48 protein-coding genes and 2 pseudogenes (2 of these 50 running past the window's edge) are annotated in these 57,074 nt (G+C 72.6%); 29 read left to right on the forward strand and 21 right to left on the reverse strand.

What is annotated here, in order from left to right:
• The 3 genes from ACZ4VF_RS03560 to ACZ4VF_RS03570 all read left to right on the forward strand — a co-directional run.
• Positions 1–780 carry the 3' portion of a glycoside hydrolase family 16 protein gene (locus ACZ4VF_RS03560; RefSeq protein ID WP_467922898.1) on the forward strand. 627 nt of this gene lie to the left of the window's left edge, so the window shows 780 of its 1,407 coding nt (coding positions 628–1,407); its start codon lies off the left edge, out of view; it ends in the stop codon at positions 778–780.
• A gap of 71 nt (positions 781–851) precedes the next feature.
• A complete protein-coding gene (locus ACZ4VF_RS03565) occupies positions 852–1,898 on the forward strand; it encodes an NADP-dependent oxidoreductase (protein ID WP_467922899.1) in 1,047 nt (348 codons plus the stop codon).
• Positions 1,885–2,259 (forward strand): MerR family transcriptional regulator, encoded by a 375-nt coding sequence (locus tag ACZ4VF_RS03570; RefSeq protein ID WP_467922900.1) that lies wholly within the window; start codon positions 1,885–1,887, stop codon positions 2,257–2,259. The genes ACZ4VF_RS03565 and ACZ4VF_RS03570 overlap by 14 nt, the downstream gene beginning before the upstream one ends.
• Positions 2,260–2,434: 175 nt before the next feature.
• Here ACZ4VF_RS03570 and ACZ4VF_RS03575 read toward each other — a convergent pair whose 3' ends face one another.
• On the reverse strand, positions 2,435–3,388 hold the full coding sequence (locus ACZ4VF_RS03575; protein ID WP_467922902.1) for a helix-turn-helix domain-containing protein: 954 nt from the start codon (positions 3,386–3,388) through the stop codon (positions 2,435–2,437).
• Between the two features lie 146 nt (positions 3,389–3,534).
• On the opposite strand from ACZ4VF_RS03575, the gene tkt reads away from it, so the two are divergent.
• The 9 genes from tkt (at position 3,535) to ACZ4VF_RS03620 (ending at position 14,832) form a co-directional block, all read left to right on the forward strand.
• Positions 3,535–5,610, forward strand: a complete 2,076-nt coding sequence (tkt, locus tag ACZ4VF_RS03580) for a transketolase (RefSeq protein WP_467922903.1) — start codon at positions 3,535–3,537, stop codon at positions 5,608–5,610.
• 17 nt (positions 5,611–5,627) lie between these two features.
• The gene (tal, locus tag ACZ4VF_RS03585; RefSeq protein ID WP_467922904.1) at positions 5,628–6,773 is read left to right on the forward strand and encodes a transaldolase; all 1,146 of its coding nucleotides are present in this window, start codon (positions 5,628–5,630) and stop codon (positions 6,771–6,773) included.
• A complete protein-coding gene (gene zwf, locus ACZ4VF_RS03590; RefSeq protein WP_467922905.1) occupies positions 6,770–8,392 on the forward strand; it encodes a glucose-6-phosphate dehydrogenase in 1,623 nt (540 codons plus the stop codon). The genes tal and zwf overlap by 4 nt, the downstream gene beginning before the upstream one ends.
• Positions 8,389–9,315 (forward strand): glucose-6-phosphate dehydrogenase assembly protein OpcA, encoded by a 927-nt coding sequence (opcA, locus tag ACZ4VF_RS03595; RefSeq protein ID WP_467922906.1) that lies wholly within the window; start codon positions 8,389–8,391, stop codon positions 9,313–9,315. The genes zwf and opcA overlap by 4 nt, the downstream gene beginning before the upstream one ends.
• A 1-nt stretch (position 9,316) precedes the next feature.
• Positions 9,317–10,969 (forward strand): glucose-6-phosphate isomerase, encoded by a 1,653-nt coding sequence (pgi, locus tag ACZ4VF_RS03600; protein ID WP_467922908.1) that lies wholly within the window; start codon positions 9,317–9,319, stop codon positions 10,967–10,969.
• A 2-nt stretch (positions 10,970–10,971) separates the two neighbouring features.
• Complete coding sequence (gene gnd / locus ACZ4VF_RS03605) at positions 10,972–11,850, forward strand: phosphogluconate dehydrogenase (NAD(+)-dependent, decarboxylating) (RefSeq protein ID WP_467922909.1); 879 nt, start codon at positions 10,972–10,974, stop codon at positions 11,848–11,850.
• A 6-nt stretch (positions 11,851–11,856) separates the two neighbouring features.
• The gene (locus ACZ4VF_RS03610) at positions 11,857–12,450 is read left to right on the forward strand and encodes a histidine phosphatase family protein (protein ID WP_467922911.1); all 594 of its coding nucleotides are present in this window, start codon (positions 11,857–11,859) and stop codon (positions 12,448–12,450) included.
• A 161-nt stretch (positions 12,451–12,611) separates the two neighbouring features.
• Positions 12,612–14,075, forward strand: coding sequence for a membrane-associated oxidoreductase (locus ACZ4VF_RS03615; protein ID WP_467922912.1), 1,464 nt, complete (start codon positions 12,612–12,614; stop codon positions 14,073–14,075).
• A gap of 91 nt (positions 14,076–14,166) precedes the next feature.
• Positions 14,167–14,832 carry a TetR/AcrR family transcriptional regulator gene (locus tag ACZ4VF_RS03620; protein WP_467922913.1) on the forward strand — a complete coding sequence of 222 codons (666 nt, stop codon included), beginning with the start codon at positions 14,167–14,169 and terminating at the stop codon, positions 14,830–14,832.
• Between the two features lie 29 nt (positions 14,833–14,861).
• Here ACZ4VF_RS03620 and ACZ4VF_RS03625 read toward each other — a convergent pair whose 3' ends face one another.
• Positions 14,862–15,449, reverse strand: a complete 588-nt coding sequence (locus tag ACZ4VF_RS03625) for an LmrA/YxaF family transcription factor (protein ID WP_467922914.1) — start codon at positions 15,447–15,449, stop codon at positions 14,862–14,864.
• Between the two features lie 102 nt (positions 15,450–15,551).
• Between ACZ4VF_RS03625 and ACZ4VF_RS03630 the strand changes: the two genes are divergently transcribed.
• Complete coding sequence (locus ACZ4VF_RS03630; protein ID WP_467922916.1) at positions 15,552–16,430, forward strand: NAD(P)-dependent oxidoreductase; 879 nt, start codon at positions 15,552–15,554, stop codon at positions 16,428–16,430.
• A gap of 61 nt (positions 16,431–16,491) precedes the next feature.
• Here ACZ4VF_RS03630 and ACZ4VF_RS03635 read toward each other — a convergent pair whose 3' ends face one another.
• Entirely contained in the window at positions 16,492–16,932 is a 441-nt protein-coding gene (locus ACZ4VF_RS03635; protein WP_467922917.1) for a PPOX class F420-dependent oxidoreductase, read from the reverse strand.
• A gap of 88 nt (positions 16,933–17,020) precedes the next feature.
• Here ACZ4VF_RS03635 and ACZ4VF_RS03640 point away from each other — a divergent pair, with 88 nt between their 5' ends.
• The 3 genes from ACZ4VF_RS03640 (at position 17,021) to ACZ4VF_RS03650 (ending at position 20,416) form a co-directional block, all read left to right on the forward strand.
• Positions 17,021–17,605: a TetR/AcrR family transcriptional regulator gene (locus ACZ4VF_RS03640; RefSeq protein ID WP_467922918.1), complete on the forward strand. Its 585-nt coding sequence runs from the start codon at positions 17,021–17,023 to the stop codon at positions 17,603–17,605.
• The gene (locus ACZ4VF_RS03645) at positions 17,602–18,954 is read left to right on the forward strand and encodes an MFS transporter (RefSeq protein ID WP_467922919.1); all 1,353 of its coding nucleotides are present in this window, start codon (positions 17,602–17,604) and stop codon (positions 18,952–18,954) included. Before ACZ4VF_RS03640 ends, ACZ4VF_RS03645 begins: the two co-directional genes overlap by 4 nt.
• A gap of 202 nt (positions 18,955–19,156) precedes the next feature.
• Positions 19,157–20,416 carry a serine hydrolase domain-containing protein gene (locus tag ACZ4VF_RS03650; RefSeq protein WP_467922921.1) on the forward strand — a complete coding sequence of 420 codons (1,260 nt, stop codon included), beginning with the start codon at positions 19,157–19,159 and terminating at the stop codon, positions 20,414–20,416.
• On the opposite strand, the gene ACZ4VF_RS03655 is transcribed toward ACZ4VF_RS03650, so the two are convergent.
• The 4 genes from ACZ4VF_RS03655 to ribA all read right to left on the reverse strand — a co-directional run bounded on the left by ACZ4VF_RS03655 (position 20,394) and on the right by ribA (position 24,496).
• Positions 20,394–21,548: a saccharopine dehydrogenase family protein gene (locus ACZ4VF_RS03655; RefSeq protein WP_467922922.1), complete on the reverse strand. Its 1,155-nt coding sequence runs from the start codon at positions 21,546–21,548 to the stop codon at positions 20,394–20,396. The two genes, ACZ4VF_RS03650 and ACZ4VF_RS03655, sit on opposite strands and share 23 nt — an antisense overlap.
• On the reverse strand, positions 21,545–22,603 hold the full coding sequence (locus tag ACZ4VF_RS03660) for a saccharopine dehydrogenase (RefSeq protein WP_467922924.1): 1,059 nt from the start codon (positions 22,601–22,603) through the stop codon (positions 21,545–21,547). The genes ACZ4VF_RS03655 and ACZ4VF_RS03660 overlap by 4 nt, the downstream gene beginning before the upstream one ends.
• Complete coding sequence (locus tag ACZ4VF_RS03665) at positions 22,600–23,745, reverse strand: NAD(P)/FAD-dependent oxidoreductase (RefSeq protein ID WP_467922925.1); 1,146 nt, start codon at positions 23,743–23,745, stop codon at positions 22,600–22,602. The genes ACZ4VF_RS03660 and ACZ4VF_RS03665 overlap by 4 nt, the downstream gene beginning before the upstream one ends.
• A gap of 79 nt (positions 23,746–23,824) precedes the next feature.
• Positions 23,825–24,496, reverse strand: a complete 672-nt coding sequence (ribA, locus tag ACZ4VF_RS03670) for a GTP cyclohydrolase II (RefSeq protein WP_467922926.1) — start codon at positions 24,494–24,496, stop codon at positions 23,825–23,827.
• A 38-nt stretch (positions 24,497–24,534) separates the two neighbouring features.
• Between ribA and ACZ4VF_RS03675 the strand changes: the two genes are divergently transcribed.
• A complete protein-coding gene (locus tag ACZ4VF_RS03675) occupies positions 24,535–25,308 on the forward strand; it encodes a creatininase family protein (protein WP_467922927.1) in 774 nt (257 codons plus the stop codon).
• Between the two features lie 218 nt (positions 25,309–25,526).
• Here the strand turns inward: ACZ4VF_RS03675 and ACZ4VF_RS03680 are convergent.
• The 5 genes and pseudogenes from ACZ4VF_RS03680 to ACZ4VF_RS03700 form a co-directional block, all read right to left on the reverse strand.
• Positions 25,527–26,462, reverse strand: a pseudogene (locus ACZ4VF_RS03680) (lysylphosphatidylglycerol synthase transmembrane domain-containing protein); the annotation flags it as partial.
• Complete coding sequence (locus tag ACZ4VF_RS03685; protein ID WP_467922929.1) at positions 26,459–27,538, reverse strand: class I SAM-dependent methyltransferase; 1,080 nt, start codon at positions 27,536–27,538, stop codon at positions 26,459–26,461. The gene ACZ4VF_RS03685 and the pseudogene ACZ4VF_RS03680, both read right to left, overlap by 4 nt.
• On the reverse strand, positions 27,535–28,716 hold the full coding sequence (locus tag ACZ4VF_RS03690; RefSeq protein WP_467922930.1) for a glycosyltransferase family 4 protein: 1,182 nt from the start codon (positions 28,714–28,716) through the stop codon (positions 27,535–27,537). Before ACZ4VF_RS03690 ends, ACZ4VF_RS03685 begins: the two co-directional genes overlap by 4 nt.
• Positions 28,713–29,111: a 6-pyruvoyl trahydropterin synthase family protein gene (locus tag ACZ4VF_RS03695; RefSeq protein WP_467922931.1), complete on the reverse strand. Its 399-nt coding sequence runs from the start codon at positions 29,109–29,111 to the stop codon at positions 28,713–28,715. The genes ACZ4VF_RS03690 and ACZ4VF_RS03695 overlap by 4 nt, the downstream gene beginning before the upstream one ends.
• A gap of 116 nt (positions 29,112–29,227) precedes the next feature.
• Entirely contained in the window at positions 29,228–30,211 is a 984-nt protein-coding gene (locus tag ACZ4VF_RS03700) for a zinc-dependent alcohol dehydrogenase (RefSeq protein WP_467922933.1), read from the reverse strand.
• 107 nt (positions 30,212–30,318) lie between these two features.
• On the opposite strand from ACZ4VF_RS03700, the gene ACZ4VF_RS03705 reads away from it, so the two are divergent.
• A complete protein-coding gene (locus ACZ4VF_RS03705) occupies positions 30,319–31,083 on the forward strand; it encodes a CDP-alcohol phosphatidyltransferase family protein (protein WP_467922935.1) in 765 nt (254 codons plus the stop codon).
• Between the two features lie 129 nt (positions 31,084–31,212).
• Here the strand turns inward: ACZ4VF_RS03705 and ACZ4VF_RS03710 are convergent.
• Positions 31,213–32,049, reverse strand: a pseudogene (locus ACZ4VF_RS03710) (ABC transporter permease subunit); the annotation flags it as partial.
• A gap of 147 nt (positions 32,050–32,196) precedes the next feature.
• On the opposite strand from ACZ4VF_RS03710, the gene ACZ4VF_RS03715 reads away from it, so the two are divergent.
• Positions 32,197–36,306 (forward strand): Eco57I restriction-modification methylase domain-containing protein, encoded by a 4,110-nt coding sequence (locus ACZ4VF_RS03715; RefSeq protein WP_467922937.1) that lies wholly within the window; start codon positions 32,197–32,199, stop codon positions 36,304–36,306.
• A gap of 11 nt (positions 36,307–36,317) precedes the next feature.
• Positions 36,318–37,748: a hypothetical protein gene (locus tag ACZ4VF_RS03720; RefSeq protein ID WP_467922939.1), complete on the forward strand. Its 1,431-nt coding sequence runs from the start codon at positions 36,318–36,320 to the stop codon at positions 37,746–37,748.
• Between the two features lie 267 nt (positions 37,749–38,015).
• Here the strand turns inward: ACZ4VF_RS03720 and ACZ4VF_RS03725 are convergent, their stop codons facing one another.
• From ACZ4VF_RS03725 to fusA, 7 genes are all read right to left on the reverse strand, one after another.
• Positions 38,016–39,671, reverse strand: a complete 1,656-nt coding sequence (locus ACZ4VF_RS03725; RefSeq protein WP_467922940.1) for an HsdM family class I SAM-dependent methyltransferase — start codon at positions 39,669–39,671, stop codon at positions 38,016–38,018.
• A gap of 86 nt (positions 39,672–39,757) precedes the next feature.
• Positions 39,758–41,122, reverse strand: coding sequence for a GH1 family beta-glucosidase (locus ACZ4VF_RS03730; protein ID WP_467922942.1), 1,365 nt, complete (start codon positions 41,120–41,122; stop codon positions 39,758–39,760).
• Positions 41,123–41,151: 29 nt separating this feature from the next.
• A complete protein-coding gene (locus ACZ4VF_RS03735; RefSeq protein ID WP_467923763.1) occupies positions 41,152–41,991 on the reverse strand; it encodes a carbohydrate ABC transporter permease in 840 nt (279 codons plus the stop codon).
• Positions 41,992–42,022: 31 nt separating this feature from the next.
• Positions 42,023–43,009 (reverse strand): carbohydrate ABC transporter permease, encoded by a 987-nt coding sequence (locus ACZ4VF_RS03740; RefSeq protein ID WP_467923764.1) that lies wholly within the window; start codon positions 43,007–43,009, stop codon positions 42,023–42,025.
• A gap of 5 nt (positions 43,010–43,014) precedes the next feature.
• A complete protein-coding gene (locus ACZ4VF_RS03745; protein ID WP_467922944.1) occupies positions 43,015–44,331 on the reverse strand; it encodes an ABC transporter substrate-binding protein in 1,317 nt (438 codons plus the stop codon).
• Between the two features lie 362 nt (positions 44,332–44,693).
• The gene (locus ACZ4VF_RS03750) at positions 44,694–45,059 is read right to left on the reverse strand and encodes a hypothetical protein (protein WP_467922946.1); all 366 of its coding nucleotides are present in this window, start codon (positions 45,057–45,059) and stop codon (positions 44,694–44,696) included.
• A 180-nt stretch (positions 45,060–45,239) separates the two neighbouring features.
• The gene (fusA, locus tag ACZ4VF_RS03755) at positions 45,240–47,285 is read right to left on the reverse strand and encodes an elongation factor G (RefSeq protein ID WP_467922948.1); all 2,046 of its coding nucleotides are present in this window, start codon (positions 47,283–47,285) and stop codon (positions 45,240–45,242) included.
• A gap of 494 nt (positions 47,286–47,779) precedes the next feature.
• Here fusA and ACZ4VF_RS03760 point away from each other — a divergent pair, with 494 nt between their 5' ends.
• Entirely contained in the window at positions 47,780–48,322 is a 543-nt protein-coding gene (locus ACZ4VF_RS03760) for a GNAT family N-acetyltransferase (protein WP_467922950.1), read from the forward strand.
• 273 nt (positions 48,323–48,595) lie between these two features.
• On the opposite strand, the gene ACZ4VF_RS03765 is transcribed toward ACZ4VF_RS03760, so the two are convergent.
• Positions 48,596–49,852 (reverse strand): erythromycin esterase family protein, encoded by a 1,257-nt coding sequence (locus tag ACZ4VF_RS03765; RefSeq protein ID WP_467922951.1) that lies wholly within the window; start codon positions 49,850–49,852, stop codon positions 48,596–48,598.
• 1,712 nt (positions 49,853–51,564) lie between these two features.
• On the opposite strand from ACZ4VF_RS03765, the gene ACZ4VF_RS03770 reads away from it, so the two are divergent.
• The 8 genes from ACZ4VF_RS03770 to ACZ4VF_RS03805 all read left to right on the forward strand — a co-directional run.
• Positions 51,565–51,777, forward strand: a complete 213-nt coding sequence (locus ACZ4VF_RS03770) for a hypothetical protein (protein ID WP_173264862.1) — start codon at positions 51,565–51,567, stop codon at positions 51,775–51,777.
• Positions 51,761–52,273 carry a DUF6879 family protein gene (locus ACZ4VF_RS03775; RefSeq protein ID WP_467922952.1) on the forward strand — a complete coding sequence of 171 codons (513 nt, stop codon included), beginning with the start codon at positions 51,761–51,763 and terminating at the stop codon, positions 52,271–52,273. Before ACZ4VF_RS03770 ends, ACZ4VF_RS03775 begins: the two co-directional genes overlap by 17 nt.
• Positions 52,270–53,103, forward strand: coding sequence for a helix-turn-helix domain-containing protein (locus ACZ4VF_RS03780; RefSeq protein WP_467922954.1), 834 nt, complete (start codon positions 52,270–52,272; stop codon positions 53,101–53,103). Before ACZ4VF_RS03775 ends, ACZ4VF_RS03780 begins: the two co-directional genes overlap by 4 nt.
• Positions 53,104–53,655: 552 nt before the next feature.
• Positions 53,656–53,793: a hypothetical protein gene (locus tag ACZ4VF_RS03785; RefSeq protein WP_467922956.1), complete on the forward strand. Its 138-nt coding sequence runs from the start codon at positions 53,656–53,658 to the stop codon at positions 53,791–53,793.
• Between the two features lie 14 nt (positions 53,794–53,807).
• Positions 53,808–54,995: a cupin domain-containing protein gene (locus ACZ4VF_RS03790; protein WP_467922957.1), complete on the forward strand. Its 1,188-nt coding sequence runs from the start codon at positions 53,808–53,810 to the stop codon at positions 54,993–54,995.
• A 29-nt stretch (positions 54,996–55,024) separates the two neighbouring features.
• On the forward strand, positions 55,025–55,897 hold the full coding sequence (locus ACZ4VF_RS03795) for an aldo/keto reductase (RefSeq protein ID WP_467922959.1): 873 nt from the start codon (positions 55,025–55,027) through the stop codon (positions 55,895–55,897).
• Positions 55,878–56,732, forward strand: a complete 855-nt coding sequence (locus ACZ4VF_RS03800; protein ID WP_467922960.1) for a hypothetical protein — start codon at positions 55,878–55,880, stop codon at positions 56,730–56,732. Before ACZ4VF_RS03795 ends, ACZ4VF_RS03800 begins: the two co-directional genes overlap by 20 nt.
• Before the next feature lie 51 nt (positions 56,733–56,783).
• Positions 56,784–57,074, forward strand: the 5' portion of a protein-coding gene (locus tag ACZ4VF_RS03805; protein WP_467922961.1) for a hypothetical protein. 39 nt of this gene lie beyond the right edge of the window; the window shows 291 of its 330 coding nt (coding positions 1–291); it begins with the start codon at positions 56,784–56,786; the stop codon falls past the right edge of the window.

Genomic DNA, 57,074 nt, shown 5'->3' on the forward strand with positions numbered 1-57,074 from the left:
GGCGGCCCCTGCAACGAGACCTCCGGCATCGGCAACTCCACCTCCTGCACCGGCACCACCTGCCAGGCCGGCTTCCACACCTACGCGATGGAGTGGGACCGCTCGACCAGCCCCGAGGAGATCCGCTTCTCCCTCGACGGTGTCAACTTCCACACCGTGCGGGCGAACCAGGTCGACGCGACCACCTGGGCCAACGCCACGAACCACGGCTACTTCCTGATCCTGAACGTCGCGATGGGCGGCGGCTTCCCCGACGCGTTCGGCGGCGGCCCGGACGCCGGCACCGAGCCCGGCCACCCGATGACCGTCGACTACGTACAGGTCCTGCAGTCCTCCGGCGGCACCACCACTCCCCCGCCGTCCGGCAACCGGGACGCCTACAGCGCCATCCAGGCCGAGTCCTACGACGGCCAGTCCGGCGTCGTGGCGGAGACAACCACGGACACCGGCGGCGGGCAGGACATCGGCTCCCTCGCGAACGGCGACTGGGCCCTGTACAAGGGCGTCGCCTTCGGTTCCACGGCGGCCAGGCAGTTCTACGCCCGGGTCGCGAGCGGCGCGGCGAACGGGGTCAGCGGCCTGGTCGAGGTGCGCCTCGACAGCCGTACCAACGCGCCCGTCGGCAGCTTCGCCGTGGGCAACACCGGCGGCTGGCAGTCCTGGCGGACGATCCCGGCCAACATCGGCGCCGTGACCGGCACGCACGACGTCTACCTCACCTTCACCAGCGGCCAGCCGGCCGACTTCGTGAACGTGAACTGGTTCGACTTTGGTCACTGAGCGGCAACGGCAACGGCGGCGGCGCCGGGGAGTTGACCTTCACGCATACGTCAACCCCTAGCGTCGCCGCCATGACGACCACACCGACCCCTTCCCGTACGGGCCTCCAGGCCCGCCTCGCCGCCCGCCCGCGGGGCCTGCCCGCGCCCGGCGACATCGAGCTGACCGACGTGCCCGTACCGGACCCGGCACCGGGCCAGGCCCTCGTCCGCAACCTGTTCCTCTCCCTGGACCCCGGCATGCTGCTGCTGATGGCGGAGGGCGCCCGGCTGCCGCTCCCCCGCTACGAGATCGGTGCGCCGATGCACGGGGACGCGGTGGGCGAGGTCCTCGTCTCCGCCCACCCCTCCCTCTCCCCGGGCGACCTGGTGGTGCACCGGCTGGGCTGGCGGGAGTACGCGGTGGCCGACGCCGGGGCGTTCCGGCGGGTCGAGCGGGACGCCTATCCGGTCCCGTCCCTGCACCTCGGTTTCGGGCTCGTCGCGTATGCGGGTCTCGTGGAGGTGGCCCGGCTCCGGCCGGGCGACACGGTGTTCGTGTCGAGCGCGGCCGGCGCGGTCGGCGGCCTGGCCGGGCAGATCGCCCGGCTGATGGGGGCACGGCGGGTGATCGGCAGCGCCGGATCGGCGGCGAAGGTCGCGCACCTGACCGAGCGGCTCGGTTTCGACGCGGCCTTCGACCACCACGACGGCCCCGTCCTGGACCGGCTCCGCGAGGCCGCGCCCGACGGTATCGACGTCTACTTCGACAACGTCGGCGGCGAGCAGCTGCGGGCCGCGATCGAGGTGATGAACGAGCACGGCCGGATCGCCCTGTGCGGGGCCCTGCACCGGCAGTCCACGGGGCTGCCCGATCCCGGTCCCGGCGATCCGATGACCGTCATCGCCAAACGGCTGACCCTGCGCGGCTTCACGGTCCGCGAGCACCTGGACGTCGCGGCGGAGTTCGGGGAGCGGTTCCGGGGCTGGCTGCGGGACGGTTCGATCGTGTACGACGAGACGGTGATCGACGGTCTGGCCGAGGCCCCGGCCGCGCTGGCCGACCTGGTGCGCGGCCGGTACACCGGGAAGACCGTCGTGCGGCTGGGCGTGGGGAGCGGTTGTGATGCTGATCGGTGAGCTCGCCTCGGTGACGGGTACGACGACCCGGACCCTGCGGTACTACGAGGAACAGGGCCTGCTGGATCCGGGGCGGTCCGCGGCCGGGTACCGGGTGTACGGGCCGGAGGCGGTCACCCGGGTCCGCAACGTGCGGGACCTGCTCGCGTCCGGGTTCACGGTGGAGAACGTGAAGTCCTTCGTCCGCTACCTCGACAGCGACCTGCCGGAGGTGTTCGCGTACTCGGATTCCTGCGCGGCCAACTACGAGGTGGGCGCGCGCCGGGTGGCCGAACTCCAGGAGCGCATCGAGTCCCTGACCCGGATGCGCGACACCCTCGTCCGCCGGATGCCCTGGCTGACCGGCGAGCCGGTGCGGTAGACCGGTTCCCTCCCGCTCCCGCCGACGGGCGGTGCGCAGGGCCGTCCGGGACCTCGTTCCGCCGTCCACGGTGCCGCGTCTCCCGGAGCCGCCCTCTTGGCCGCGGGCCGGGACGCCGCCGGAAGCGCAGGCGGGAGACGCCGGCGGCGGGGTCCGTCACCGCGGAGGGCGCGGCCTACCGCAGCTCCGCCCGGAACCCCACCGGGGTCTGCCCGGTGTGCAGGTGGAAGAACTTGGAGAAGTTCGCCGCGTCGGGGAAGCCCACGGCCACCCCGACGCGGCCGATGGGCAGGTCGGTGTGGGCCAGGAGGCGCTTGGCCTCCAGGACGACCCGTTTGTCGATGAAGCCCTTCGGTGTCTCGCCGGTGGCCGCGCGGACGGCGCGGACCAGGGTGCGACGGGAGTAACCGAGGGCGTCGGCGTAGGCGCTGACGCTGTGGTTGGTGGCGAAACCCTGCTCGACGGCGTCCCGGAAGCGGGTGAAGGTGCTGTCGGTGTGCCCGCGTGAGGTCTCCGCGGAACTGGCCGCGAGGTGGGCGAGGCGCAGCAGGGCCGCGGTCAGGGTGTGCCTCAGGACGGCCGTGTGCAGGCTGGTCGGGAGCGTGGCGGTGTCCTCGTACTCGCGCCGCAGTTGACCGAGGGCCGCCCGGAGCGCGGCGAGCTGCGCCGGGTCGGGGTGCAGCAGCGGCGGGAGGTCGTAGCGGTACAGGCCGGTGGCCTCGACGGTGGCTCGGGGCAGGAAGCCGGGCTGCATGGTCAGGACGGTTCCGCGGTACACGGACTCACGGGAGAACCGGTGGACCTGTCCGGGGCGGATCCACAGCAGGTCACCGGCGTCGGCCTGGTACTCGACGAAGTCGATCATGTGCCGTACGGGGCCGTCGGTGAAGAGCATGACCACGTGGAAGTCGATGCGGTGGACGCGGTGCAGGGGGGCGTCGGCGTGCCAGGTGCGGTCGGTGCCCATGGGGCCGATCTGCATGCCGACGCCACCGACGGCCAGTTCGGCAGGGAAGGGGAAGGTTCTGATCGCGTCAGCCTCGCTGACTCCGTCAGCCTCGGCCGGGCCTCTGCCGCCACCAACGGCACGGCCGCCGTCGCCGTCACCTTGGTCTCTTACGTCCGTCATGCCCTTTTCGTGCCGTCCCTGTCGCGTGATCACTGTCCCAGATTCACCACAGGCTGACACACCCCGACCTTTCTTCGAAAAAGTCAGACTTTTAAGTTTGAACGCGTCCGGCCAGCCATCCCGTACTGAACGAGGACTTCTTGAAGATGACCACGCAGACTTCCGACGGCTTCGAGTGGACCGACCTCGACCGGCGCGCCGTGGACACCGCCCGACTCCTGGCGGCCGACGCGGTGCAGAAGGTGGGCAACGGGCACCCGGGCACCGCGATGAGTCTGGCTCCTGCCGCGTACACGATCTTTCAGAAGGTGATGCGACACGACCCGGCCGACCCCGAGTGGCCCGGTCGTGACCGCTTCGTCCTCTCCCCCGGCCACACCTCGCTGACCCTCTACACGCAGCTGTTCCTCGCCGGGTACGAGCTGGAGCTGGACGACCTGAAGGCGTTCCGCACCCACGGGTCGAAGACGCCGGGCCACCCGGAGTACGGGCACACCGCCGGCGTGGAGACCACCACCGGCCCGCTGGGCCAGGGCGCCGCGAACGCCGTCGGCATGGCGATGGCCGCCCGGTACGAGCGCGGCCTGTTCGACCCGGAGGCCCCCGAGGGCGCCTCCCCCTTCGACCACACCGTCTGGGCGATCGTCTCCGACGGCGACCTGGAGGAGGGCGTCTCCGCCGAGGCCTCGTCCCTGGCCGCCCACCAGAAGCTCGGCAACCTGGTCTTCCTCTACGACGACAACCACATCTCCATCGAGGGCGACACCGCGACCGCCTTCTCCGAGGACGTGCTGAAGCGGTACGAGGCCTATGGCTGGCACGTGCAGCGCATCGAGCCGGAGGAGAACGGCGACGTCGACGTGCACGCGCTGTACGCGGCGCTGAGGGCCGCCCAGGCGGAGACCGAGCGGCCGTCGATCATCGCGATGCGCACGATCATCGCCTGGCCCGCCCCGAACGCCCGGAACACCGAGGCCTCCCACGGCTCCGCGCTCGGCGCCGAGGAGATCGCCGCCACCAAGCGCTTCCTCGGCTTCGACCCGGAGAAGTCCTTCGAAGTGGCCGACGAGGTCCTCCGGCACACCCGGCGGGCCCTGGACCGGGGCGCCGAGGCCCACGCGGCCTGGGACAAGCGGATCGCCGAGTGGCGTGCCGCCCGGCCCGAGCGGGCCGAGCTCTTCGACCGCGTCGCCAAGGGCGAGCTGCCCGAGGGCTGGGAGGAGGCCGTCCCGGTCTTCGAGGAGGGCAAGTCGGTCGCCACCCGCGCCGCCTCCGGCAAGGTGCTGCAGGCGCTCGGCCCGGTCCTCCCGGAGCTGTGGGGCGGTTCCGCCGACCTCGCCGGCTCGAACAACACCACGATCGACAAGACCAGCTCCTTCCTGCCGAAGGGCAACCCGCTGCCCGAGGCCGACCCGTACGGCCGTACCGTGCACTTCGGCATCCGCGAGTTCTCCATGGCCGCGGCGATGAACGGCATCGCCCTGCACGGCAACACCCGGATCTACGGCGGCACCTTCCTCGTCTTCTCCGACTACATGCGCAACGCCGTCCGGATGTCGGCGCTGATGCAGCTGCCGGTGACGTACGTGTGGACGCACGACTCCGTCGGCCTCGGCGAGGACGGCCCCACCCACCAGCCGGTCGAGCACCTCGCCTCGCTGCGCGCGATCCCGGGTCTGAACGTCGTCCGCCCGGCGGACGCCAACGAGACCGCGATCGCCTGGGCCGAGATCCTGAAGAGGCACGCCACGCACCCCGCCCCGCACGGGCTCGCGCTCACCCGCCAGGGCGTGCCGGTGTACGCGCCGAACGAGGACGCGGCCAAGGGCGGCTACGTACTGCGCGAGTCCTCGACGCAGGTCCCGGAGGTGGTCATCATCGCGACGGGCTCCGAGGTGCAGCTGGCCGTGGCCGCGCGCGAGCTGCTGGAGGCCGAGGGGACCGGCACGCGGGTGGTGTCCATGCCGTCCGTGGAGTGGTTCGAGGAGCAGCCGCGCGAGTACCGCGAGCGGGTGCTGCCGCCGGCCGTGAAGGCCCGGGTCGCGGTCGAGGCCGGGATCGCCCTGACCTGGTACCGCTACGTCGGTGACGCGGGACGCGTCGTCTCGCTGGAGCACTTCGGTGCCTCCGCCGACGCAAAGACCCTGTTCGCCGAGTTCGGCTTCACCCCCGAGAACGTCGCCGCCGCGGCCCGCGAGTCGCTCGCCGCGGCGCGCGCCTGACACCGACACAGAGAAAGATGAGCACAGTGACCGAAGCAATCGCGACCCCGGGAGCCCTCAAGCGCCTCGCCGACGAGGGCGTGTCGATCTGGCTGGACGACCTGTCCCGCAAGCGGATCACCTCGGGCGGCCTCGCCGAGCTGGTGGCGAGCGGAAGCGCCGTCGGTGTCACCACCAACCCGTCCATCTTCCAGGCCGCCATCGGCTCCGGCGAGGGCTACGAGGAGCAGCTGGCCGACCTCGCCGTACGGGGTGTGACGGTCGACGAGGCCGTACGGATGATGACGACCGCGGACGTGCGCGACGCCGCCGACATCCTGCGCGAGGTGTACGACACCTCCGGCGGCCGGGACGGCCGGGTCTCCATCGAGGTCGACCCGCGCCTCGCCCACGACACCGCGGCGACCGTCGCCGAGGCCAAGCAGCTGGCCTGGCTGGTGGACCGGCCCAACGTGATGATCAAGATTCCGGCGACCCGGGCGGGCCTGCCGGCGATCACCGAGGTCGTCGGCCTCGGCATCAGCGTCAACGTGACCCTGATCTTCTCGCTGGAGCGCTACCGCGAGGTCATGGCGGCGTACCTGGCCGGCCTGGAGAAGGCCCGCGAGCGGGGCGTCGACCTCGCCACGGTCCACTCGGTGGCGTCCTTCTTCGTCTCCCGCGTCGACAGCGAGATCGACAAGCGGCTGACCGCCCTCGGCACCGACGAGGCCCTCGCCCTCAAGGGCCGGGCGGCCCTCGCCAACGCCCGCCTCGCCTACGAGGCCTACGAGGAGGTCTTCGCCTCCGACCGCTGGCTGGCGCTCGCCGGTGACGGGGCGAACAGGCAGCGCCCGCTGTGGGCGTCCACCGGGGTGAAGGACCCCGCATACAAGGACACCCTGTACGTGGACGAGCTGGTCGCGCCGGGCACCGTCAACACCATGCCGGAGGCGACGCTGATCGCGGTCGCCGACCACGGCGAGATCACCGGTGACACGGTGACCGGCGGCTACCCGCAGGCCCGCGCCGACCTGGCGGCCGTCGAACGGCTCGGCATCTCCTACGGCGAGGTCGTCCAGCAGCTGGAGGACGAGGGCGTCGCCAAGTTCGAAGCGGCCTGGCAGGACCTGCTGGACGCCGTGGCCACGTCCCTGAAGAGCAAGGGAGCTGACGCCCGATGACCGACAACGCACCCTCCGACAACGCGCCCTCCGCCGAGACGCCCGCACCGCAGGGGTCCGCACCCGAGGCGGTGCGGGTCCCGGTGGGTCCGGCCGCCGACTGGGAGAACCCGCTGCGGGACGCCCGCGACCGCCGGCTCCCCCGCATCGCCGGCCCGTCGGGCCTGGTCATCTTCGGGGTGACCGGTGACCTGTCCCGCAAGAAGCTGATGCCGGCCGTGTACGACCTGGCCAACCGCGGTCTGCTGCCGCCGGGCTTCTCCCTGGTCGGGTTCGCCCGCCGGGACTGGGAGGACCAGGACTTCGCGCAGGTCGTGCACGACGCGGTCCGCGAGCACTCCCGCACCCCGTTCCGCGAGGAGGTGTGGCAGCAGCTCGCCGAGGGCATGCGGTTCATCCCCGGCGACTTCGACGACGACACCGCGTTCAAGCAGCTCAAGGACGCCGTCGACGAGCTGGACGCCTCCCGCGGCACCGGCGGCAACTTCGCCTTCTACCTCTCGGTGCCGCCGAAGTTCTTCCCGAAGGTCGTGCAGCAGCTGAAGAAGCACGGCCTGGCCGCCCCGCCGCAGGGCTCCTGGCGCCGCGCGGTCATCGAGAAGCCGTTCGGCCACGACCTGGCCAGCGCCATCGAGCTGAACAAGATCGTGCACGAGGTGTTCGAGCCGGACCAGGTGTTCCGCATCGACCACTACCTCGGCAAGGAGACCGTCCAGAACATCCTGGCGCTGCGCTTCGCCAACCAGATGTACGAACCGATCTGGAACCGGTCGTACGTCGACCACGTGCAGATCACCATGGCCGAGGACATCGGCATCGGCGGCCGGGCCGGCTACTACGACGGCATCGGCGCCGCCCGCGACGTCATCCAGAACCACCTGCTCCAGCTGATGGCGCTCACCGCCATGGAGGAGCCCATCGCGTTCGACGCGGAGGCGCTGCTCACCGAGAAGCTGAAGGTGCTGAAGTCGGTGCGCCTGCCGGAGGACCTGGGCCGGCACACCGTGCGCGGGCAGTACGCGGCGGGCTGGCAGGGCGGCGAGAAGGTCGTCGGCTACCTCGAGGAGGACGGCATCGACCCCGAGTCGAAGACCGACACCTTCGCCGCGGTCAAGCTGGGCATCGACAACCGCCGCTGGGCGGGCGTCCCCTTCTACCTGCGCACCGGAAAGCGCCTCGGCCGACGGGTCACCGAGATCGCGGTGGTCTTCAAGCGGGCCCCGCACTCCCCCTTCGACTCCACCGCCACCGAGGAGCTGGGCCAGAACGCGATCGTCGTCCGCGTCCAGCCGGACGAGGGCATGACGGTCCGCTTCGGCTCGAAGGTGCCGGGCACGTCGATGGAGATCCGGGACGTGTCGATGGACTTCGCCTACGGCGAGTCGTTCACCGAGTCGAGCCCGGAGGCGTACGAGCGGCTCATCCTGGACGTACTGCTGGGCGACGCCAACCTGTTCCCCCGTCACCAGGAAGTGGAAGAGTCCTGGAAGATCCTCGACCCGATCGAGGAGTACTGGGCGGCGCACGGCAGGCCGGCGCAGTACGCGTCGGGCAGCTGGGGACCGAGGGAAGCCGACGAGATGCTCGCACGAGACGGACGGAGCTGGCGCAGGCCATGAAGATCGACCTGACCGACACCACGGCAAGCAAGATCAACAAGGCGTTGGTGCAGGGCCGCCGCGCCATCGGCACGCCGGCCGTGGGCATGGTCCTGACGATGGTCATCGTCACGGACGAGGAGAACGCCTACGACTCGATCAAGGCGGCCGAGGAGGCCTCGCACGAGCACCCCTCGCGCACCCTGGTCGTCATCAAGCGGCACGCCCGTACCCTGCGCGACCGCACCGCCTCCCGGCTGGACGCGGAGGTCCGGGTCGGCTCGGAGGCCGGCACCGGCGAGACGGTCGTGCTGCGCACCTACGGCGAGGTCTCCGACCACGCCGACTCGGTGGTCCTGCCGCTGCTGCTGCCGGACGCCCCGGTGGTCGTGTGGTGGCCGGTGGACGCGCCGGAGGCCCCCGCGAAGGACCCGCTCGGCGCGCTCGCCCAGCGCCGGATCACCGATCTCTACGCCGTCGACCGGCCGCTGGAGGTCCTGGAGAACCGTGTGCGCAACTACGCGCCCGGCGACACCGACCTCGCCTGGACCCGGCTGACCCTGTGGCGGTCCATGCTGGCCGCGGCCCTGGACCAGGCCCGGGTGAAGGTGACCTCGGCGGCCGTCGAGGCGGAGGCCGACAACCCCAGCGCCGAGCTGCTCGCCCGCTGGCTCCAGGCCCGCCTGGGCGTCCCGGTGGACCGGGTGCACAGCGCCGGCCCGTTCGTGACGGCCGTGCGCCTCGGCACCGCGAACGGCGACATCGTCGTCGACCGCCCCGCGGGCCCGCTGGCCACGCTGACCCTGCCGGGCCAGCCGCCGCGCACCCTCGCCCTGAAGGTCCGTGCCACCTCCGAACTGATCGCCGAGGAACTGCGCCGCCTCGACGCCGACGAGATGTACGCCATCGCCCTCCGGGGCGAGGGCACCAAGGAGAACGCCTGAGATGGCCGAGTACCCGAAGCTCACCCAGCGGCCCGAGTGGACGGCCCTCGCCGACCACCGCGCCCAGGACCAGCCGCACCTGCGCGAGCTGTTCGCGGCGGACCCCGGCCGCGCCGAGCGGTACGTCGTGCGGGTCGGCGACCTGCACATCGACTACAGCAAGCAGCTGATCACCGACGAGACCCTGGCCCTGCTCCAGGAACTCGCCGCCGCCACCGGCGTGTTCGCGCTGCGGGACGCCATGTTCCGCGGGGAGCGGATCAACGTCACCGAGAACCGGGCCGTGCTGCACACCGCGCTGCGCGCCTCCCGGGACGCGGTGGTCGAGGTCGACGGCGAGAACGTGGTGCCGAAGGTGCACGCCGTGCTCGACAAGATGAGCGACTTCGCCGAGCGCGTCCGCTCCGGCGAGTGGACCGGCCACACCGGCAGGCGGATCCGCAACGTCGTCAACATCGGCATCGGCGGCTCCGACCTCGGCCCCGCGATGGCCTACGAGGCGCTGCGCCCGTACACCGCGCGGGAGTTGACGTTCCGGTTCGTCTCGAACGTGGACGGCTCCGATCTGCACGAGGCGACCCGCGACCTGGATCCGGCCGAGACGCTGTTCATCGTGGCGTCCAAGACGTTCACCACGATCGAGACGATCACCAACGCGACCGCGGCCCGCTCGTGGCTGCTGAAGGCCTTCGACGGCGACGACAAGGCCGTGGCCAAGCACTTCGTGGCGCTGTCCACGAACGCGGAGAAGGTCACCGGGTTCGGCATCGACCCGGACAACATGTTCGAGTTCTGGGACTGGGTCGGCGGCCGGTACTCGTACGACTCCGCGATCGGCCTGTCCCTGATGATCGCCGTCGGCCCGGACCGCTTCCGCGAGATGCTCGACGGTTTCCGGATCGTCGACGACCACTTCCGCACCGCGCCCGCCGAGGCCAACGCGCCCCTGCTGCTGGGCCTGCTGGGCATCTGGTACGACAACTTCCACGACGCGCAGACCCACGCGGTGCTGCCGTACTCGCACTACCTGTCGAAGTTCACCGCCTACCTCCAGCAGCTGGACATGGAGTCCAACGGCAAGTCGGTGCAGCGGGACGGCCGGCCGGTGGAGTGGCAGACCGGCCCGGTCGTCTGGGGCACCCCGGGCACCAACGGCCAGCACGCCTACTACCAGTTGATCCACCAGGGCACCAAGCTGATCCCGGCCGACTTCATCGGCTTCGCCCGCCCGGTCGGCGAGCTGAGCGAGGAGCTCAAGGCCCAGCACGACCTGTTGATGGCCAACTTCTTCGCCCAGACCCAGGCGCTCGCCTTCGGCAAGACCGCCGAGGAGGTCCGCGCGGAGGGCGTGGCCGAGGAGCAGGTCGCGCACCGCACCTTCCGCGGCGGCCACCCCACCACCACGATCCTCGCCCGCGAACTGACCCCGTCGGTGCTCGGCCAGCTCATCGCCCTCTACGAGCACAAGGTGTTCGTCCAGGGCGCGGTGTGGAACATCGACTCCTTCGACCAATGGGGCGTGGAGCTGGGCAAGGTCCTCGCCAAGCGCGTCGAGCCCGCGCTCACCGAGGGCGCCGACGTGCCCGGTCTCGACCCGTCCACCACGGCCCTCGTCGCCGCTTACCGCACTCTCAAGAACGCATCGGAGAACTGATCATGCAGCTCGGTCTCATCGGTCTCGGCAAGATGGGCGGCAACATGCGCGAGCGCATCCGCCGCGCCGGCCACACCGTCATCGGCTACGACCGCAACCCGGAGGTCTCCGACGTCAAGAGCCTGGCCGAACTGGTCGAGAAGCTGGACGCCCCCCGCACGGTGTGGGTGATGGTCCCGGCCGGCACCGCCACCCAGGGCGTCATCGACGAGCTCAAGGACCTGCTGTCCGAGGGCGACACGGTGGTCGACGGCGGCAACTCCCGCTGGACGGACGACGAGAAGCACGCCGCGGAACTCGGCGTGAAGGGCATCGGCTTCGTGGACGCCGGTGTCTCCGGCGGCGTGTGGGGGCTGAAGAACGGCTACGCGCTCATGGTCGGCGGCGACAAGGAGCACGTGCAGCGGGTCAAGCCGATCTTCGACGCGCTCAAGCCGGAGGGCCCGTACGGCTACGTCCACGCGGGCCGGGTCGGCGCCGGGCACTTCTCCAAGATGGTCCACAACGGCATCGAGTACGCCATGATGCAGGCCTACGCCGAGGGCTGGGAGCTGCTGGAGAAGGTCAAGTCCGTGGACAACGTCCGCGAGGTCTTCCGCTCCTGGCAGGAGGGCACCGTCATCCGCTCCTGGCTGCTCGACCTCGCGGTCAACGCCCTGGACGACGACGAGCACCTGGACAAGCTGCGCGGCTACGCGGAGGACTCCGGCGAGGGCCGCTGGACCGTGGAGGCGGCCATCGACAACGCCGTCCCGCTCCCGGCGATCACCGCGTCGCTCTTCGCGCGGTTCGCCTCCCGCCAGGACGACTCCCCGCAGATGAAGATGATCGCCGCGCTGCGCAACCAGTTCGGCGGCCACGCGGTCGAGAAGAAGGACTGACCCGCCGTGGGGGACCTCCTGCTGGTCCGCCACGGTGAGACGGAGTGGAGCCGGTCGGGACAGCACACGAGCTGGACCGACCTGCCCCTCACGGGGCACGGCGAGGAACAGGCCAAGTCCCTCGCCCCGCTCCTCACCGGCCGGACCTACGCCCGCGCGCTGGCCAGCCCACTGAGCCGCGCGCTGCGCACCGCCGAACTGGCGGGCATACCCGGGGTCGTACCCGACCCCGACCTGCACGAGTGGGACTACGGCGGCTACGAGGGCGTCACCACCGCCCGGATCCACCGCACCCGGCCCGGCTGGGACCTGTGGACCGACGGGGTGCCGCCCGGCCCCGAGGGGCACCCGGGCGAGTCACCGCAGGAGGTGGGCGCCCGCGCCGACCGGGTCCTGGCCCGGGTCGACGCGGCCCTCGCCGAGGACGCCGGCGACGTGGTCCTCGTCGCCCACGCCCACTTCCTGCGCGTGCTCACCGCCCGCCGGCTGGGCCTGCCGCCCGCCGAGGGCCGGCTGTTCCGGCTGGACACCGGCACGGTCAGCCGGCTGTCGACGGAACACGACCGCCCGGTGATCGCGGAGTGGAACGTCCGGCCGTAACACCTCACCACCCGTGTGCCCCGGCCCGCCGCCCCCGGCGGACCGGGGCGCACGCGTTCGACGCCACCAGGGGGACGGGTACAACGCGGCCGGGAAGACGGCCGGTTGACGCCCCCGTCCCGGATTGACAGCCGCTTCCCCCTCGGGTGAGAGTCCCGCTGGTGGAGATCGACGAGCTGACGGCGGCCGAGGCACGGGTGTGGCGGGCGTTCGCGCGCGGGGAGACCGTGGACTTCCGGGAGTCACCCGACGAGGACCCCGCGGACGGGGGCGACTGGGGCGCCGAACGGACCCTGCGGGCCCGGGTGTTGCGCGCCCTGCTGCTCGACGGGCCCCGGGAGGAAGGGGAGGTGCCGTCGCTCAGTGTGGCGGGCGCCCGGATCACCGGCGGGCTCGACCTGCAGCACGCGACGACCGACCACGCGGTACGGCTGCGGCACTGCCACTTCGACGAGGCCCCGCGGTGCTACGCCGCCCGGCTGCGCGAACTCAACCTCAGCGAGTCCGTCCTGCCCGGGCTGGTCGCGCACGCCACGCACATCGACGGCGTCCTGCGCATGACCCGCACCCGGTTCACCGGCACCGTGCGGCTGGGCGGCGCCCGCATCGCCGGCAGTCTCTACATGGAGAGCGCCCAGGTGGCCGCCCCCGGCACCGAGGTGCCGGTGCTCCAGCTCAACCAGGCCTCCGTCGGGGCCGACCTGTCGGCGCCGGGCCTGCGCACCCAGGGGCAGATACGGCTCAACGGCGCGACCGTCGCCGGGTCGCTCAACCTCAGCGACGCACGGCTCGGCAATCCCGGGGGCGCCGCGCTCGACGCGCAGACGTTCACCGTCGGGGGCGACATGCTGCTCCGGCACGCCGAGGTGCACGGCTGGATAGGCCTGCGCGGGGCCCGGATCACCGGCCGGCTCGACCTGTCGTACGCCCTCCTGTCGCATCCCGGCGGTTCGGCGCTGCAGGCCAGCAGTACGTCCGTCGGGGAGCTGTGGCTGCGCAAGGCGCCGCCCATGGAGGGCACGCTCAACCTGCGCCGCGCCCAGCTGGACGTGCTGTTCCTGGAGCCGGACTCGCTGCCGGAGGAGGTGCTGATCGGCGACCTGACGTACACCTCGCTCGTCCCGCACGAGCCGGCCGAGCGGCGGCTGCCCATGCTGGAGCGCCAGCGCGACGGCTATGTCCCGCACTCCTACGAGCAGTTGACGGCCGCCTACCGCCGGGTCGGCGACGACCACGCGGCCCGGCTGGTGCAGCTCGCCAAGCAGCGCCGGCACCGGAACACGCTCCCGTGGTACGGCCGGCTGTGGGGGCTGGTGCAGGACGTCACGGTGGGCTACGGCTTCCGGCCGATGCGGGCCGCCGGGTGGCTGCTGTCGCTGCTGGCGATCGGGTCCGTCGCGTTCGCGCTGCACCATCCGCGGCCGCTGAAGGCGGGCGAGGCGCCGCCGTTCCACCCGGTGTTCTACACGCTCGACCTGCTCCTGCCGGTGATCTCCTTCGGGCAGGAGGACGCGTTCGCACCGAGCGGCGGCTACCAGGCCCTCGCCTACGTGCTCGTCCTCACCGGCTGGATCCTGGCCACGACGGTGATCGCGGGCGTCACCCGCACGGTCAGCCGACAGTGAGCACGGCGGGCGCGCCGGCGCCCTGCTTCTACAATCACCGGCACGCGAACGAGCGCGCCGCCCCGGCGCCTCACGGGCCCGAAGGACAGCGATGACCAGCGTCGAAGAACCGGTGCGACCCGGCGGGCGGGTGCGCGACGCCGCCCGCACCAAGGCCGAGATCCTCGACGTGGCCACCCAGGAGTTCGCCCGGGCCGGCTACGACGGCGCCCGGGTCGACGAGATCGCCGCCCGCACCCGCACCACGAAGCGGATGATCTACTACTACTTCGGCGGCAAGGAGCAGCTGTTCACGGCCGTGCTGGAGCGGGCCTACGGCGTGATCCGGGCCGCCGAGCAGGAGCTGGACGTCGACCACCTGGACCCGGTGGCCGCGATCCGGCGGCTGGCGGAGCTGACCTTCGACCACCACGAGCGGCACCCGGACTTCATCCGGCTGGTCGGCATCGAGAACATCCACGGCGCCGAGCACATCGCGGCCTCCGGGAAGCTCGGCCGGATCGGCTCCCCGGCGCTGGACGTGATCCGCCGGATCCTCGCCGCGGGGCAGGAGTCGGGGGTGTTCACGGCCGACGTGGACGCGGTCGACCTGCACGCGGTGATCAGCTCGTTCTGCTTCTTCCGGGTCGCCAACCGCCACACCTTCGGCGCCCTGTTCGGCCGGGACCTGCTCGACCCGGCCCGGCGCGAGCACTACCGGACCATGCTCGGGGACATGGTGATCGCCTGCCTGACGGCCGAGCGGACCGCCGGCTGACGGGTCCACGCGCGGGCTGTCCACGGTGTTCAGGGGCGTACGGCGGCGTCCAGCAGCGGGCCGAGTTCCCGTACCGCCGTGGTGAGCGGCCGTACGTCCCGTTCCGCGCGTGCCATCAGGATGGCGCCCTCCAGGGTGCTGATCATGAGGGTGGCCAGGGAGCCGGCGCGGTCCGCGGGGACGCCCATGCCCGTCAGCGCCTCGGCGACCGGTGCCCGCCAGGTCGTGAACGCGGCGGCCGCCGCCTCCCGGGTGGAGTCGCCGGTGGCGCAGTCGACCGTGGCGGCGGCGACCGGGCACCCGGCCGTGAAGCCGTCCGCCGCGTACTCGTCGGTCCACTGGGCGGCCATCGCCGCGAACAGGCCGCTCGGCGTGGGGCGTTCGAGGCCCGCCAGGAAGCGGGCGACACGTCTGCCGGCGTACCGGCCGGCCCACTCCACCGCCTCGTTGACCAGCTGCTCCTTGCCGCCCGGGAAGTAGTGCTGGAGGGAGCCGCGCGGTGCGTCCGCGTGCGCGGCGACCTCACGCATGCCCGTCGCGGTGACCCCGTTGCGCCGGATGAGCTGGGCCGCGCTGAACACCATCCGCTCCCGCGGTCCGCGCCGTGCCTCGGTCATCTGCCGACCTCCGTTCCTCCGCCGTCACTCTATGACCACCGTCATAGCAGCGGCTACTATGACCGGTGTCATAGTCACCCGTGGCGCGGAGGGCGGCCTGCCATGCACGTCGGATTCATCGGTCTCGGAGTGATGGGCCGGCCCATGGCCCTGCGCCTGGCGTCCGCCGGCACCCCTCTGGTGGTCTGGAACCGGACCCCGGAGCGCGCCGAGCCGCTGCGCGCGGTGGGCGCCGAGGTGGCCGCGGACCCCGGTGAGGTGTTCGCGCGGGCGGAGGTGGTGCTGCTCATGCTCGCCGACGAGGCGGCGGTGGACGCGGTGCTCGGCCGGGGCACGCCCGGACTGGCCGCGCGGGTCGCGGGCCGGACCGTGGTGCACATGGGCACGACCTCCCCGGAGTACTCCCACGCCCTGGAGGCCGACGTCCGCGCCGCCGGCGGCCGGTACGCCGAGGCGCCCGTCTCCGGGTCGCGGGTCCCGGCGGAGCAGGGGCAGCTGGTGGCCATGCTCGCCGGGGAGGAGGCGGCCGCCGCCGCCGTACGGCCGCTGCTCGCGCCGATGTGCCGTGAGGTGTTCGGGTGCGGTGCGGTGCCCGGCGCGCTGCTGATGAAGCTGGCGGTGAACATCTTCCTGATCACCCAGGTGACCGGCCTGACCGAGGCCTTCCACTTCGCCGAGCGGCAGGGCCTGGACCGCCGGCTCTTCCTGGACGTCCTGGACGCGGGCCCGATGGCCAGCGCGGTGTCCCGGATGAAGGCGCCGAAGCTGCGGGAGCGCGACTTCGCGGTGCAGGCGGCGGCGCTGGACGTGCTGAAGAACAACCGGCTGATCGCCGAGGCGGCCCGCAAGGCCCGCCTCGCCTCGCCGCTGCTCGACGTGTGCCACACCCTGTTCGAGGAGACGGTGGCGCGCGGCCACGGCGGCGAGGACATGGTGGCCGTCCTGCGGGCGATCGAGGCGCGGACCGCCGAGGCGCCGTGAGCGGGCCGCCGCCGCGGCCCGTCCCTGCACCCGCCGCCGTGCGGGTCTCCGCCCTACCGGGTCAGTCCTTCCGCGGGATGCCGTACGCCCGTTCGACGTGCAGCCGTACCACCAGGCGGCGGTCGCGGACCATCGCGGCCCGGTAGTCGTCCCAGTCCGGGTGTTCGCCCAGCACGTCCCGGTAGAGCCGGATCAGCTCCTCCACGGTGTCGTCGTGCGGGTCGGCGGCGACCGGGGTGAGCTCCGCGGTGCCCTCGGCGACGGTGTACGCCCAGCGGTCCTCGCTGGTGACGTGGTACGAGGCGCGCGGGTCCCGGAGCAGGTTGCGGGTCTTGGCGCGGTCGTCCGTCACCGAGATCCGGATGACCCGCTCCCCGGGGTGGTAGGCGTGGCTGACGTTGGACAGCTGGGGGCGGCCGTCCCGGCGGAGGGTGACGAGCACGCCGGCGTGGCCTTCGGAGAGCAGGCCGAGCAGCGCGTCCTGTGTGGAGTCCTGAGTCATATCCGGGTCAACTCACGGAGGGGTGCGCGCATTCCAGAGCCGAGGCGTTCAGTAGACACTGTCTACGCACCCCTGGTAGACAGTGTCCATGACTGATCCCGACGCGGGCCTGCGGGTCCGCCTGATCGACGTGGGCGTGGAGCTGCTGGCCACGGAAGGCGCACAGGCGCTGACCCTGCGGGAGATCGCCCGGCGCGCGGGCGTCTCGCACGGGGCGCCGCGCCGCCACTTCCCCACCCACCTCGAACTGCTCTCCGCCATCGCCCGGCGGGGCTTCGCCGAGCTGGCCGGGCGGGCGCACGCGGCGCTGGAGCGGGAGACGGGCGGTCCCCGCGCCCAGGTGGCCGCGCTGGCGCGGACGTACGTGGAGTTCGCGCTGGAGCAGCCCGGCATGTACGAGCTGATGTTCCGTCATGACCTGCTGGAGAGCGGGCGCCTGGGGCTGAGGGACACGAGCCTTCCGCTGTTCCGCCTGCTCGGCGAGCTGATCGGCGCTGCGGATCCCGGTGCCGACGCCCGGCGGGCGGCGGCCGCCCTGTGGGCGAACCTGCACGGAACGGCCCAGCTGTGGCGCCGGCGCAGCCTGCAGCTCGCCCTGGACGAGGAGGACATCGGTCCGCTGCTGGACGCCGTCCTGACCGCGCACCTGGGCGAACCGGGTGGCGGCCGGTGAACCGGCCCTGGACGCTGGCGAGCAGCGTGGCGGGCGCGGTGGCCGTCGCGCTGGACGGCACGGTCCTCACGGTCGCGCAGCCCAGCCTGCAACGGGAGGTGCACGCGTCGTTCGCCGAGGTGCAGTGGACCAGTACCGCCTATCTCGTCGCGGTGGCGAGCCTGCTGGTGTTCGCGGGGCGGCTCGGTGACCGGTACGGCCAGCGACGGGTGTTCGGGCTCGGCATGCTGGGCTTCGGCGCCGCCTCGGTCGGGATCGGCCTGGCTCCCGCGGTGGGCTGGGTGATCGGACTGCGGGCGGTGCAGGGGGTGTTCGGGGCCCTGTTGCAGCCGGCCACGCTGGGCATGCTGCGGGCCGCGTACCCGCCGGACCGGCTCGCCTCTCCCCTGGCCGTGCGGACCGCCGCGATCGGGCTGGCGGCGGCCGCGGGTCCCCTGGTGGGCGGGGCCCTGGTGACCGGGTTCGGCTGGCGGGCGGTGTTCTTCCTCAACGTGCCGCCCGCTCTCGCCTTCGGCCTGCCGGCCCTGCTGCGGCCCGGGACCCGCACGGCGCCCGCCCGGCCCGCCCCACTGGACCCGCCGGGTGCCGTCCTGCTCGCGGTGGCACTGGCCGGCCTGGTGTACGCGGTCACGGCCCGGCCCGTCTCCGCCGCGGGCCTCGCCGTGTCCGTGGTGGCGGCGGCGCTGCTCGTCCGGCACGAGCGGCGCACGGCGAGCCCGCTGCTGCCGCCCGAGGTGATCGGCTCGCGTGCGGTCGGGGCCGCGCTCGGCATCCTGGTCGCCGTCTCCGCTTCCCTGTTCGGCACGCTGTTCGTCGCCACGTACGTCCTCCAGCGCCGCCTCGGCCTCGACCCGTTCCACAGCGCCCTGCGCAGCCTGCCGCTCGCGGTGCTCATGGTGGCGTCGGCGGCGCTGTGCCCCGCACTGCTGCGCCGGTGCGGTGCGCGGGTGACGACGGCGGGGGCGACGGCGGCACTCGCGCTCGGTGTGCTCGTCCTGTCCGGGACCACCTCGGCGCCCGGCCTGGGCTGCGGGTTCGCGCTGCTGGGCGCCGGTTTCGGCACGGTGATGGTGGCGGCCACCCAGGTGATCGTACGGCGGGCGGAGGTGACGGTGGCCGGGGTCGCGGGCGGCCTGCAGCAGACCGCGCTGAACATCGGCCCGGCCGTCGGCGTGGCCGGGGCGACCGCGCTGCTGACCGCGGGCACCGGACCCGCCCTGCTCACCCTGGCGGCCGTGGCGGCCCTCGCCGTGCCCGCGAGCCGCGCGCTGCCGGGACCGGCGGACACCACGCCGTCCACCCACACCCCCGGCGAACGCGTCCGCGCGGCCGAACCCGCCGGGCTGTAGGACGCGCTGCGCGGACCGGCCGCGCACCACTCCCCCGGCACACGACGGCCGGCGGTCCCGTCTGCACCGGGCCGGCGTCGTGTCGATCACACCCACCCCGGATGAACCCGCCCGGGCAGGTGGTCCTGCGCGACGATGAGATCCGGGAGCGGACCGGCGCCGATCCGGGGCGCGCCGGGGACGACGGGACCGGAGGAGAGCGATGGCACAGTTGCGACAGGACGTGGAACCGGCGGAGGCCGGGCTGGACGCCGAGGCGCTGGACCGGCTGGACCGGCGCTTCGCCGAGCACGTCGACGCGGGCCGGCTTCCGGGCTACCTGGTGTCCGTGGCCCGCGGCGGCCGGGTCGCGCACCTGACCACGTACGGGCTGCGTGACGTGGCGGCCGGGCTGCCGGTCGAGGCGGACACGCTGTGGCGGATCTACTCGATGACCAAGCCGGTCACCGCGGTGGCGGTGCTGCTGCTGGCGGAGGAGGGCCGGCTGTCCCTGGACGACCCGCTCGACCGCCATCTGCCCGCCTTCGCCGGCCCCCGCGTGTACGACGGCGGTGAGGGCGCCGGCGTACGCACCCGCCCGGCCGCCGGCCCGATCCTGATCCGGCACCTGCTCACCCACACCGCGGGCCTGACCTTCGGCTTCTACCACTGCCACCCCGTGGACGCGCTCTACCGCGAGGCGGGCCTGGAGTACTCGGTGCCGCCGGGCAAGGACCTCGCGGAGACCGTCGACTCCTACGCGCGCCTGCCGCTGCAGTTCGACCCGGGCACCCAGTGGAACTACTCGGTCGCCTCCAACGTGCTGGGCCGGGTGATCGAGGTGGTCTCCGGGCAGCCCCTGGACGCGTTCTTCGCCGAGCGGATCCTCGGCCCGCTCGGCATGACCGACACCGGCTTCCACGTCACGCCCGGACAGGCGCCCCGGCTGGCCGAGTTGTACGGCGAGACGGAGGAGGGCGGGATCGAGCCGGTGCCGGGTCTGCCGGTGCACGGCCGGCCGCGGTTCCTCTCCGGCAGCGGCGGCCTGGTCTCCTCCGCCCACGACGTCCACCGGTTCATGGAGCTGCTGCGCCGGGGCGGCGAGCTGGACGGCGTACGCCTGCTGGCGCCGCAGACCCACGCGCTGATGACCCGGAACCAGCTGCCGGGCGGGGCCACCATCCGCTCCTTCGGCGCCCCGGCCCACCGGGAACCGGCCATGGACGGCCTCGGCTTCGGCTTCAACGTCTCCGTCGTCATCGATCCCGCGCGCACCCTGGCCCCCTCCCACCCCGGCACCTACGGCTGGACCGGGGTGGCCACCACCGCGTTCTGGGTCGACCCGGTCCACGACCTGACCGTGCAGTTCATGACCCAGGTACGCCCGAAGAACCTGAAGGTCTTCCCCGAGCTGCGGCGCCTGGTACACGCGGCGGTGCCGGACCGGCCCGCCCGGCCGGCTACTGCCGGAGGGTCAGCGTGAACTCCATTCCCTCGTCGGCGAGTTCGGCCAGCCAGCGGTCGGCGCGCTGGGCGCTCTCCGCCGCCCGGTGCAGCCCGGCCGGCAGACTGCCGTCCAGGATGTGGCGGACGCCCAGGGCGAGCGGGCGGGAGACGCAGCGGGCCATCGCGGACTCCCCGGACTCTCCGGTCAGGTCCAGCAGGTAGGCGCCGGCCCAGGGGCGGCCTTGGCCGGTGTCGACCTCCAGGGCGACGGAGAGCACCACCCGGTCGCGGTCGCCCTCCGTGGTCGGGTGGGCCGCCGCCAGTTCCCGGGCCAGCGCGGCGATCCGCTCGTCGTCGCCGGCCGTCAGCTCCTCGAAGACCGGCTGCCAGGCCTTCAGCCAGCCGTCCAGCCGCAGGGTGCCCCGTACGAAGGTGCGCGGGGTCCAGGCGTCGGGCAGTCCGTACTGGCCGATGAAGGGGATGCTGTCGCGGTTGGGGTACGCCTCGAAGGTCTCGCCGTCCAGGACCAGCGGCCGGGTCGCCTCCCAGGGCCGCCGGGCGGTGGTCTCGGTGCCGTCCTCCAGGTAGCGCGCGGGCGAGCGCAGGGCGTTCAGCACGCCGAGCGGGGCCCAGCTGAAGCGGTAGCGGAAGTCGTTCGGCTCGGCCGGGACGCCGCCGCAGTAGGAGGTGAGCCGGTAGGCGGCCGGGGTGTGCTCGCCGATGCGCGCCCGGGCCCGGCCGACGAGGCTGTGCGCGAAGAGGTGGTCGATGCCCGGGTCCAGGCCGGCCTCGGCGAGCACGACCACGCCCGCCTCGCGCGCCGCCGGCACCCACGCCTGCACCTCCGGGGACACATAGCTGGAGCAGGCGAAGTGCGCCCCGGCCCGCACGCACGCGGCGAGCAGCCCGGCGTGCTCCGGCGCCGGCAGCATCGACACGACGACGTCCCCGGGCTCCAGCGCGGCGGCGAGGGCGCCCGGCGCGAGGGCGCGGGGCTCGGCGTGCCCCGTCAGACCCAGGCCGGCCAGCGCCTCGGCCGCGCGCTCCCCGGTGCGGTGCCACAGCAGCACCCGGCCGGCCGTACGGCACAGGGCGGCGAGACCGCTGCCGGTGGACAGTCCGGCACCGACCCAGTGGACGGTTCCGCTCGCCGGGACACGATCGGTCATGACGGCAACTCCCCTAGCGTGATGCCGAGTTCACGGCAGGCCTGGTGGAACCGGTCGAGACAGCGGCCCCAGGCGCCGCCCGGGCCGAAGGCGAGCAGCTGCGGCAGCAGGGCCGCGGAGAAGTCGGTGCTGGACTCCCGGGGCAGCAGCGACGGCAGGTTGTCGATGGCGATCAGGTCCAGCGGGGGCTCCTCGCGCAGTCGGCGGACGGGCTCGGTCCAGTCCGTCGTACGGTCGTAGACCGGCAGGACGTTGAACGGGGATCCGACGTCACAGGTGACGTCGCACAGGGTGCGCAGCCGGCGGGCCGGGGAGTCGAGGTCCTCCTCGCGCAGGAACGGCGGGACCAGGCTGGTGGCGAGGACCGCGTTGACCATCACGTCGTGCCCGAGCAGGGCCTCCCGGTCCAGGTCGCGGGTCTCCGCGAGGTCCCAGCCGGTCGGCTCGGCGCCCGCGGTGCGGAACGCGGCCAAGGCGCCCCGCCCGCTGCGGCCGAGGGCGCCGACGACCAGCGCGGTGAACTCCGTGTCCCCGGACCCGGGCCGCAGTACGGCGTCCAGGTCGTCCTTCGCCGTGGGCGTGAGCGGGACCCCCAGCCGGCCCCGGTGCTGGAGCACGGCGAGGGCGGCGCCCAGATAGCCCGCCCAGAAGCCGAAGGCGGCCAGCCGGCGGCCGGCCTCGTCCACCAGGTACTCCAGGTCCAGCAGCGCCCCGCCGCCGGCCGCGAACCGGCGCAGCAGCTCGGCTGCGCCCGGCTGCCGCTTGTAGGCGTGCCCGAAGAAGATGTGCCGGTGCGGCAACTCGGACGGTTCGTCCGGGAGTTCCTTCAGGCCGAGGATCACGGCGTCCCGGGGTGCCGTCACCCAGGAGCCGGCCGGGGCACGGCGGCAGCCGGCCGCCTCGTACTCCTCCAGCGGGAAGATCCGCTGCGGGGACTCCTCGACGGTCAGTGTCACCCCGCTCTCGACCAGCCGGCGGGCGTCGGCGGGCACGACCGGCGTGCGCCGTTCGGTGGTACGGGGCTCGTGGCGCAGCCACAGGTGCAGCTCGGTCATACGAGGTTGGCCTCCGGGCGCGGGGCGTCGGCCGCGAACCGGCCGGCGCTCAGCGGGCTGATGTCCAGGAAGGGTACGCGGCCGAGGTACAGGTCGCGGATCACCTCGCCGACGGCGGGCCCCTGGAGGAAGCCGTGCCCGGAGAAGCCGGTCGCGTACAGGAAACGGGAGACGGAAGCGGCCTCGCCGATGAGCGCGTTGTGGTCGGGGGTGTTCTCGTACAGGCCGGCCCAGCCGCCGGTGCGGCGCAGCTCCAGCAGGGCCGGGGCGCGCCGCCCCATCGCCTCGGCGAGCCGCGGGATCCAGCGGTCGTGGGTGTCGGTGGCGAAGCCCGGCCGCTCGTCCGGGTCGGACATGCCGAGCAGCAGGCCGGGGCCCTCGCGGTGGAAGTAGAGGCTGGTGGTGAAGTCGATGGTCATGGGCAGCGCGGGTGGCAGGCCCGGCACCGGTGCGGTGACGGCGATCTGCCGGCGCAGCGGCCGTACCGGCAGGTCCACGCCCGCCATCGCGCCGACCGCTTGGGACCAGGCGCCGGCCGCGCAGATCACCGTGCCCGTCCCGATCCGGCCGAGGGTCGTCCTGACCGCGGTGATGGTGTCGCCGTGCCGTTCGATGCCGGTGACCTCGGTGTGGCGCAGGATGCGGACGCCGTGGGCGCGGGCGGCACGCGCGTAGCCGTGGACGACGGCCTCGGGGGTGCAGTGGCCGTCGTCCGGGGAGTACGCGGCGGCCAGCAGGCCGTCGGTGCGGATCAGCGGGGAGAGCCGGCGGGCCTCCTGAGGGGTGACGAGGCGGCTGGGCACGCCGAGGGAGTTCTGCAGCCGGACGCCCGCCTCGAAGGAGGCCACCTGCTCCGGTGTGGAAAGCAGGAACAGGTAGCCGGTCCGGTGCAGCCCGATGTCCTGCCCGACCTCCTCCTCGAACCGGGCGAACGCCTCCAGGCTGCGGGCGCCGAGCCGGATGTTCAGCTCGTCGGAGAACTGCGCCCGCACGCCGCCGGCCGCCTTGGAGGTCGAGCCGGCGGCGAGTTCGTCGCGTTCGACGAGGACGACGTCCCGCACTCCGGCGCGCGCCAGGTGCCAGGCGATGCTCGTGCCCATCACCCCGCCGCCGACGATGACCACCTCGGCCCGAAGGTTCACCCGCCGCCTCCCTCACCGCGCCGCGCGCCTGTCGCCGGATCCTTTCCGGAACCGCGCCCGTCGAACCGGCGACCGGTGTTCAGGAGCCGTGGGCGACGGCGTCCAGGTGCGGCAGGTGGTGGTCCATCCGCTCCCGCTTGGTCCGCAGGTACGTGATGTTGCTCTCGCACGGCTCGATCAGCAGCGGCACCTGCTCGGCGACCTGGACGCCGTGCCGGACCAGCGCCTCCCGCTTGCGCGGGTTGTTGGACATCAGACGCACCGAGCGCACCCCGAGGTCGCGCAGGATCTCGGCGGCCACGCCGTAGTCGCGGGCGTCGACCGGCAGGCCCAGGGCGAGGTTCGCCTCCACGGTGTCCAGGCCTTCCGCCTGCAGCGCCATCGCGCGCAGCTTGGCGAGCAGCCCGATGCCGCGGCCCTCGTGCCCTCTCAAGTAGACGACGATGCCGCTGCCTTCGGCGACCACGGCGCGCATCGCGGCCTCCAGCTGGTCACCGCACTCGCAGTGCCGGGAGCCGAACGCGTCCCCGGTCAGGCACTCCGAGTGCAGCCGGACCAACACGTTCTCGGAGCCGATCTCGCCGTACACCAGGGCCACTTGCTCGTCACCGCGGTCGTGGTCCAGGTAACCGACCGCCTGGAATTTGCCGTACACGGTGGGCAGCGGTGCATTCACTACGCGTTCCGCACCCGAACGCCGCGGGGACTTCTTGCCGAGAACGCCGAGGTTCGAGCCGGTGTTTTCTGTCATGATCTGATTCCTAAGCAGAGACGAAAGGCCGTGAAAAGATGAGTGGTTCGGACACGCGGGCGGCGTACGGGGTGGTGAGCGGCGTACTGCCGACGGACACCACCGAGGACGTACGGACCCGGGGGGCGGGCGTGTCAGCACAGGTCGCCGTCCTTCCCGTCGGGAGCTTCGAGCAGCACGGTCCGTACCTTCCGCTGGTCACCGACACACTGGTGGCCTGCGCCGTGGCGCGGGAGCTGGCCGCCGCGTACCCGGTGCACCTCCTTCCTCCGCTGACGGTCTCCTGCTCGCACGAGCACGCGGCCTGGCCGGGGACCGTCAGCATCTCCGCCGTGACCCTGCACGCGGTGGTCTCGGACATCGCGGCGTCGCTGCGCCGCTCGGGCGTGGACGCCCTGGTGGTGGTCAACGGGCACGGCGGCAACTACGTGCTGGGCAACGTCGTCCAGGAGGCCTCCGCGCGCGGTGAGCGGATGGCGCTGTTCCCGGCCGCCGAGGACTGGGAGACGGCGCGGGAACGGGCCGGGGTGGTCACCTCGCTGCTCACCGACATGCACGCGGGAGAAATCGAGACCTCGATTCTTCTGCACGCTCACCCCGAATTCGTCCGCCCTGGTCACCAGTCCGCCGATTTCACCGCCGACGACCGTCGTCATCTGCTCACGCTGGGAATGTCCGCCTATACCGAATCGGGTGTCATCGGCCGCCCTTCCCTGGGTTCGGCGGAAAAGGGAAAGGAACTGCTGGCGAGCCTGACGGAATCCTTCGCGCCGTATCTCGCCCTGCTCACCCGGGCCGCCGAGCCGGAGTAGTCCGGTACGACCGCCTGCCGGCCGGGACCCGTGGGGGCGGCCCCGGCCGACGGGCGGTCACCGGGCGTCGGGCGGTCGTCGGGGGGAAGGGCGGGGCGCCCGGTGGTGGTGCCGCCGGTGCGCGGGGCCGGGTGCCGGCGGCGGAGCAGCACGGCGGCGCCCGGCAGGCTCGCCACGAAGCTCAGGACGCCGTAGACGACGGCGACCGCGACACCACGGTCCGCGCCGAGTCCCGCCGCGCCGAACGCCCAGGCGGTGACGCCCTCGCGGGGCCCGAAGCCCCCGACGTTCAGCGGCAGGCCCATGGCCAGCAGGGCGAGCACCGCGAGCGGCAGCAGCACCTCGACCGGGGCGGCCGAGCCGGCGACCCGGGCCGCCACGACGAACGTGGCCAGGTGACCGGCCAGCACGATCGCGGAGGACAGCGCGACACCCGGCCCGCTCCCGGAGGACGCGAGACCCGCACGGGCCTCGCCGAGCGTCCGGCGCAGGGCACCGACGCGACCGCGGTCGCGCGGGCGGTTCATCCGGACGGCGAGGACGACGGCGAGCGCCCCGACGACCGCCAGGGCGACCAGCGGGGCGAAGCCGCGGACCTCGGCGCGCACCGGAGACGGCAGGGTCAGCAGCAGCAACCCGCCGGCCACGGCCAGCGCGATCTGTCCCGCGACCCGCTCCAGGACCACCGCCTTCACCCCGCGCCGCACGTCACCGGCGCTCTGCCCGTGCCGGACCGCCCGGTGCACATCGCCCAGGATCCCGCCGGGCAGGGCCGCGTTCAGGAAGAGCGCACGGTAGTAGTCGGCGACGGCGGGACCCAGTGGCAGCCTCAGCCCCAGGCCCCGCGCCACCAGCTGCCAGCGCCACGCGCTGCACACGGTGGTGACCGCGCCGATCCCCACCGCGGCCAGCACCGCGGCGGTGTCGATCCGCCGCAGCCCGTCCAGCAGCGGCCCGGTGCCGAGCCGCCACAGCAGGGCTCCGAGGATGACGACACCGACGGCGGTGCCGACGTGGGTGCGCAGGGCGCGGGAGTCCGGGCGGCGGGGCGCGGAGGGTGTGGCGCCTGGGGGCCGGGCCGCGCCGGGCCCCGGCGCGGGTGCCGGGCAGGCGGCCGTCACGGTGTCGGTGCGCGGGGCCGCCCTCGTGCTCATGCCGCTCCGTCCGTCGGCCGGGGCAGGGCCAGCAGGTCGCTGTGGTGGACGGTGACCCGCAGCGTGCCGGCCGCGCAGGCGGCGAGCCGGTCGCGCAGGTACCGCTCGGCCCGGTCCCGCAGTTCCGGGCGCTGCTCGACGGCCGCGCCCACCCAGCCGCGCAGCCACTGCTCGGTCAGTGCGGCCTCCGCCGGACCGAGCCGCCACGGACTCGGGCGCACGTGGACCGTCGCCCCCCGCTCGGCGAACGCCTCGCAGGCCACGGTGACCGCGTCCGGGCCGAGCAGCCCGGAGCGCCGCTGGTGGGCGTTGAACGCCTCGGCGATCTCGGCGTCCAGCGGGTCGCCGGGGGCGAGTTCGACGCGCCCCGCGACGGAGAGGGTGAGCAGGGCCGGGCAGCCGGCGCCCGTGCAGGCGTCCGCCAGGGCCTCGATCTCCTCCCGGGTGAGGACGTCGAGCAGCGCCGAGGCGGTCACCAGCGCGGCCCCGGACAGCGCGTCCGGGGTGAGCCGGGCGACGTCACCGCGCCGGGTCTCGACCGTGACGCGGCTGCCGTCGGCGGCGGAGCGCGGGGAGGCCACGGCGGCGAAGTGCAGCAGGTAGGGGTCGCGGTCGTGCAGCACCCAGTGCTGGGCGCCGTCCAGGCGGGGCGCCAGCCAGCGGCCCATCGAGCCGGTGCCGCAGCCCAGGTCGTGCACGGCGAGTCCGCCCGCCCGTCCCGGCAGGTTGGCCAGCCGGATCCGCAGGGGGTCGAGCAGTTCCGGCGCGCGGGCCGCCGCGTCGGCGCCTTCCCGCAGCTGGAGCCACTCGGGCGCGTACCGCGGCCCGTCCTCAGGGTCACCGTCCCGCAGCCGTACGGTGGCCCGCTCGCCGGGGCGGGCCACGGGCCCGGCGCCGGCGATGACGGAGTCGGCGGCGCCGTCGCTCGCCCCGCCGGGAGGCTCCGCACCCTCTGTGTCCACAGCCGGCTCCTCCGTTCGGCGCGACTCGCCCGCGCCGGGCCCCGGCTGAGCCGGGATCAGCCCCTGCGAGCCGGACCGTACCGGCACCGCCTCTTCTTCCCGCACGCCGCTCATGCCGCCCTCCTCGGTGGTTCCGGGAGCCGTCCGAGGACTCCCGCGAGACTGCGGGCGGTGGTCGCCCAGCCGTCGAGCGCGGCGCGCCGGCCGCGGGCCGCCGCCTTGAGGCGGCGGCGTACGTCGGGTTCGCCGAACCAGCCGCGCAGTTCGGCGGCGAGCGCGGCGGGGTCCTCCGGCGGGACGAGGATGCCGGGCACCCCGCCGTCCGGTGCGCGGCCGACCGCCTCCGGCAGACCGCCGACGTCGGTGGCGAGGACCGGGATGCCGCGGGCGAGGGCCTCGGTGACCGCCATGCCGTAGGTCTCGGCGTAGGAGGTGAGGACCATCAGGTCGGCCGCGGCGTAGGAGGCGTCGAGCGCGGCTCCGGAACGCGGGCCGGTCAGGTGCAGGCGGTCGGCGAGACCGTACCGGGCGATGAGCTCCCGCAGGTGGGCGACGTACGCGGGGTCGTGGGCGAGGCCGCCGACGCACTCGCAGGTCCACGGCAGGTCCCGGACGGTCGCGAGCGCCTCCACCAGCCGGTGCTGGCCCTTGCGCGGGGTCACGGCGGCCACGCACAGCAGCCGCGAGACGCCGTCGGTGCCGGGGGCGAGGGGCGCGATGTCGGCGCCGGGCGCGGCGACGTGCACCCGGTCGGGGGCGAGGCCGTGGTGGGATACGAGCCGGCGGACCGCCCAGTCGCTGGTGGCGACGACCGCTCCCGCCGCCCGCAGCACCGCCCGCTCGCGGCCGTCCAGGTCGGCGGCGACGGCCGGGTCCAGGCCGGTCTCGTCGCCGAGGGGGAGGTGGACGAGGACGGCGAGGCGCAGGCGCTGTGCCTCGGGGACGACGGTCTCCGGCACCCCGCAGGCGACGAGCCCGTCGAGGAGGACCACCGTGTCGTCCGGGAGGTCCCGCAGTGTGCGGGCGAGCGCCTCGCGGGCGGCGGCGTCCGGGCGCGGCCAGCTGCCGGGTACGGCGTGCCGGGTGACCTGCCAGCCGAAGCCGGGCAGGTCCAGGCAGACCCGGCGGTCGTAGGCGTTGCCGCCGCTGGGCGCGGCCGGGTCGTCCACGCCGCCCGGCATCACGAAGTGCACGGTGCGCAGGGACATGGGGATGATTCCGGCGGTGTCGGCGGCGGTGGGCTGCGCGGGCACGTAGGTGAGGCGGGCCCGCTCCACGGTCAGGTCGGTCACAGGTCACGCTCGTAACTCGCCCAGGCGATGTGCGACTCGTGGAGCGTGACGGTGATCCCGGCGAGGCCCTTGGCGCCCTCGCCCAGGCCGCCCTTGGCGATCCGCTCGGCGAGCCGGTCGGCGATGACCTTGGCCAGGAACTCGGTGGAGGTGTTGACGCCCTGGAAGTCGGGGTCGTCGTCGAGGTTGCGGTAGTTCAGCTCCGCGGTGATGGTGCGCAGTTCCTGCGTGGCCAGGCCGATGTCGACCACGATGTTGTCCTCGTCCAGCTGCTCGCGGCGGAAGGTGGCGTCCACGAGGAACGTGGCGCCGTGCAGGCGCTGCGCGGGCCCGAAGACCTCGCCGCGGAAGCTGTGGGCGATCATGATGTGATCGCGGACGGTGATGCTGAACAACGGACGACCCTCCAGGTGCGGCGCGTCTGGTCCCCCCGCCCTTGCCCGCCGGGGGATGCCGTGTAGTACGGCTCTTCGCTTCCCCGTGTTCAGCGGTTCCTCACTCTTTTCTCAGGTCAGGCGGTTCCCGTGTACCGGACCCGGTGGCACAGGGCGGGGATCTCGCCGGAGGCCAGCTTGGGCAGCACGTCGGGGAGTTCCTCGAAGGCGCTCTCCCCGGTGATGAGCGCGTCCAGCGCCGGGTCGGCGAGCAGGTCGAGGGCGAGCGCCATCCGGTCGGCGTAGGTGCGGCCGGGCCGGGCGGCCGGGGAGACGGTGCCAACCTGGCTGCTGCGCACGGTGAGCCGGCGGGAGTGGAAGGCCTCGCCGAGCGGGAGGGTCACGCTCCGGTCGCCGTACCAGCTCAGCTCCACGACGGTGCCCTCCGGGGCGAGGAGCTGCAGGGCCCGGGCGAGGCCGGCCTCGGTGGCGCTGGCGTGCACGACGAGGTCGCAGTCGCCGAGGGCGTCGGCGGGGGCGGCGAAGTCGACGCCGAGCGCCTCGGCGGTCCGGGCGCGGTCCGGGTCGGCGTCGACCAGTTGGAGGCGGACGCCGGGGAAGCGGGCGAGCAGCGCGGCGACCGCGCAGCCGATCATGCCGCCGCCGACCACCGCGATCCGGTCGCCGGCCAGCGGTGCCGCGTCCCACAGGGCGTTGACGGCGGTCTCGACGGTCCCGGCGAGCACGGCCCGTTCGGCGGGCACCCGCTCGGGCACCGCGGTGACGGCGCTCACCGGCACGACGTAACGGCTCTGGTGCGGGTACAGGCAGAAGACGGTACGGCCGGTCAGCGCGGCCGGGCCCCGTTCGACCACGCCGACGCTGAGGTAGCCGTATTTCACCGGGCCGGGGAAGTCGCCCTCCTGGAACGGTGCCCGCATCGCGGCGTGTTGGCTCTCCGGCACCCCGCCGCGGAAGACGAGTGTCTCCGTGCCCCGGCTCACCCCGGAGTACAGGGCGCGCACCAGGACCTCGTCCTCGGCGGGCTCCGCGAGGGTGACGTCGCGCAGCTCGCCGTGGCCGGGCGAGCGGAGCCAGAACGCGCGGGCCGAAGGGTTCATCGGCATCCTCCTGAACGATCGGGAAGTTGTTCACGTACCGAGTTGTGCACTGGCCGCGCACAGTACGCGGCGTTGATCGACTCTGTCACTCGGCCGGAGGATGTGCGGTGGCCCTGAACAACACGTATGACGCGAGGCTCCAGCAGGAGACCGCCGTGGGAGCGGGCGTGCAGCTGCTGCTGCTGGCCCTGCTCGGTTCGGCGATCGGCCTGGGGCCGGCCGGCTGGCTGACGGGGCTGGTCTTCGCGTTCGCCACCTGGGCGGTCCTCTCCCGGGCCGTGCACCGCTCCCGGCTGCGCTCCTTCGGACCCGCCAACCGGGTCACGCTGGGCCGGGCCACCCTGGTGGGCGGGGTGACCGCGCTGGTCGCGGACTCCTTCGAGAGCGCGCCGCCGGTGACGCTGCTGGTCGCCCTGACCGCGGTGGCGCTGCTGCTGGACGGCGTGGACGGCAAGGTGGCCCGGCGCACCGGCACCTCGTCCGCGCTCGGCGCGCGTTTCGACATGGAGGTCGACGCGTTCCTGATCCTGGTGCTCAGCGTGTACGTGTCGACGCGGCTCGGGCCGTGGGTGCTGCTGATCGGGAGCATGCGGTACGCGTTCGTCGCCGCGGCCCGTGTCGCGCCCTGGCTGACCGCCCCGCTGCCGCCGTCCTTCGCCCGCAAGACCGTCGCCGCGATCCAGGGCGTCTGCCTGCTCGTCGCGGGCGCGGAGCTGCTGCCCCGCCCGGTCGACCTCGCCGTCGTACTGCTGGCGCTGGGCTCCCTGGTGTGGTCCTTCGGCCGGGACGTCGCGTGGCTGTGGCGCAACGCGCGGACGCCGGTGGAGGCGCCGGCCGAGCAGCCGCAGCTGCTGGAGCTGGCGGCGCGCTGAGCGAGTGGGACCGGGGCGGAGCCGCGGGGAAAGGGCCTGGACCGGCTGCCGGTCCGGGCCCTTCCGCACGCCGTCCCCGGGCCGTGCCGGCACGACGGCGCGCGGCCCCGCTCGGCGGGCACCCGGACCTCACCCCTGTGCGGGTGCCTCGGCGGTACGACGGAGCGGCCGGCGTCGTACGGCGCCCTCGGACGTCACGGCCGGCGCGCAGCGGACGGCGAGGACGGCGGCGGGGGCGAGGACCGGCCGGGGGGCGCGTTCGGCGTAGGGCTGGTTCTCGGCGAACAGGTGGCCCCACTCGGGCGACGGCGGCTGGGCACCGAGGCCGAGGAAGCCGAGGGAGGCCAGGGCGAGCGCGGTGCCGGGCAACCGCAGCAGGGCGTGCCGGGCGACGAACGGGACGACGGCGGGCAGGAGTTCGTGGCGCAGCAGGTCGCGGCGGCCGGCGCCGAGGGCCCGGGTGGCGGTGAGGTGGAGGGGGGCGCGTTCCCGTCAGCAGCAGGGCGGAGGTGTGCGCGGCGAGCGGCGCCCAGGCCACGGCGGCGACGGCGAGCGCGGGGTGGCCGGGCCGCCGCCGGCGACGGCGGTGACCGGCAGCGCGGCGAGCACCGGCGGTACGGTGTCGGCCGGCGGCCCGGAGAGCCGGGGCAGCAGTCCGAGCAGCAGCCCGGTGAGGAGGGTGCCGGCGCTGATCGCGAGGGCGAGCAGCAGGGTGTCCAGGGCGCCGTGGGCGACTGGGGCGACTGGGGCGACTGGGGCGGGCATGTCGCGGCCGAGCGCGTCGGTGCCGAACGGGTGGGCCGGAGAAGGGGGTTCGAGGCGCGCGGTGGCGTCCAGGGTCAGCGGGCCGCGGGGCAGTCCGGCGCCGGGGACCGCGAGCAGGGCCGAGCCGAGCAGGAGGGGGGCGGTCCGCCGTGCGGCCGGCGCGAGCCGGCGCGGGGCGGGCAGGGCGCCGTCGCGCTGTGCAATGGGCCTCAGCCGTGATCAACGATCGCTCTCCGTTGACGACGTCAACAGATCAGCACTCTTCCCGTTGCTCCGCTCCCCGTGTACCGTGGCGACGGTCTGCCACGGCCCTCTGGAACGATGGGCGCAGCAGGAGAAAAGAGGAAGATGTCCGCCACCGCCCGCACCCAGGTGTTCACCGCCGTCCACACGGTCGGCGGACTGCTGCCGGCCGATCTGCTGCTCCGCGCGGCCGAGGGCCGGGACCTGCCCGGGACGAGCCCCGCCGACTACGGGCTGCCTTCCTCCCGTTCGGTGCGCGACGAGGCCGAGCGCAGCTGGGAGTACCTCAAGCCGTTGTGGCGGGAGCTGCGCGCGCGGCTCCCGGAGGACCCGGAGACCGGCCGGCCGGCCGCCGACCCCACCGGCCGCGCGGGCGCCGACTGGCTGGCACCGCTCTGGCGCGAGCTGGGCTTCGGCCGGCTCTCGCCGGTCGGCCCGGCCGGCGTCCCCGCCGACTCCGACCCGGGCAGGCGCTTCCCGGTCTCCCACCGCTGGCACCACGCCCTGGTCCACCAGACCGCCTGGCAGGCGGAGCTGGACCGGCGGCCGGGCGGCGCGGGCACGGTCCCCCCGCAGTCGATGCTCCAGGAGTGCCTGAACCGCTCCGAGGCCCACCTCTGGGGTCTGCTCACCAACGGCCGCCAGGTGCGGCTGCTGCGCGACTCCAGCGCCCTGGCCACCGCCTCCTACGTCGAGTTCGACCTGGCGGCGGTCTTCGACGGCGAGCTGTTCAGCGAGTTCCTGCTGCTGTACCGGCTCTTGCACGTGTCCCGGTTCGAGGTGCCGGAGGGCGCGGCCCCGGCGGCCTGCCGGCTGGAGCAGTGGCGTACGGAGGCCGTCGCCGGCGGCACGCGTGCGCTGGACCAGCTGCGCCGGAGCGTGCAGGAGGCGATCACCGTGCTGGGCACGGGCTTCCTGCGGCACCCGGAGAACGGCGCGCTGCGCGAACACGTCCGGCCCCGGGACCTGCAGGTGGCACTGCTGCGGCTGGTGTACCGGCTGCTGTTCGTCTTCATCGCCGAGGACCGGGACGCACTGCTCGCGCCCGACGCCGCTCCGCTCGCCCGGGAGCGGTACGAGCGCTACTTCTCGTCGGCCCGGCTGCGCGCCCACGCCCGCAGGCGGCGCGGTACGGCCCACGGCGACCGCTACGACGCGCTGCGCCTCGTCCTGACGGCGCTCGGCCGGGAGGAGGGCCTGACCGAGCTGGGCCTGCCGGGTCTGGGCGGCCTGTTCACCGAGACCGACGCGGACGCCCCCCTGCGCGGCCTGAAGCTGGCCAACGAGGCCCTGCTCACCGCCGTACGCCACCTGTGCGAGGTCCGCGACGGCAGCGCGGGGCGCCGGCGGGCCGTGGACTACCGGCAGCTGGGCGCGGAGGAACTCGGCTCGGTCTACGAGTCGTTGCTGGAGCTGGAGCCGGCCCACAGCGCGGTGGAGCGGAGCTTCGAGCTGATCGAGGCCGCCGGCAACACCCGCAAGACGACCGGAAGTTACTACACACCGGCGTCGCTGATCGAGAGCCTGCTGGACTCCGCGCTGGACCCGGTGGTCCAGGACGCGGTACGGCGCGGCGAGGAGGCGGCGGCCCGCGCGGGCGAGGCCGATCCGGCCGCGGCGATCACGCGCGAGCTGCTGTCGCTGAAGGTGTGCGACCCGGCGTGCGGCTCCGGTCACTTCCTGGTGGCGGCGGCCCGCCGGATCGCCAAGCAGGTCGCGGCGGTCCGGGAACGCAACCCCGAGCCGACGCCGGAGGCGGTCCGCCACGCCCTGCACGAGGTGGTCGCCCGGTGCGTGTACGGCGTGGACCTCAACCCCATGGCCGTGGAGCTGGCGAAGGTCTCGCTGTGGCTGGAGGCGCTGGAGCCGGGCAAGCCGCTCGGCTTCCTCGACGCCCACCTCAAGCACGGCAACGGGCTGATCGGCGCCACCCCGAAGCTGCTCGCCGACGGTGTTCCCACGGACGCGTTCAAGCCGATCGAGGGCGACGACAAGCGGACCGCCGGCGATCTGCAGAAGCGCAACCGCGCCCAGCGCGCCGGCCAGGACGAGCTGCTGTTCGGCGCGGCCCCGGCCGTCGGCAACAGCCGCTACGCGGCCGAGCTGGCCCGGATCACCGCCGCCCCCGCCGACTCCCTCGCCGACGTCCGCCACCAGGAGTCCGCGTACCGCTCCTGGGTCGAGTCCGCCGACTACCTCCAGGACCTGCACGCGGCCGACGCCTGGTGCGCCGCGTTCGTCTGGCCCAAGCGGCCGGACGCGCCCGCGGCCCCCACCGACCAGGTGTTCCGGGCGCTGCGCGGACGCGACCAGGCCGCCGTACCGGACGCCACGCACGCCGAGATCCTGCGGCTGCGCGACGAGTACGGCTTCTTCCACTGGCACCTGGAGTTCCCGGAGGTCTTCCCGGTGCCGGAGTCCGGCACCGGCGTCCGGCCGGAGACGGGCTGGGCGGGCGGCTTCGACGCGGTGCTGGGCAACCCGCCGTGGGAGCGGGTGAAGCTGCAGGAACAGGAGTTCTTCGCCGAGCGCAGCCCCGAGATCGCCCGGGCGAAGAACGCGGCCGCCCGCAAGCGGGCCATCGCCGCGCTGCGCGAGGACCCCGACGGGCGGCTGCTGTCCGAGGAGTTCGAGGCCGCCAAGCGCCGCGCGGAGGGCGAGAGCCACTTCCTGCGCGTCAGCGGCCGGTACCCGCTGACCGGCCGCGGCGACATCAACACGTACGCCGTCTTCGCGGAGACCGACCGCGCCCTGACCGGTCCGCGCGGGCGCACCGGGATCATCGTGCCGACCGGCATCGCCACCGACGCGACCACCCAGTTCTTCTTCAAGGACCTGGTCACGCACGGCCGCCTCGCCGCCCTGTACGACTTCGAGAACGAGGACAAGGTCTTCCCCGGCGTCCACAACCAGCTGCGCTTCTGCCTGCTGACGCTGCGCGGCACCGGGGACATGACGGAGCCGGCGCAGCTGGTGTTCAAGGTGCGCCAGGCCGCGCAGATCGCCGGGCGCCGCTACCGGCTGACGGCGGACGACATCCTGCGGATGAACCCCAACACCGGTACCTGCCCGGTGTTCGGCAGCCGCCGGGACGCCGAGATCACCCTGGGCATCTACCGCCGGGTGCCGGTGTTCGTGCACGAGTCGCGCGCGGACGGCAACCCGTGGGGGGTGTCCTTCCTGCGGATGTTCGACATGGCGAACGACTCCGGTGTCTTCCGTCCGGACGCGCAGCGCGGCGAGACCTTCGACGACCTCCTCGGGGAGGGGTGGAACCTGAAGGGCAACGTCCTGGTCCGCGGCGAGGAGCGGCTGCTCCCGCTGTACGAGGCCAAGATGCTGCACCACTACGACCACCGCTTCTCCACCTACGAGGGCGCCACCGACAAGCAGTTGAACAAGGGCACGCTGCCGCGGCTCACGGTGGAGCGCCACCAGGACGCGGCCGCCTGCCCGATGCCGCGCTACTGGGTGCCCGAACAGGACGTGCCGACCGGCGAGTCCGACCGTCACGGCCGGGAGGTCCGGGCCGCGGGCGTACGGTCACGGCTGGCCGCGCGGGGCTGGGAACGGGACTGGGTGCTGGGCTGGCGGGACATCACCAACAAGAGCAACGAACGCACCATGATCTGCGCGATCGCGCCCGCCCACGGCTTCGGCCACAAGTTCATGCTCGCCCTCGCCGACCAGGCCGCCCTGCTGGCGAGCGTGTGGTCCTCGTTCGTGCTGGACTACGCGGCCCGCCAGTCGATCGGCGGCACCTCCATGAGCTACTTCGTGGTCCGCCAGCTCCCCGTCCCCACGCCCGCGGCCCTGGCCCGGCACGCCTCCTTCCTCGTGCCGCGCCTGACCGAGCTCACCTACACGGCCGCCGATCTGAGCGGTTTCGCCCGGGAACTCGGCGACACCGGCGCCCCCTTCCGCTGGGACGCGGACCGCCGGGCGGTGCTCAAGGCGGAGCTGGACGCCTTCTTCTTCCACCTGTACGGCGTCTCCCGCGACGACACCGCGTACATCCTGGACACCTTCAACGTGACCCGCGACAACGACCTGAAGGAGTACGGCCGTTACCGCACCAAGGAACTGATTCTCGCCGAGTACGACCGGATGGCCGCCGCCGGGCTCACCCCCGGCACCCCGCTGGTGGACGGCGAGACCTACACCTCGGCCCTCACCCCGCCCCCGGGCCGGGGCCCCCGACACCCCGCCTGCTGAACGAGAACACGTTGACCGAGAGCACCACCCTGCGGCGCGACGGGCAGACGCCCGCGCGGACGCGTGCCGAACGCCGCGGCCTGATCGAGGCGATCCGTGCCCTGCGCCGGCTCCTGGACGGGCGCCGCGCCTTCGAGCTGGCCGACCGCCGCCGGGTGAACCGCGAGGCCCGGGACCGCGACCGCGCCGAGGCCGCCTGCGCGAAGACGCTGCAACGCGTCCACGAACGGCGGCTGCGCCGGGAACGGGCGCTGGACCGCCGGCTGAACGGCCTGGACGGCAAGAGGGAACACCAGGAGCGGCAGGCCCTCGCCGTGCTGCGCCGGGAGTCCGTCCAGGCCTCGCTGCGCGGCACTCGGCTCAGCGCGAGCGACGTCAACGGCATCGGCGCCGGCCTGGTCCGGGCCCTCGCCGCCCAGGGCATCCGCACGGCCGCCGACTTCACCCGGGTCAGCTGGGGCAAGGCGCCCAACGGCAAGGGCGGCGAGGTGCTCTACATCCACCGCGTCCAGGGCCGCAAGGTGCACATCAACGGCATCGGTGAGCACCGGGGCCGTCCGCTGATGGAGTGGCGCAGGGCCGCGGTGGCCCGCGCCGAGGCCCGGGCGCCGCGCGAGCTGCCGCCGGACCAGCGGCACCGGATCGCCGAGATCATCGAGGCCGAACGGGTCCGGCTCCAGGCGGAGCTGGCCGAGGTGCCGCGGGAGGCGGACGCCGCCCGCGAGGACGCCGTGCGCCTGCGCACGGAGACCCTCGCCCGGCTCGCCGACGCGGCGCGCGAGGCAGCTCGTCTCGCCGCCGAACGCCGCGCGGAGTTCGACGCGATGGCCGAACGCCTCCTCGCGCTCCAGGCGGAACTCACCGCCCACGTGGAACGCCACGGCACCGTGGGTCCGCGTCTGCGCCACGCCCAGTCCCGCGCCCTGCGCCCCCTGAAGCCCCTCCCGCCCCGGCCGACCGAGGTGTCCGAGGCATCCGAGGCGTCCGGAGCGTCCGGGGAGGCCCTGCCGGCGATCCCCGCCCCCCGGATACCAGGTGATGCCGCCTCCGCCACCCCGTCGGGGCACGGCGTCCCCGGAACCAACGTCCGCGCAGGTCTCGGCTGGCTGCTGCCGGTCCTGCTGTTCGCCTTCCTGACCGTGGCCGGTGTGGGTGAACTGGGCGGCACCACGCCCCCGTTGTGGCTGCGCGTCGGCTCCCGGCTGGTCGCCCTGACGGCCGCCGTGGAGCTGCTGCGCCTGTGGATCCCCCGCCGGCGCCCCTGGACCGCGGCCCCGATGCCGTCCGGCACCGGCGCCCAGACCGCCGGCGCGTTCCTGGCGCTGGTCGCCGCGGGCATGTTCGGTTCGGGGGACGGCGGTGTCCTCGTGCCGGCGTGCGCCGTGTCCGGCCTCGCCGTGCTGCTCCTGCTGGCCGGGACCGGCCGCCGCGCCAGGGGCTGACCCGCCCGGGTCCGTGTCACCGGCCCGGGGCAGTGTTCCCACCAGCGCCGGTCCCGGCCCGGGACGTACGCGCTGCCGCTCGGTGAGTCCTCGATCCGGGTCGGCGGGTCCCGGGCCAGGCGTCGAGCACCCGGGCCGGTCCGGGCCGGCTCACCGGGTCCGCGGCCCGGCCCCCGGCGCCGTGGACCGCGCCGAGCGGCGTCCCGTCCCACGGGCCACGGAGCCGCCGTCCGGCGCGCCGGCCGCGAACTCCGCCCGGCCGCGCCCTCACTCCCCCGGGGTGAGCGTGCCGTTGCCCAGTCCGTCGCGGGCCAGTTCGGCGGCCTGGCGGGTGAGTTCGGCGACACGGCGGGAGCGTTCCTCGAACTCCTCCAGCGCGCTGAAGGCTGCGCCGTAGCGGCGCTGGGCCGCGAGGTCCATCTGGGGGATGCGGGCGCCCTTGCCGTCGAGCCGGAAGGTGCCGCTGGCGCTGGTGGAGCGGCGGGTGTTGGCGGCGCTGCGCAGGAAGCCGCGCAGGAAGGCGGTGTCGAGCTGGTCGCTGACCGAGACGGGTTCCGGGTCGCCGTACTCGACGAGTCCGGCCCGGGCGAGGTCGGCGACGCTCACCGACGGTCCGGGGGGTGCGCCGGGGCCCTCTCCGGCCGTCAGGTCGGGCAGCAGTTCGGCCAGCTTGCGCAGTTCGCGGGTGAGTTCCCGGCGGAGGGCGAGGTACTCGGCCGCGTAGTCCCGGTGGGACTCCCTGACGTAGCGGCCGGGAGTCAGGTCGACGGTGTCGTCCAGGAGGTCGATCAGCGGGACGGCGGTGGCCTGGGCGGGCTCCGGGTCCAGCGAACCGTCCGGGTCGTTGGCGGTGAGGTCGACCATGCGCACGCTGGTGGCGGCGGCGCCCGGGGCGGCCGGGCGGCGCAGCTCCCACACGTGCACGGGCAGGGCGTGCGAGGCGGCGGCGCCCGGCGGCAGCGCGGTGACCTGGGCCAGGATCCCCCGGCGTACCAGCTCGGCCCGGATGCGCCGGCCGGCCTTGCGGTAGGCGACCGACGCCGGCATGACCATGAGCACGCGGCCGCCGGGAGCGGTGTGCGCGTAGGCGTGCTGGAGCCAGGCGAGTTCGCCTTCGGCGCGGGAGGGGATGCCCAGTTCCCACCGGGGGTCGAGCAGCAGGTCCTCGCGGCCCCAGTCGCTGTCGCCGACGGGCGGGTCGCAGACGACGAGGTCGGCCTGGAGTCCGCTCCAGTGGTCGTCGCGGAGGGAGTCGCCGGCGGTGATCGTGACGTCCTCGTGTCCGGTGAGGTCGGCGCGCAGCCGGGCGAAGCGGGCCTTGCGGGCGTCGGACTCCTGTCCGCGGCGCCGGGTCCCCCGGCGGGGTCCGACGGCGAGGAGGAGCGTGCCGATGCCGCAGGCCGGGTCGAGGACGGTGGCGCCGGCGGGTACGTCGCCGGCGAGGTGCCGCAGGGCGCGGACGATGCGCGGCGCGGTGACCTGGTCGGAGCCGGCCCGGCGGACGGAGTCGGTGAAGCGTTCGGCGAGGGCCTCGGCGACCTCGCCCGGCGACCCCTGCGCGGCCAGCTCGCGGGCCGGGCGGACCACGTCGTCGGGCAGCGGCGGGGCGTCCGGTCCGCCGGCGAGGAGCTGTGCGACGTCGGCGAGGGCGCCGGTCATGTCGTCGCCGGAGGCGGCCCGCAGCGCCTGCCACAACCGGACCTCCGCGGAGACGTCCTGGCCCTTGCGCTGGCGGTCGAGCCAGGTCTGTACGGCGGTCAGGTCGAACAGGGGGCTGGTGGCGCTGCCGCCCGCGGGCGCGGGGAAGTCCTCGTACCGCCGCCTCCAGTTGGAGACGGCGGCACGGGTGACCCCGGCGATCCGGGCGATCTCGGAAGCGGTGACAAGGGGTCCGCCGGGGGGTGGGGCGGAGTGGTCCGTCATACCGGTCACCGTACACATGGCGGCCACTCAGCCGCAATCAACCAACTCGTTGACGCCGTCAACAACTGCCGGGTGTGCCGCCCGGCTCAGGCGGCCCGGCGTGTCTGGGCGCGGTGGACGCGGACGATGTCCGCGTACCGCCGTCCGCTTCCCTTGATCGTGCGGGCCTGGGTGTCGTAGTCGACGTGGACCAGGCCGAAGCGCTTGTCGTAGCCGTAGGCCCACTCGAAGTTGTCCAGGAGGGACCAGGCGAAGTAGCCGGCCAGCGGGGCACCCTTGCGGGCCGCCGAGGCGCAGGCGGCGAGGTGGCGCTCCAGGTAGTCCCGGCGCTCGGGGTCGTCGACGCTGCCGTCCGGGCGGACCACGTCGGGGAAGGCGGAGCCGTTCTCGGTGACGTAGATCCTCCGGGCGCCGTACTCCTCGGTGAGCCGCAGCAGCAGCGTCTCGATGCCGGACGCGTCGATCTCCCAGTCCATGCCGGTGCGCGGGACGCCCTCGCGGCGGACGGAACGGGCGTACGGCGCGGGGCCGCCGGGGTCGTCGGTGACGTACGCCGGGAAGTAGTAGTTGAGCCCGAGCCAGTCGAGCGGTGCCGCGATGGCCGTCAGGTCCTCGGCGGTCAGCGGGAGTTCGACGCCGTAGGTCTCCACCATGTCGGCGGGGAAGCCGCGGCCGTGCACCGGGTCGAGCCACCAGCGGTTGACATGGCCGTCGTGCCGGCGGGCCGCCGCCAGGTCCTCGGGACGGTCGGTGACCGGGTGGACGGTGGAGAGGTTGTTCACGATGCCGACCTGGGCGCGGGGGGCGGCGTCGCGGATCGCCCGGGTGGCGAGGCCGTGGCCGAGGAGCAGGTGGCAGGAGGCGCGGACGGCGGCGGTCAGGTCGCGCCGGCCGGGGGCCATGGTGCCCTCCAGGTGACCGATCCAGGCGGAGCAGGAGGGCTCGTTCAGGGTGGCCCAGAGGGTGACGCGGTCGCCGAGGCGTTCGGCGACGACGGAGGCGTAGTCGGCGAACGCGAGGGCGGTGTCCCGCTCCGGCCAGCCGCCGCGGTCCTGGAGCACCTGCGGCAGGTCCCAGTGGTAGAGGGTGACGGACGGGGTGATGCCCGCCTCCAGCAGCGCGTCCACCAGTTCGTCGTAGAACGCGAGGCCCTTGGGGTTCACCGGCCCGGTGCCGTCCGGGATCACCCGCGGCCAGGCCACCGACAAGCGGTAGGCGTTGACGCCGAGCTGCCGCATGAGCCCGATGTCCTCGCGCCAGCGGTGGTAGTGGTCGCAGGCGACGTCGCCTGTGTCACCGTTCGCGATCTTCCCCGGGGTGTGGGAGAAGGTGTCCCAGATCGAGGGCGAACGGCCGTCCTCGGCGACGGCCCCCTCGATCTGGTACGCCGCCGTGGCGGTGCCCCACAGGAAGTCGTGCGGGAGTGCGGCGAGGTCGATGGGTTCGGACACGGGAGTCCCTTCGGGATCAGGGGTGGGGGTCACTTGACGGCGCCCGCCGTCAGACCCGCGACGAGATAGCGCTGCAACAGCAGGAAGCCGGCCACCACGGGCACGCTGACGACCAGCGAGGCGGCCATGATCTGGTTCCAGTAGACGTCGTTGAGGGTGGAGTAGCCCTGGAGGCCGACGGCGAGGGTGCGGGTGGTGTCGTTGGTCATGACCGACGCGAAGAGCACCTCGCCCCAGGCGGTCATGAAGGCGTAGACGGCGACCGCGACGATGCCGGGGACCGCGGCCGGCACGACGACCCGGAACAGGGCTCCGAGCGGGCCGCAGCCGTCCACCAGCGCCGCCTCGTCCAGGTCGCGCGGCACCGAGTCGAAGTAGCCGATCAGCATCCAGATGGAGAACGGCAGCGAGAAGGTCAGGTACGTCAGGATCAGCCCGCCGCGGGAGCCGAACAGGGCGATGCCGGTGGCGTTGCCGATGTTGACGTAGATCAGGAAGAGCGGGAGCAGGAAGAGGATGCCCGGGAGCATCTGCGTCGACAGCACGGTGACCGTGAAGACGCGTTTGCCGCGGAACTCGTGGCGGCTGACGGCGTAGGCGGCGAACACGGCGATGACCACGGAGCAGACGGTCGCCGCGCCGGCCACGATCACCGAGTTGGCGAAGTACCTGGCGAGCGGCACGGTCGACCAGATGTCGATGTAGGGGCGGACGGTCAGCTCGCTGGGCAGCCAGCGGAACCGGCCGGTGACGTCGGCGAGCGGCTTGAGCGAGCTGGAGACCATCACGTACACCGGCAGGAGCACGAACCCGGCGAGCAGGGTGAGGAACACCCGGCGCGCCCACAGGAACGAACGCGGGGGCGCCATGGGCGAGGTGGGCGACGGCGCCGCGGGCGGGCTAGGCATCGGCGGTCCTCCGTCCGCGCGAGGTGAGCAGCAGGTAGCCGCCCGTCACGACGAGCAGGAAGAGCAGCAGCAGCACGGACATGGCCGAGCCGGTGCCGAAGTTCCAGGTGACGAACGAGGACTGGTAGATGTGCACGGAGATGAGGTCGGCGGCTTCGGGGGCGGCCTTGCCGAACAGCACGTACGGCGTGTTGAAGTCGTTGAACGTCCACAGGAACAGCACCAGGACGAGCACCTGGTTGACCGGGCGCAGCGACGGCAGCGTGATGCGGCGGATGCGCTGCCACATCCCGGCGCCGTCCAGCGCGGCGGCCTCGTACAGCTCCCGGGGAATGTTCTGCAGCCCGGCCGTGACGATGAGGAACGCGAACGGCCAGCCCTTCCACACCGACACGGTCAGCAGCGCGTAGAAGCTGTTGTCTCCGATGAGCCAGAACGACGGCTTGTCGGTGAGGTGCAGCTGGTCGTGCAGGACGTGGTTCACCAGGCCGTTGTCGTGCTGGAACATGAACACCCAGGTGATGACGGCCGCGTACACGGGCAGCGCGTACGGCACCAGGAAGAGGGCGCGCAGCAGACCGCGCCCGCGGAAGGTGTCCTGCATGAACACCGCGGTGGCCGTTCCGATGAGCCAGCACAGGCCGACCGAGAGCAGGGTGAAGCCGACGGTGGTGGCGAAGGACTGGAGCAGCGCCTTGCCGACGGGGGCGTCGAAGTCGACCGAGACCCGGTAGTTGTCGAGGCCGCTCCAGGGGGCGGTGCCCCAGTCGCGGATGTAGAACTGGGTGAGTTCCTTGAAGCTCATCACGATGCCGATCGCCATCGGCACGAGGTGGACGAGGAGTTCGAGGAGCAGGGCGGGCAGGAGCAGCAGGTACGGCAGGGAGAGGCGGCGGATCCGCCCGGTGCGGCGGCGGGGTTCGCGCGCCGCACCGGGGGACGTCTCGCGCGCCGGTTCCTTCAGCGCGGTGGTCGTCATCGTGGTCACGCCGCCGGCATCTGCTGCTGGGCCTTCTCCAGCTTCGCCCGGACGCCGTCCGTGGTGACGGCGCGTCCGGCGGCGGCGTCGGCGAACAGCTCCTTGACGGCCGTACCGACCGCCGTCTCGAACTGCGACTCGGACGGCACCTGGGGCAGGGCGGCGGCGCTGGTGGCGAGGGTGTCCTTGAGTACCGCGGTGGCCGGGGCGGCGAACGCGGGGTCCGACTGGGCGGACGTGACCGGCGGGATGGAGCTGTAGGCCGTGTTGAGGATCTTCTGCTCGCCGTCGGAGGTCATGAACTTCACGAACTTCGTGGCACCGTCGAGGTTGTGGGTGTTCTTGAAGACGGCGATGTTGATGCCCATGACCGCCGAGTTGACCTGGGTGCCGCCGCCGGGCTTGCCGGAGAGGACCGGTACGGGCGCGACGCCGTAGGCGTCCTCGCTCATGCCCTGGGACGTGAGGTTGGCGGAGGCGGACTGCCACAACAGCATCGCCTGCCTGCCCTTGGCGAAGTCGCTGACGGACTGGTTCTGCCCGTACTCGGCGTCACCGGCCGGGATGGCCTTGTCCTTGGCCATCAGGTCGACGTACCGCTTCACCGCCGCGACCACCTTGGGGCTGGTGAAGTCGGGCTTGCCGTCGGCGGTGAAGAAGTCGGCGCCGTGCTGCTTGGCGAAGACGAAGACGTGGTGGATGTTCTCCGACAGGTTGGCACCCTCGGCGCCGAGCGCGGACTTGCCCTTCGCCTTGATCTTCCGGGCGTCGGCGACCAGTTCGTCCCAGGTGGCGGGGGGCTTGGCGATGCCGGCGTCGGCGAAGATCTTCTTGTTGTAGTAGAGCGCGTACGCCATCGAGTACAGCGGGACCGCCGCCGGGTCCTTGCCCGGGGCGCCGGTGGAGCCGAGGGCGCTCGCGGCGAACCGGTCCTTGCCGCCTATCTTCGCGAAGTTCCGCTCGTCCCAGGGCAGCAGCGCGCCGGTCGCCTGGAGGGAGGCGCTCCAGGTGTTGCCGATGTTCAGCACGTCCGGGCCCTGGCCGGAGGTGGTCGCGGTCAGGATCCGGTTCAGCAGGTCCGACCAGGGCACGACCTCCAGCTTCACCTTGATGCCGGTCTGCCGCTCGAACTTGTCGAGTTCGGGCTGGAGCACCTTCTTGTCGACGGCGACGCTGGCGCCCTGGTTGGAGGCCCAGTACGTCAGCGTCCTGGGCGAGTCGTTCGACCCGCCACCGGTGGACGATCCGCCTCCGCAGGCCGTGGCCGCGAGGGCGAGAGACAGGGTGACGGCGCCTACGGCCGCGGCTCGGATCCTGCGCATGGCTCCCGGTGTCCCTTCAGGGATTGCACTCATGACTTAATTTAGGACGTGAGTTAATCCGTCCGGACGGCTCACGTCAAGGGATCGGGCAGTTCCGCCGGCGCGTGGAGGGCGCGCGGCCCCGAGGGGACCGCCGGCGGACCGAGGGCGGCGAGGACGGCGCCCGGCCGGAGCGGGGCGCGCGCAGGCCGAAGGCATCGACGACGATGGCGCCGGGGGAGGAGGGACGACGGACGACGGACGACGGACGAGCCGATGATGACGCCGAGCTGAGGGAGGAGGAGTGCAGGGTGCCGACGAGCGGTCCGGCGTGGCCCGCCCGCCGTCGCCCGCCCGCCGGGCCCGGGTGACCATCGCGGGGTTCAGGGTGACCCCGACCAGGCCGACGCCCAGCAGCACACCACCACGGGGACGAGCCCGCCGGCCAGGACGGCGAACCCGGCGAGGAAGAACGGGTTGAGCAGCAGCGGGCCCACCGCGAGGACCGGAACTGCGTACCGGTCGGCGAGCCGGCCCACGACCGTGTCGCCGACGGCGGTCGCGGCGCCGTAGGCGATCAGGAGCGGCGGGACGGCGTCGGTGGAGAAGCCGGTGACGCCCGTGCGGACGGGCCCGAGGCGGTTGAAGGTGGCTGAAGGCGGAGAAGGTGGCGCCCACGACGAGCGTGCCGGCGGCCGGCGCCCGCCACAGCCGGGGCCGGGGCCGGGCGAGGACGGCGGCCTCGGCACGCAGGCCGCCGCTCGGCGCGGGACCGAGCCGCGGCACGCCGGCCGGGGCGGCCGCGGCGGCGACCAGGACGAGCACCGAGACGGCCCGGAACCGCGCGCCGACCGTCCGGCCCTGCCGGCCCGCACCACGGACCACGGTGGCTCGTGGTGCGGGCCGGCGTGCGGGGGCGCACGCACCCCTCAGCGGACGGGTGCCGGTGCGTAGCCGGCGGGCCGGGTGGTGAAGGTGCCCCGTCCCTGGGTGCGGCTGCGCAACCGGGTGGCGTAACCGAACAGTTCGGCCAGTGGCACGGTCGCGGTCAGTACGGCCGCGCCGCCGCGGGTCTCCGAGCCGCCGACCCGGCCGCGCCGTGCGGCCAGGTCGCCGAGCACCCCGCCGACGGCGTCCTCCGGCACGGTCACCGTGACCTCCGCGACCGGTTCGAGCAGTGCCGTCGTACAGGCCCGCAGGGCCGCGCGCAGGCCGAGCCGGCCGGCGGTGCGGAAGGCGGTGTCGGAGGAGTCCTTCACATGCGTGGACCCGTCGGTGAGCGTCACGCGCACCCCGGTCACCGGATGCCCGCCGAGCGGTCCCTCGGCGAGCGCGTCCCGGCAGCCGGCCTCCACCGCGCGGACGTACTCCTGCGGAACGCGCCCGCCGACCACGGCGGACCGGAACTCGAAGCCGACGGCGCCCGGTTCGGGGCCGAGCGGCTCCACGTCCAGGACGACGTGGGCGAACTGCCCCGCCCCGCCGTCCTGTTTGACGTGCCGGTACGCGAACCCGGTGACGCTGCCGACGACGGTCTCCCGGTACGCCACCCGCGGGCGGCCCACGGTGACCTCCGGTCCGCCGTCACGGCGGATCTTCTCCACCGCGACCTCCAGGTGGAGTTCCCCCCTCCCGGACAGCACGGTCTGCCCGGTCTCGGTGTCGGTGCGCACCACCAGGGAGGGGTCCTCCTCGGCGAGCCGGGCGAGCGCTGTGGCGAGCCGCCCGGTGTCCGTGCTCCGCCGCGCCTCGACGGCGACGGACACCACGGGTTCGGCGGTCACGGATGCCTCCAGCAGCAGGGGTGCGCCGGGATCACACAGCGTGGCGCCGGCCCGGGCCGATCTCACGCCCGCGAGCGCGACGATGTCACCGGCGACCGCCCGGTCCAGCTGGACGTGCCGGTCCGCCATGACCCGCAGGATCCTCGCCACCCGCTCGGTGCGTCCGCCACCGGGGTCCGCCACGGTGTCCCCCTTCTCGATCGTGCCCGAGTAGACGCGCACATGGGCCAGGCGGCCGGTGGCGGACGCGTTCACCTTGAACACGAGGCCGGCGAACGGCGCGTGGGGATCGGCGGCCCGCAGCTCCTCGGCCCCCTCGTGGACACCGCGCACGGCGGGGACGTCCAGTGGCGACGGCAGGTAGGCCACCACCGCGTCCAGCAGCGGCTCGACACCGCGGTTGCGGTAGGCGGAGCCGCACAGCACGACCACGCCGTCTCCGGTGCGGGTGAGGTCGCGCAGGGCCGTGGTGAGGGTCCCGGCGGAGAGCGTCTCGCGGTCGCAGAACTCCTCCAGGGCGGCCGGATGCCGTTCGGCGACCGCCTCCTCCAGCGCACGCCGACGCCGTACCGCCTCCTCCCGCAGCTCCTCCGGCACCGCGCCCTCCACGGCCGTCCCCTCGCCGTCGCCCCACACCAGGGACCGCATCCGCACCAGGTCCACGACGCCGGTGAAGCCGTCCTCGGTGCCGATCGGCAGCTGGACGACGAGCGGAGCGGGGTGCAGCCGGTCACGGATGGAGGCCACGGCCCGGTCCAGGTCGGCGCCCGCGCGGTCGAGCTTGTTGACGAACGCGATCCTCGGGACGCCGTACCGGTCGGCCTGCCGCCACACCGACTCGCTCTGCGGTTCCACACCGGCCACGGCGTCGAACACGGCGACCGCCCCGTCCAGGACGCGCAGCGAGCGCTCGACCTCGTCGGCGAAGTCGACATGGCCGGGGGTGTCGATGAGGTTGATGCTGTGGCCCTTCCAGGCGCAGCTCACCGCGGCGGCGAAGATGGTGATGCCGCGGTCGCGTTCCTGCGGGTCGAAGTCGGTGACGGTGGTGCCGTCGTGCACCTCGCCTCGCTTGTGCGTGGTGCCCGTCGCGTACAGGATCCGCTCGGTGACGGTGGTCTTGCCGGCGTCGACGTGGGCGAGGATGCCGAGGTTGCGGACGGCGGCGAGGGTGTCGATGTGGGTGCGCACGGCCCGGTGCCTTTCGAAGGAATGCGGGAAGAGGGCGGCGCGATTCCCCGTGGTCCCCTTGGTCCCCGTGTGCCGGGGCGAGGCGACGTACGCGCGGACGTACGGCGGCGGCCGGCAGGTGCCGGGCGCTGCGGTCTGTCGGCGCGGTGTCAGCGGGGTGTCACGGGCATCCGGTGCCGGCCGCGCAGCGGGCACCGGGCGGACGAGGACACCAGGATCACCTCGGTCCGCGCGGGGGGAACGACGACGGCGGTACGGTCACGCACGGCCCGGCTCCCCTCGATCGACACGGCTCACGTCAGCGCGCCGCCGTGATGTCGGTACGGCGCGCGGTGCGTGGCGAGTCTAGGGAGGACGGCGGGACGGGGGCACACGAATTTCCACGCCCCGCCGCTCCCCCACCCACCCGTTCGCCACCGAGTGAAAGGGTGTCAGGGCAGCGATCAGGCGAAACTCGATGGCGTGGCACCCCCGGCGACGCGACACTCTCAGGTATGCATGATCGCCTGGAAGCTTCCGCCGGCTTGTGGTTGCGCCGTTGGTCGCCCAAGGACGCTCAAGCGGTACTGGATGCGTTCGCGGATCCGGCGATGAGATGGCAGGCCGGTGAACCGGTCACGTCGCTGGACGCCGCTCGGCGCTGGCTCACGGCGCAGGCGGATCAGTGGGCATCGGGGACCGCCTTCGCCTTCGCCGTGGTCGACGGTACGGGTGCCGTGCTGGGCAACGCGGCTGTCAGTGCGGTGAACCAGCGTCACAGGACCGGCTGGGTGTCGTACTGGACCACGGCTCCCGCTCGGGGCCGCGGTGTGGCGTCCCGGGCTTGCCGGGAGCTGGCGCGCTGGTCCTTCGATGAGCTCGGACTGTTCCGCCTGGAACTGGGGCACCGGGTGAACAACCCGGCTTCCTGCCGGGTCGCCCGGGCCGCGGGATTCGCCACGGAGGGCGTCGAGCGGCAGAAGCTGGAGTACGACGGGGTGCGCTACGACGTCGAGCGCCATGCGAGGTTGGCCGACGACGAAGTGAGCACGAGCTGACCAGTGCGTGGCCGCAGCTCAGGCAGGATGGTTACATGCCGGCTGCAAACTCTCCCTCTGCGTAAATAGGCCCATGAGGGCGGTGCCCCGCCGCGGCCACACCGATGACCGTCCACGAGTACGCCTGGCACTTCTACCGCGATTCCGGACTACGAGCGTGAGGTCCAGCATCAACGGCTGTGCCCTGCCGCGTGACAAGACCGTCACGTAGGAGTTGCCGTGCCCGGTCACGGCTATCAATGTGGGCTGCCGTCCGGACAACTGTGTTGGCTCTCAGGTCAGTAGCACCGAGGGTGTCGAGCGGGCCACGTAGGCCAATCCGTCATACTCACGCATGAGCACCGTCTGAGTCATCGAGAAACGGTACGTCACGCGTGGCACGCCGGCGCCGAAGGACCGCATGAACTGTGGGCTCTCCAGCCACTCGGCAACGGCGGGCTCGGTCCGGCCGGCACGGAGATCGATCAGGTGGTCCTCGGAGGTGACCGAGGCCAGTTGGGCCTCGACGGAGCGCGGACCCGCCGCACTGATGGTGTGTTTCCTGGGCGGTCGTGTCGCGGAGTTTCCGGGGCGGGCTCGGAAGGCGCCTTCGCCGAACAGCAGGCCGAGGGCGTAGTACTGCTCACCGTAGTGGCCCCTGAGGTGCTTCCCCATGGCGGGAATGTCGCGGGCGTAACAATCGGTGCATACATGGCCGTTGTGGGCCCAGATGGCCACCTTTCCGGCGGTTCCCTCTTCCAGAGAGATCACCGCCTGGGCCATGTGGCGGTCCCGGGCGGCCAGCGCGCCCGTCTCCTCGCCTTCGCCCCGCGGCGGCCGGGAGGCTACGTCAGCCGCGGCCACGATCAGGCGCGCATGCCTGAGTGCCTGATCAACGGCCGTGTCCCCGATGTGCGCGGCAAGCCGGGGGTGCTCTTCCTCGAGGAATCGCTGCAGATCACGTGCCTCGGCAAGGAGTTGGGGGCGCTGGTCCACGAGTGACCCGGTCCTGGCCTCCGCCAGTGTGCCGAGCAGGCCGCCGGTGATGTCCGCCCGTTCCGGTGCCAGCGGGCGCAGCACAGCGGCCAGCACCGCCAGGGAGGGGCCGCATCGCTGCGGGTCGATGCCTACGAATCGTACGGCCCGGTCCTGGGGAACCGTTCGGTTGTGGTCGCGCATCCACTCGACGACGTCGAGCATTTCCCGTGTCCGCCACGTCCAGAAGCCGAGGCCGGCCAGCGCGCCGACGGCATCACCGGTTCCGTGCAGCACGTAGTCGTCGACCGCCTGGGCGGCGGAGGCGCTGGCTTCCATGGCCAGGGCAGTGAACCCCATCTCCTCGACGAGGAAGCGTAGTAACTGGTGTTTGAGCCGGAAGAACTCGGCTGTCCCGTGCGTCGCTTCCCCCATCCCCAGAACGCGTACGTCACGCAGAACCTTGCGCAGTGGCTCCAGGTCACGGTAGCCCGGGCCCGGGTCTGATGCCTCGGAGTGCAGGCCTTTCAATGGCAAGGCGTGCTCTTTCAGCCATCGCTGCACTTCCTCGGTCATCGCCATTTCCTTTCGCATCACCTCTCGACACGGTGAGCCTAGCCTTCTTGCGATCACGCCCGATCGGACCGCACGCATTTCGGCCGAGAGTTCCGCCAGGTCCTCCAGGGCCGCATTCCAGCCATGCGCGAGACCTACACCTGCGCAGTTGAGGACCACTTCGTCCACGCCCACTCGGGCGTACTCGGCCAGTGCGCCGGCCACTTCCCGCGGGCTGCCGTACGCGAAGGTTCCCGAGTCGACCAAAGCACGTGCGTTGAGATAGGGCTGTGACGGGTGCACCCGCAGCCCGGCGCGCCTGAGCATGTCCGTGTAGTGCGGGGCGCTCAGGTGTGTGGGCGGCTGCGTAAGAGTTCCGCGGCACGCAGCTGGTCGGCGGCGAGTTCTACTGCCCGCTGATGCCCACCCCGCTCATCACTGCGGCCGCCACATACATCGACAGCCGCACGGACGAGGACCGCGCCCACGCACTCAACCTGATCCAGTCCCGGAAGGACTACCAGACCAAGATCAAGGAGTACGGGCCCGCAGGGAACCAGCGCCGACAGTGCCCCGCCCTCGGGCCGCACGCCACGGTCACCCGCTACCGCCGGCCCCAGCCGCGCCCGTCCGCCGTCGTCGGCCTCGACGCCCCCACTGTCCGTACCCCGGCAGCCCTGCCCACCATCCCAAGGCCCAAGCGGGACACCTCCGTCTACCCCGACATCTGCAGGGGGAAGAGCATCACCGTCCCGGGCACCGTGTTGGCTGGCCAAGTGGCGCCAGAAATACCCGCTGTTCGCCCCTCTGTGGCAGAAAGCCTGGTCCGGACTGCGCAGTCAAAACGAGGGCGGCAACGGCAACCTCAAGAAGTCCGCCCTCGACAGCATCGACAACCCCCCAGCTCCGCCTGCCGCACGGACGCGTCGCACAGACCCTGCTCAATGCCGTCATCATCTTCGTGGCGAACCTCAGAGCCATCCGACGGTTCCTCCGCGACCAGGGCATCCAGCCCCGCAAAGCCGGCACGCAGAGCGCCGCAACCCCACCCGGTGAGCACTCCGACCCGCCCCAGGCGCGACCGCTTCCGACCGAGCAGGCCGAGCCTCCCCCCACACAAGTGGCACGCCCTCGCAGCGCTCCACCCCCTGAAAACCCCACATGCCTGCACCACGGCCACCAACGGTCGCACTCGGTCCTCGTGATCGGCTCGGTGAGGAGTGGGTGCGGTGGCGGTCCGGGTACTGCGCAGGCCCAGAAACGACGAAATACCGGCGAGTAACATGACTCGACCGGTAGTTCGTGAACGCTTCGGGGCGCCTCGTGAACGTCCCTACTGGTGTCCGAGGGGGGACTTGAACTCTCCTCCCGGGTACCAGCCCACAACCGCTCTGACCTGGGGAAACGCCCGTCGACAGGCTTGAGGCGGCCGTTTCTCCTGTTCTTTCCTGCTGTTTCAGGCCCTCTCGGGACCCTGTTGGTCACGCGTTGGTCATGTGACCAACCCTCCTCCGGGGCGTCCGTCCCTGGTCAGGCTTCCCGGACCGCGCCACGGGGCTACGCCCAGTCTGCACGGGCGCGTACGTGACCACGTACCGGGGGTGGCTGGGGCGGCCGGGGACCTGTTTATGCAAAGACACGCATAGTCGCGTTCACGCATAGACGCGTAGCGCCACCCCCTCTACTGTCGGTGGGCAGGCGGCCCAAACGGGGCCAGAGCAAGGGGGTTTGGCATGTCCGAACGTTCGGCACTCACCCGGCTCACAGGCAACGGCAACGGCGAGTGCGGAGAGAAGGACTGCCCGAACGTCTACCGCGACGAGACGGACGGCGGAATCGTTGTTCAGGGCGACCAGTGCGCCGCGTTCCAGCCCCCGGCAGGTGAGGCGCTGGTGAAGATTCCCGAGGACGTTCTGAGGGAGGCTGTCCGTGCACTTGGATGGTGACGCGTGGAATGACTGCTTCGATTCCATGGAGCGTGAGGCGTGGCGGCTGGAAACGCTGCCCGTCTACACCATGCCCCAGGAAGCGGATAAGCTGAAACGCTTTCTCGCCGGGGAGAAGTCGCCGGACGATTACACCTCGGGTTGGATGGACGAGGTTCGGCAATGGACCTCGGAAGGAAAGAGTGTCGGCAGGGTGCACGTCGTGACCCGCCCGCTCTCGGACTACCTTCGCTTCGAGTTCGAGTATTACTACCGGCATCACGTGAAGGCGGGCGAGGATATCCGCATCCTCGACCTCACCGACCGGGAGAACCCGGGACTCCCGGACCAGGATTTCTGGATGTTCGATGAGTCCAAGGTGGTCCTGATGAACTACCGGCCGGACGGGACGCAGATTAACCGGGAACTGTACGAGGGTGATCCCGAGCCGTACCGGCAGTGGAAGCTGATTGCGGTTGCCGAGTCGGTTCCATTCCTGGAGTACGTGAGCGGGTGACGTTCGACCCTGAAAAGTTGGGGCAGCCGAAGCAAGAACTGGCCGCCCTGCTGAAAGAACTACGCAAGCGAGCCGGCCTCACTGGGGACCGGCTCGCTCGGCGTTGCAACATGTCCCAATCGAAGATCAGCCGGATCGAGAATGGGAAAGCCCAACCGAGTCTGCTGGACCTGGAAAGAATCCTCCGGGCCGTCGTGGCTCCGCCCGAGGTCATCGAGGAGGTCATCGCCCTTGCGAGGCTGGCCAACACCGAATGGCAAGACCTGCGCTCGCTGCGACGTAGGGGCCTGGAGAATAAGCAGACTGAACTTGCTGCCCTTGAATCCTCGTCCACGGAGTTCCGCTTCTTCCTGCTCTCGATGATTACAGGACTGCTGTCCACCCCTGAGTACATCCGAGCCAGCCTTGCCCATTCTCCGGCCGACGTCACTAAGACGATCGCGAGGAAGCTGGAGCGGCAGGAGGTTCTTTACGACACGAAGAAGCGGTTCACCTTCATCCTCACCGAACAGGCCGTAAGGTGGCCACTCCTGCCCCCGGCCGCGATGGCGATACAGATTGACCGGCTGGCCTCACTGACCCACCTACCGAATGTGAAGCTCGGTGTCATCCCAATCGCGGGATATAAGCCCATGGCTCCGATGGACACCTTCACTGTCTACGACAACACCCTGGCCACTGTGGAGAACACCACTGGTGTCGTGATCCTGAGAGATTCGCGCGACATCGAAATGCATTTGGAACTGTTCTCGACACTGGAGGGGTACGCGCTGTTCGGGGCCGAAGCGCGAGCCTTGTTGACGGAGTGGGCTGCCGCCTGCCGTTCATGATCTTTAGTCCATGACGGGAAAGAACTACACAGCCGCCGCTTTCTGGGCCAATGATTTCCCCCATGACAGCGACCGAGCGAAACGAAGAGCGGGTGCGTTACGGCGTAGGTCGGGGGCTGGAGTACCGGCGGACATTCGGCCCTGATGGTGGTGTGCGCTCGTGACGGGGCGCATGACTCTGCGGGTGTCGTACGACGGCGGCCGGACGTACGGCCCGGTTCGTGAGGTGCAGGTGGAGCCGCGCAATGCGGTGATCCTGGGTTCGCCGACCAAGTCCCCGCCGTGCGGGTGCCCTCGGTACACGGGCCGCAGCTCGTTGCCTGCCAGTGCTCTCCGCCCCGTGGCGGTGGAGCCGAAGGCGACATGATGCGTCGCTTGGGTCACTGGGTGCTGCGCCACTTTGGCCGGTACGCGGGGCCGCTCTACCTGGCCGCGATCCTCGGCGGCTGTGCCCTGGTCCTCGCCGTGGCTCTTTGGTAACCGCATTGGCCGCTGTCCCTGATGCCTTCCGCCGGATTCCCGGTGGGAGTTCCCGAGAAGAGAGGTAGTCCGATGGTGGAAGAGAACACCACTTCGGTGGCCCCCGAGGGGGGTGGACTGCTCGTCGCGAAGCGGAAGAGCGTGGCCGCGCGCACCCGCGCCGAGCAGGAGTCGGACGTCAGCAGTGGCCGTTCCGACGGCAACGACTGACGGGAGCGCCCACGTTGCTTGATGCAGCCACGTGGGCGGGGCGTCTGGGCGGGGACAGGTTCCTCGCCCAGACGTACCACCGCTCATACGCACACTTCCCCGGGGTCGCCGACACGGCGGGCCTGTTCTCCTGGGATGACCTGAACCGGATTATCGCCACGCAGCGACTGGAGCCGCCCCGGCTGCGCCTGTCGGTCGACGGCGAGATGGTCCCGCTGTACCGCTACGCGATCCCGACCACGAACCGCCGAGCGGTCACCTGGTCCCGCATCCAGCCGTCCGACTTCCACGCCCAGCTCAGGGACGGGGCGTCGCTGGTTCTCGACGCGGTGGAGAAGATCCACCCCGCCGTGGGGGCGGCTGCTGAAGGACTGGAACGCTTCCTCGGGACTTCCGTGCAGGCCAACGTGTACGCCTCGTGGACCGAGCGGGAAGGCTTCGGCCGGCACTGGGATGACCACGATGTGGTGGTGGTCCAACTGCACGGCTCGAAGCGGTGGCGCCTGTGGGGGATGACCCGTGAAGCGCCCACCTTCCGGGACGTGGAGTCGCCGGAGGAGCCGGAGGGCGACCCGGTGGCGGACCTCGTTCTGTCCCCGGGTGACGTGCTGTACCTGCCGCGCGGCTGGTGGCACTCGGTCACCGCTGACCAGGGGACAGAATCCCTTCACCTCACGTTCGGGATGGTCCCGCACACGGGCGCTGACCTGATGCTCTGGGTCGTCGACCAGCTCCGGGCGTCCCTCGCGCTCCGCAAGGACATCCCGCGCTTCGGCTCGCTGGCGGAACAGTCGGACTTCACCGACGCCGTACGCCGTGAAGTGGCCGACGTGATGGCGGACCCCCGCCTCGTGGAGCGGTGGGCGGAGTCGATCGACACGACGGACCTGGGCCACGCGATTCCGTCCCTGCCCTACGTGGACGGACTCCCCGCACGGGGGGAGATCACGGTCAAGCTCACCGCTCCGAGGGGCCGCCTGACGGCGAACCGCGAACAGGGCACGGTCACCTTCTCGGCGGCCGGTACCGCTTGGGACTTCGCCGAGTCCGCCGCGCCCGCGCTGGGCACGCTGCTGACCAACCAGCCGATCACGCTCGGCGAACTCGCCGACTCCGCCGGACTGGAAGTCAAGGAAGTGGCCGAACTGGTCTCCATCCTCATCGACGGCCACACCGTCGCAGTCGTGGGGACGGCGCTGTGACCGCCGCTCTCTGCCTGGGGACATACCGCGTGCGTGCCGTCAGTCAGGCGGCACGCACCGCCCTGGCCGCCGGTAGTCCCTGGGTGGACACGGCACCTAACTACGCCCGTGGTCTGGCGCATGAGGAACTGCGCCCGGTTCTCGGGGAGTACCCGACCGTGCGGGTAGCTACGAAGACGGGGTTCTTCACGGAGGAGCAAGGCCGTACCGCCCTGGCTGAGGGCGTGCTCACCCGGGAAGAGGCGGCCGGTAGGCACAGCCTTGAACGGGGCTTCGTCCGCTGGCAGACGGAGCGATCCTTGGCCGCGCTAAGGCGCGTGGACCTGGTGTTCGTGCACAACCCCGAGCATCACGGGCACGGCCTTGACCGCGCCGCTCTGCACGGGCGTGTACGGGAAGCCTTCACGGCGCTGGAAGAGTTCGCCCATGCGGGCAGGATCGGCGGGTACGGCGTCGCCACCTGGTCGGGCCTGACCTCCGGAGCGCTCAGCGTCCCCGAGTTGCTCACGCTCGCCCGGCAGGCGGCCGGTTCCGCCGACCACCACTTCACGGGCTTGCAGATGCCCGTCAGCCTGATCATGGATGCCCCGATCACACAGGCCCTGAACGGCGGCGGACCGCTGGTGCAGGCGAAGGACGCGGGGCTGATCACGTTCGGCTCCGCTCCCCTGCACGGGGGCGAACTCCTCGACGCCATGACACCCGAACTGGTGAACCTCATCCGCCCCGGCCTGTCGGCCGCAGCCGCTGCCCTGCTGGCCGCTGGCTCGTGCCCTGGCCTCGATGTCGTCCTCACCTCCGCGAGCACCCGCGAGCACTGGGACGATGTGGCCAAGGCTCTGGCTGCGCCTCTGACGGCCCAGGAATTCAGGAGGGTGACGGATGAACTCGCCGGTGAATGAGGAGGTACAGGCCCTGATGGAGGCCGCCCACGACCGGGCGGCCAAGGCACTGGGCCTCACCTGCACGGGGCCGCTGGCGTGGGGCTTCCTCGGTGTCACTCTCGGACGCCGAGCGGGGGACCGGTGGCTACGGGTCAGCCGGACGGCGAAGAGGAACGCGGGCAGGAAGGCGGGGGAAGGCATCGTCGGCGCCTCGGAGCTGGTGCCTGACGGCGTGCCCCGCCCCCACCTGTACGCGGTGCATGACTGGACTGACGGCGAGTGGGCCTTCGAGTCGGAAGTCCTGGACTACCTCACGCAACCCATCGTGTCCCCGGACCGGGCCGACATCGACCACGACCCGGGGTTGCCTGACGAGTGGTGGGCGGACCTTCGCCAAGCCCTTGCCCTCCTCGCTGAAGCGGAGGGAGTGAAGGCCACCGTGCGGGACGGGTGGATCGAACGAGCCTTCCCCCAGTTCCTTGGTGTCCCGGCCCCCGCCAAGGTGGAGCGGGTGACCGGTCACGGTGACCTGCACTGGGGCAACGTCACCGCTGCGCCCCTGTGCCTGCTGGACTGGGAGCGGTGGGGCTTGGTGCCCTTCGGCTATGACGCGGGGCTCCTGCACGCCAACAGCCTGCTTGTGCCCGACGTAGCCGCCCGCATCCGCAAGGAGTTCGCGGCGGTCCTCGACACCCCGGCCGGCCGAATCGGGGAACTCGCGGCCCTGGCCGAGATGCTGCAAGCCGTAGCCCGTGGCTGGTACCCCGACCTTGCGCCCCGACTCGTGGCCCGCGCAGAAGCGCTCACGGGAGTGCGCCCGCCCGTCCCGGTGCACTCCGAGGTGAGCGCCTGACTGCGCCCCTGTGCGCCTGTCTCAGGCGCTCTCACCGATGGGGATCTCTGGGTGGACCATGACCTCGTGTTCGCCCGCGACGGCTTCAAGCTGTACCGGGGCGAGGCGGGCGGACCACAGGACCCCGAGAAGGTGTCGGCCCGCTGGCGGACGGCACGCAACCGTCTGCACCTGCCGGAGAACTTCCGGCTGCACGACTGGCGGGCGTCGAAGATCACGAACGATCTCGACAACCACGAGAACCCCGTAGAGGTCTCGGCCAACGCCCGGCACCGCTCCCCGGGCTACACCATGGCGCGGTACGGCAGGCGCCGCGCTGAGGGAGCGAAGAAGCTGGCCGTT

This window comes from Streptomyces sp. NPDC029151 (assembly GCF_055564315.1).

Excerpts from the sequence above, each read along its gene's own strand:
- ACZ4VF_RS03565 (WP_467922899.1), top strand. The coding sequence starts at position 852 with ATGACGACCACACCGACCCCTTCCCGTACGGGCCTCCAGGCCCGCCTC.
- ACZ4VF_RS03570 (WP_467922900.1), top strand. The coding sequence starts at position 1,885 with ATGCTGATCGGTGAGCTCGCCTCGGTGACGGGTACGACGACCCGGACC.
- ACZ4VF_RS03575 (WP_467922902.1), bottom strand. The coding sequence starts at position 3,388 with ATGACGGACGTAAGAGACCAAGGTGACGGCGACGGCGGCCGTGCCGTT.
- tkt (WP_467922903.1), top strand. The coding sequence starts at position 3,535 with ATGACCACGCAGACTTCCGACGGCTTCGAGTGGACCGACCTCGACCGG.
- tal (WP_467922904.1), top strand. The coding sequence starts at position 5,628 with ATGAGCACAGTGACCGAAGCAATCGCGACCCCGGGAGCCCTCAAGCGC.
- zwf (WP_467922905.1), top strand. The coding sequence starts at position 6,770 with ATGACCGACAACGCACCCTCCGACAACGCGCCCTCCGCCGAGACGCCC.
- opcA (WP_467922906.1), top strand. The coding sequence starts at position 8,389 with ATGAAGATCGACCTGACCGACACCACGGCAAGCAAGATCAACAAGGCG.
- pgi (WP_467922908.1), top strand. The coding sequence starts at position 9,317 with ATGGCCGAGTACCCGAAGCTCACCCAGCGGCCCGAGTGGACGGCCCTC.
- gnd (WP_467922909.1), top strand. The coding sequence starts at position 10,972 with ATGCAGCTCGGTCTCATCGGTCTCGGCAAGATGGGCGGCAACATGCGC.
- ACZ4VF_RS03620 (WP_467922913.1), top strand. The coding sequence starts at position 14,167 with ATGACCAGCGTCGAAGAACCGGTGCGACCCGGCGGGCGGGTGCGCGAC.
- ACZ4VF_RS03625 (WP_467922914.1), bottom strand. The coding sequence starts at position 15,449 with ATGACCGAGGCACGGCGCGGACCGCGGGAGCGGATGGTGTTCAGCGCG.
- ACZ4VF_RS03630 (WP_467922916.1), top strand. The coding sequence starts at position 15,552 with ATGCACGTCGGATTCATCGGTCTCGGAGTGATGGGCCGGCCCATGGCC.
- ACZ4VF_RS03635 (WP_467922917.1), bottom strand. The coding sequence starts at position 16,932 with ATGACTCAGGACTCCACACAGGACGCGCTGCTCGGCCTGCTCTCCGAA.
- ACZ4VF_RS03640 (WP_467922918.1), top strand. The coding sequence starts at position 17,021 with ATGACTGATCCCGACGCGGGCCTGCGGGTCCGCCTGATCGACGTGGGC.
- ACZ4VF_RS03650 (WP_467922921.1), top strand. The coding sequence starts at position 19,157 with ATGGCACAGTTGCGACAGGACGTGGAACCGGCGGAGGCCGGGCTGGAC.
- ACZ4VF_RS03655 (WP_467922922.1), bottom strand. The coding sequence starts at position 21,548 with ATGACCGATCGTGTCCCGGCGAGCGGAACCGTCCACTGGGTCGGTGCC.
- ACZ4VF_RS03660 (WP_467922924.1), bottom strand. The coding sequence starts at position 22,603 with ATGACCGAGCTGCACCTGTGGCTGCGCCACGAGCCCCGTACCACCGAA.
- ribA (WP_467922926.1), bottom strand. The coding sequence starts at position 24,496 with ATGACAGAAAACACCGGCTCGAACCTCGGCGTTCTCGGCAAGAAGTCC.
- ACZ4VF_RS03675 (WP_467922927.1), top strand. The coding sequence starts at position 24,535 with ATGAGTGGTTCGGACACGCGGGCGGCGTACGGGGTGGTGAGCGGCGTA.
- ACZ4VF_RS03685 (WP_467922929.1), bottom strand. The coding sequence starts at position 27,538 with ATGAGCGGCGTGCGGGAAGAAGAGGCGGTGCCGGTACGGTCCGGCTCG.
- ACZ4VF_RS03700 (WP_467922933.1), bottom strand. The coding sequence starts at position 30,211 with ATGAACCCTTCGGCCCGCGCGTTCTGGCTCCGCTCGCCCGGCCACGGC.
- ACZ4VF_RS03715 (WP_467922937.1), top strand. The coding sequence starts at position 32,197 with ATGTCCGCCACCGCCCGCACCCAGGTGTTCACCGCCGTCCACACGGTC.
- ACZ4VF_RS03725 (WP_467922940.1), bottom strand. The coding sequence starts at position 39,671 with ATGACGGACCACTCCGCCCCACCCCCCGGCGGACCCCTTGTCACCGCT.
- ACZ4VF_RS03735 (WP_467923763.1), bottom strand. The coding sequence starts at position 41,991 with ATGGCGCCCCCGCGTTCGTTCCTGTGGGCGCGCCGGGTGTTCCTCACC.
- ACZ4VF_RS03740 (WP_467923764.1), bottom strand. The coding sequence starts at position 43,009 with ATGACGACCACCGCGCTGAAGGAACCGGCGCGCGAGACGTCCCCCGGT.
- ACZ4VF_RS03745 (WP_467922944.1), bottom strand. The coding sequence starts at position 44,331 with ATGCGCAGGATCCGAGCCGCGGCCGTAGGCGCCGTCACCCTGTCTCTC.
- ACZ4VF_RS03760 (WP_467922950.1), top strand. The coding sequence starts at position 47,780 with ATGCATGATCGCCTGGAAGCTTCCGCCGGCTTGTGGTTGCGCCGTTGG.
- ACZ4VF_RS03765 (WP_467922951.1), bottom strand. The coding sequence starts at position 49,852 with ATGACCGAGGAAGTGCAGCGATGGCTGAAAGAGCACGCCTTGCCATTG.
- ACZ4VF_RS03770 (WP_173264862.1), top strand. The coding sequence starts at position 51,565 with ATGTCCGAACGTTCGGCACTCACCCGGCTCACAGGCAACGGCAACGGC.
- ACZ4VF_RS03785 (WP_467922956.1), top strand. The coding sequence starts at position 53,656 with ATGGTGGAAGAGAACACCACTTCGGTGGCCCCCGAGGGGGGTGGACTG.
- ACZ4VF_RS03800 (WP_467922960.1), top strand. The coding sequence starts at position 55,878 with ATGAACTCGCCGGTGAATGAGGAGGTACAGGCCCTGATGGAGGCCGCC.